The organism is Fictibacillus fluitans, from assembly GCF_030418125.1.
Lineage (GTDB): Bacteria > Bacillota > Bacilli > Bacillales > Fictibacillaceae > Fictibacillus_C > Fictibacillus_C fluitans.
On sequence record NZ_JAUHTR010000024.1, the window covers coordinates 1 to 50,224 of the forward strand.

50 protein-coding genes are annotated in these 50,224 nt (G+C 45.0%); 8 read left to right on the forward strand and 42 right to left on the reverse strand.

Annotated elements, in window-relative coordinates; translation table 11 throughout:
* Nucleotides 1–25: 25 nt before the first annotated feature.
* The 20 genes from mqnC to QYB97_RS23750 all read right to left on the reverse strand — a co-directional run bounded on the left by mqnC (nucleotide 26) and on the right by QYB97_RS23750 (nucleotide 20,917).
* The gene (mqnC, locus tag QYB97_RS23655; protein WP_301168464.1) at nucleotides 26–1,132 is read right to left on the reverse strand and encodes a cyclic dehypoxanthinyl futalosine synthase; all 1,107 of its coding nucleotides are present in this window, start codon (nucleotides 1,130–1,132) and stop codon (nucleotides 26–28) included.
* Nucleotides 1,133–1,432: 300 nt separating this feature from the next.
* A complete protein-coding gene (locus QYB97_RS23660) occupies nucleotides 1,433–2,221 on the reverse strand; it encodes a glucose-1-dehydrogenase (RefSeq protein WP_301168465.1) in 789 nt (262 codons plus the stop codon).
* A 15-nt stretch (nucleotides 2,222–2,236) separates the two neighbouring features.
* Nucleotides 2,237–3,088 (reverse strand): GRP family sugar transporter, encoded by an 852-nt coding sequence (locus tag QYB97_RS23665; protein WP_301168466.1) that lies wholly within the window; start codon nucleotides 3,086–3,088, stop codon nucleotides 2,237–2,239.
* Nucleotides 3,089–3,202: 114 nt separating this feature from the next.
* The gene (gene dnaI / locus QYB97_RS23670) at nucleotides 3,203–4,141 is read right to left on the reverse strand and encodes a primosomal protein DnaI (RefSeq protein WP_301168467.1); all 939 of its coding nucleotides are present in this window, start codon (nucleotides 4,139–4,141) and stop codon (nucleotides 3,203–3,205) included.
* Nucleotides 4,142–4,155: 14 nt separating this feature from the next.
* On the reverse strand, nucleotides 4,156–5,526 hold the full coding sequence (locus QYB97_RS23675) for a replication initiation and membrane attachment family protein (protein ID WP_301168468.1): 1,371 nt from the start codon (nucleotides 5,524–5,526) through the stop codon (nucleotides 4,156–4,158).
* A gap of 95 nt (nucleotides 5,527–5,621) precedes the next feature.
* A complete protein-coding gene (gene nrdR, locus QYB97_RS23680; protein ID WP_090234903.1) occupies nucleotides 5,622–6,083 on the reverse strand; it encodes a transcriptional regulator NrdR in 462 nt (153 codons plus the stop codon).
* 75 nt (nucleotides 6,084–6,158) lie between these two features.
* Nucleotides 6,159–6,554: a cytosolic protein gene (locus QYB97_RS23685; RefSeq protein ID WP_301168469.1), complete on the reverse strand. Its 396-nt coding sequence runs from the start codon at nucleotides 6,552–6,554 to the stop codon at nucleotides 6,159–6,161.
* Between the two features lie 86 nt (nucleotides 6,555–6,640).
* The gene (speD, locus tag QYB97_RS23690; RefSeq protein ID WP_301168470.1) at nucleotides 6,641–7,024 is read right to left on the reverse strand and encodes an adenosylmethionine decarboxylase; all 384 of its coding nucleotides are present in this window, start codon (nucleotides 7,022–7,024) and stop codon (nucleotides 6,641–6,643) included.
* A 306-nt stretch (nucleotides 7,025–7,330) separates the two neighbouring features.
* Nucleotides 7,331–8,368, reverse strand: coding sequence for a glyceraldehyde-3-phosphate dehydrogenase (locus QYB97_RS23695; protein ID WP_301168471.1), 1,038 nt, complete (start codon nucleotides 8,366–8,368; stop codon nucleotides 7,331–7,333).
* A gap of 132 nt (nucleotides 8,369–8,500) precedes the next feature.
* Nucleotides 8,501–9,094, reverse strand: coding sequence for a dephospho-CoA kinase (gene coaE / locus QYB97_RS23700; RefSeq protein WP_301168472.1), 594 nt, complete (start codon nucleotides 9,092–9,094; stop codon nucleotides 8,501–8,503).
* A gap of 17 nt (nucleotides 9,095–9,111) precedes the next feature.
* Nucleotides 9,112–9,744, reverse strand: a complete 633-nt coding sequence (ytaF, locus tag QYB97_RS23705) for a sporulation membrane protein YtaF (protein ID WP_301168473.1) — start codon at nucleotides 9,742–9,744, stop codon at nucleotides 9,112–9,114.
* Nucleotides 9,745–9,803: 59 nt separating this feature from the next.
* Complete coding sequence (mutM, locus tag QYB97_RS23710; RefSeq protein ID WP_301168474.1) at nucleotides 9,804–10,625, reverse strand: DNA-formamidopyrimidine glycosylase; 822 nt, start codon at nucleotides 10,623–10,625, stop codon at nucleotides 9,804–9,806.
* 60 nt (nucleotides 10,626–10,685) lie between these two features.
* A complete protein-coding gene (gene polA / locus QYB97_RS23715) occupies nucleotides 10,686–13,325 on the reverse strand; it encodes a DNA polymerase I (RefSeq protein WP_425589840.1) in 2,640 nt (879 codons plus the stop codon).
* 217 nt (nucleotides 13,326–13,542) lie between these two features.
* Nucleotides 13,543–15,279, reverse strand: coding sequence for a two-component system histidine kinase PnpS (gene pnpS / locus QYB97_RS23720; protein ID WP_301168475.1), 1,737 nt, complete (start codon nucleotides 15,277–15,279; stop codon nucleotides 13,543–13,545).
* Entirely contained in the window at nucleotides 15,279–15,989 is a 711-nt protein-coding gene (locus tag QYB97_RS23725) for a response regulator transcription factor (RefSeq protein WP_301168476.1), read from the reverse strand. The genes pnpS and QYB97_RS23725 overlap by 1 nt, the downstream gene beginning before the upstream one ends.
* Before the next feature lie 195 nt (nucleotides 15,990–16,184).
* Nucleotides 16,185–16,661 carry a MaoC/PaaZ C-terminal domain-containing protein gene (locus tag QYB97_RS23730; protein ID WP_301168477.1) on the reverse strand — a complete coding sequence of 159 codons (477 nt, stop codon included), beginning with the start codon at nucleotides 16,659–16,661 and terminating at the stop codon, nucleotides 16,185–16,187.
* A gap of 87 nt (nucleotides 16,662–16,748) precedes the next feature.
* Nucleotides 16,749–17,690 carry a malate dehydrogenase gene (gene mdh / locus QYB97_RS23735; protein WP_301168478.1) on the reverse strand — a complete coding sequence of 314 codons (942 nt, stop codon included), beginning with the start codon at nucleotides 17,688–17,690 and terminating at the stop codon, nucleotides 16,749–16,751.
* An 86-nt stretch (nucleotides 17,691–17,776) separates the two neighbouring features.
* A complete protein-coding gene (gene icd / locus QYB97_RS23740; RefSeq protein ID WP_301168479.1) occupies nucleotides 17,777–19,048 on the reverse strand; it encodes an NADP-dependent isocitrate dehydrogenase in 1,272 nt (423 codons plus the stop codon).
* 104 nt (nucleotides 19,049–19,152) lie between these two features.
* Nucleotides 19,153–20,268, reverse strand: a complete 1,116-nt coding sequence (citZ, locus tag QYB97_RS23745; protein WP_301168480.1) for a citrate synthase — start codon at nucleotides 20,266–20,268, stop codon at nucleotides 19,153–19,155.
* A 190-nt stretch (nucleotides 20,269–20,458) separates the two neighbouring features.
* Complete coding sequence (locus tag QYB97_RS23750) at nucleotides 20,459–20,917, reverse strand: DUF441 domain-containing protein (RefSeq protein ID WP_301168481.1); 459 nt, start codon at nucleotides 20,915–20,917, stop codon at nucleotides 20,459–20,461.
* 50 nt (nucleotides 20,918–20,967) lie between these two features.
* On the opposite strand from QYB97_RS23750, the gene ytvI reads away from it, so the two are divergent.
* Complete coding sequence (ytvI, locus tag QYB97_RS23755; protein ID WP_301168482.1) at nucleotides 20,968–22,080, forward strand: sporulation integral membrane protein YtvI; 1,113 nt, start codon at nucleotides 20,968–20,970, stop codon at nucleotides 22,078–22,080.
* A gap of 338 nt (nucleotides 22,081–22,418) precedes the next feature.
* Here the strand turns inward: ytvI and QYB97_RS23760 are convergent, their stop codons facing one another.
* From QYB97_RS23760 to QYB97_RS23795, 8 genes are all read right to left on the reverse strand, one after another.
* Complete coding sequence (locus tag QYB97_RS23760) at nucleotides 22,419–22,814, reverse strand: FxsA family protein (RefSeq protein WP_301168483.1); 396 nt, start codon at nucleotides 22,812–22,814, stop codon at nucleotides 22,419–22,421.
* A 75-nt stretch (nucleotides 22,815–22,889) separates the two neighbouring features.
* Entirely contained in the window at nucleotides 22,890–24,641 is a 1,752-nt protein-coding gene (gene pyk / locus QYB97_RS23765) for a pyruvate kinase (RefSeq protein WP_301168484.1), read from the reverse strand.
* A 42-nt stretch (nucleotides 24,642–24,683) separates the two neighbouring features.
* A complete protein-coding gene (gene pfkA / locus QYB97_RS23770; RefSeq protein ID WP_301168485.1) occupies nucleotides 24,684–25,643 on the reverse strand; it encodes a 6-phosphofructokinase in 960 nt (319 codons plus the stop codon).
* A 116-nt stretch (nucleotides 25,644–25,759) separates the two neighbouring features.
* The gene (gene accA, locus QYB97_RS23775; protein WP_301168486.1) at nucleotides 25,760–26,737 is read right to left on the reverse strand and encodes an acetyl-CoA carboxylase carboxyl transferase subunit alpha; all 978 of its coding nucleotides are present in this window, start codon (nucleotides 26,735–26,737) and stop codon (nucleotides 25,760–25,762) included.
* Nucleotides 26,738–26,739: 2 nt separating this feature from the next.
* Nucleotides 26,740–27,594, reverse strand: a complete 855-nt coding sequence (gene accD / locus QYB97_RS23780) for an acetyl-CoA carboxylase, carboxyltransferase subunit beta (RefSeq protein WP_301168487.1) — start codon at nucleotides 27,592–27,594, stop codon at nucleotides 26,740–26,742.
* Between the two features lie 32 nt (nucleotides 27,595–27,626).
* Nucleotides 27,627–28,256 (reverse strand): FadR/GntR family transcriptional regulator, encoded by a 630-nt coding sequence (locus QYB97_RS23785; protein ID WP_301168488.1) that lies wholly within the window; start codon nucleotides 28,254–28,256, stop codon nucleotides 27,627–27,629.
* Between the two features lie 25 nt (nucleotides 28,257–28,281).
* A complete protein-coding gene (gene ystJ / locus QYB97_RS23790; RefSeq protein ID WP_301168489.1) occupies nucleotides 28,282–29,520 on the reverse strand; it encodes an NADP-dependent malic enzyme in 1,239 nt (412 codons plus the stop codon).
* 168 nt (nucleotides 29,521–29,688) lie between these two features.
* Nucleotides 29,689–33,075, reverse strand: a complete 3,387-nt coding sequence (locus tag QYB97_RS23795) for a DNA polymerase III subunit alpha (RefSeq protein WP_301168490.1) — start codon at nucleotides 33,073–33,075, stop codon at nucleotides 29,689–29,691.
* 117 nt (nucleotides 33,076–33,192) lie between these two features.
* Between QYB97_RS23795 and QYB97_RS23800 the strand changes: the two genes are divergently transcribed.
* The 3 genes from QYB97_RS23800 (at nucleotide 33,193) to QYB97_RS23810 (ending at nucleotide 34,331) form a co-directional block, all read left to right on the forward strand.
* Nucleotides 33,193–33,522 carry a YtrH family sporulation protein gene (locus QYB97_RS23800; protein WP_061972504.1) on the forward strand — a complete coding sequence of 110 codons (330 nt, stop codon included), beginning with the start codon at nucleotides 33,193–33,195 and terminating at the stop codon, nucleotides 33,520–33,522.
* Between the two features lies 1 nt (nucleotide 33,523).
* A complete protein-coding gene (ytrI, locus tag QYB97_RS23805; protein ID WP_301168491.1) occupies nucleotides 33,524–34,027 on the forward strand; it encodes a sporulation membrane protein YtrI in 504 nt (167 codons plus the stop codon).
* 121 nt (nucleotides 34,028–34,148) lie between these two features.
* Nucleotides 34,149–34,331 (forward strand): YtzJ family protein, encoded by a 183-nt coding sequence (locus QYB97_RS23810; RefSeq protein ID WP_301168492.1) that lies wholly within the window; start codon nucleotides 34,149–34,151, stop codon nucleotides 34,329–34,331.
* Between the two features lie 71 nt (nucleotides 34,332–34,402).
* Here the strand turns inward: QYB97_RS23810 and QYB97_RS23815 are convergent, their stop codons facing one another.
* Nucleotides 34,403–35,353: a DHH family phosphoesterase gene (locus tag QYB97_RS23815; protein ID WP_301168493.1), complete on the reverse strand. Its 951-nt coding sequence runs from the start codon at nucleotides 35,351–35,353 to the stop codon at nucleotides 34,403–34,405.
* 96 nt (nucleotides 35,354–35,449) lie between these two features.
* On the opposite strand from QYB97_RS23815, the gene QYB97_RS23820 reads away from it, so the two are divergent.
* The gene (locus QYB97_RS23820) at nucleotides 35,450–35,752 is read left to right on the forward strand and encodes a YtpI family protein (protein WP_301168494.1); all 303 of its coding nucleotides are present in this window, start codon (nucleotides 35,450–35,452) and stop codon (nucleotides 35,750–35,752) included.
* Between the two features lie 44 nt (nucleotides 35,753–35,796).
* Here QYB97_RS23820 and QYB97_RS23825 read toward each other — a convergent pair whose 3' ends face one another.
* The 3 genes from QYB97_RS23825 to QYB97_RS23835 form a co-directional block, all read right to left on the reverse strand.
* The gene (locus QYB97_RS23825; RefSeq protein WP_301168495.1) at nucleotides 35,797–37,113 is read right to left on the reverse strand and encodes a DRTGG domain-containing protein; all 1,317 of its coding nucleotides are present in this window, start codon (nucleotides 37,111–37,113) and stop codon (nucleotides 35,797–35,799) included.
* Nucleotides 37,114–37,198: 85 nt separating this feature from the next.
* Nucleotides 37,199–37,456, reverse strand: a complete 258-nt coding sequence (locus QYB97_RS23830; protein WP_301168496.1) for a hypothetical protein — start codon at nucleotides 37,454–37,456, stop codon at nucleotides 37,199–37,201.
* A gap of 60 nt (nucleotides 37,457–37,516) precedes the next feature.
* On the reverse strand, nucleotides 37,517–38,194 hold the full coding sequence (locus tag QYB97_RS23835) for a metal-dependent hydrolase (RefSeq protein ID WP_301168497.1): 678 nt from the start codon (nucleotides 38,192–38,194) through the stop codon (nucleotides 37,517–37,519).
* Nucleotides 38,195–38,393: 199 nt separating this feature from the next.
* Between QYB97_RS23835 and QYB97_RS23840 the strand changes: the two genes are divergently transcribed.
* Nucleotides 38,394–39,491, forward strand: a complete 1,098-nt coding sequence (locus QYB97_RS23840; RefSeq protein WP_301168510.1) for a M24 family metallopeptidase — start codon at nucleotides 38,394–38,396, stop codon at nucleotides 39,489–39,491.
* 54 nt (nucleotides 39,492–39,545) lie between these two features.
* Here QYB97_RS23840 and ald read toward each other — a convergent pair whose 3' ends face one another.
* The 5 genes from ald to QYB97_RS23865 form a co-directional block, all read right to left on the reverse strand.
* On the reverse strand, nucleotides 39,546–40,661 hold the full coding sequence (gene ald, locus QYB97_RS23845) for an alanine dehydrogenase (protein ID WP_301168498.1): 1,116 nt from the start codon (nucleotides 40,659–40,661) through the stop codon (nucleotides 39,546–39,548).
* Nucleotides 40,662–40,755: 94 nt separating this feature from the next.
* The gene (locus QYB97_RS23850) at nucleotides 40,756–41,517 is read right to left on the reverse strand and encodes an SDR family oxidoreductase (protein ID WP_301168499.1); all 762 of its coding nucleotides are present in this window, start codon (nucleotides 41,515–41,517) and stop codon (nucleotides 40,756–40,758) included.
* A gap of 150 nt (nucleotides 41,518–41,667) precedes the next feature.
* Nucleotides 41,668–41,832 carry a hypothetical protein gene (locus tag QYB97_RS23855; RefSeq protein ID WP_301168500.1) on the reverse strand — a complete coding sequence of 55 codons (165 nt, stop codon included), beginning with the start codon at nucleotides 41,830–41,832 and terminating at the stop codon, nucleotides 41,668–41,670.
* Nucleotides 41,833–41,858: 26 nt separating this feature from the next.
* A complete protein-coding gene (gene argH, locus QYB97_RS23860; RefSeq protein WP_301168501.1) occupies nucleotides 41,859–43,280 on the reverse strand; it encodes an argininosuccinate lyase in 1,422 nt (473 codons plus the stop codon).
* Nucleotides 43,277–44,485 carry an argininosuccinate synthase gene (locus QYB97_RS23865; RefSeq protein ID WP_301168502.1) on the reverse strand — a complete coding sequence of 403 codons (1,209 nt, stop codon included), beginning with the start codon at nucleotides 44,483–44,485 and terminating at the stop codon, nucleotides 43,277–43,279. Before QYB97_RS23865 ends, argH begins: the two co-directional genes overlap by 4 nt.
* A gap of 218 nt (nucleotides 44,486–44,703) precedes the next feature.
* On the opposite strand from QYB97_RS23865, the gene QYB97_RS23870 reads away from it, so the two are divergent.
* Nucleotides 44,704–45,024 carry a hypothetical protein gene (locus QYB97_RS23870; RefSeq protein WP_425589841.1) on the forward strand — a complete coding sequence of 107 codons (321 nt, stop codon included), beginning with the start codon at nucleotides 44,704–44,706 and terminating at the stop codon, nucleotides 45,022–45,024.
* A gap of 73 nt (nucleotides 45,025–45,097) precedes the next feature.
* Here the strand turns inward: QYB97_RS23870 and QYB97_RS23875 are convergent, their stop codons facing one another.
* Nucleotides 45,098–45,934, reverse strand: a complete 837-nt coding sequence (locus QYB97_RS23875; RefSeq protein WP_301168503.1) for an EcsC family protein — start codon at nucleotides 45,932–45,934, stop codon at nucleotides 45,098–45,100.
* 152 nt (nucleotides 45,935–46,086) lie between these two features.
* On the opposite strand from QYB97_RS23875, the gene QYB97_RS23880 reads away from it, so the two are divergent.
* Complete coding sequence (locus QYB97_RS23880) at nucleotides 46,087–46,968, forward strand: AraC family transcriptional regulator (protein ID WP_301168504.1); 882 nt, start codon at nucleotides 46,087–46,089, stop codon at nucleotides 46,966–46,968.
* 51 nt (nucleotides 46,969–47,019) lie between these two features.
* Here QYB97_RS23880 and QYB97_RS23885 read toward each other — a convergent pair whose 3' ends face one another.
* The 4 genes from QYB97_RS23885 to QYB97_RS23900 form a co-directional block, all read right to left on the reverse strand.
* Entirely contained in the window at nucleotides 47,020–48,207 is a 1,188-nt protein-coding gene (locus QYB97_RS23885) for an acetate kinase (protein ID WP_301168505.1), read from the reverse strand.
* Between the two features lie 190 nt (nucleotides 48,208–48,397).
* Nucleotides 48,398–49,393, reverse strand: coding sequence for a class I SAM-dependent methyltransferase (locus tag QYB97_RS23890; RefSeq protein WP_301168506.1), 996 nt, complete (start codon nucleotides 49,391–49,393; stop codon nucleotides 48,398–48,400).
* Nucleotides 49,394–49,522: 129 nt separating this feature from the next.
* The gene (gene tpx / locus QYB97_RS23895) at nucleotides 49,523–50,020 is read right to left on the reverse strand and encodes a thiol peroxidase (RefSeq protein WP_301168507.1); all 498 of its coding nucleotides are present in this window, start codon (nucleotides 50,018–50,020) and stop codon (nucleotides 49,523–49,525) included.
* Between the two features lie 23 nt (nucleotides 50,021–50,043).
* Nucleotides 50,044–50,224, reverse strand: a 181-nt coding sequence (locus QYB97_RS23900; protein WP_301168508.1) for a hypothetical protein, incomplete at its 5' end; no start/stop codon positions are given.

The following is a 50,224-nucleotide window of genomic DNA, read 5'->3' on the forward strand; positions in this document are numbered from 1 at the left end:
GTTAAAAGGCCGGGCTTTTGGTTCATTAGTTTTGCATCACGAAATCTTTTTCTGCGGTTTCTTCACCGTCAAAAACGCGCAAGGTTTCATACTTCGTATTGCGCTGGGCCGGAATTTTACCGGCTTCACGGATCAGACGCAGGGTCAGGTTCGTATTTACTTTATGAGTGGTTCCTGCTGCTGAAACCACATTTTCCTCCATCATGGTGCTTCCGAAATCGTTGCAGCCGTAATGAAGGGACTTTTTGCCCACTTCAGGCCCCATTGTTACCCAGGAAGACTGGAAGTTGGAAATGTTATCAAGGAACAGGCGGGAGATTGCCACGTTTTTCAAATACTCTCTTGGTGAAGTTTTTTCCCCTTTTAAGTTGGTATTATCCGGCTGGAACGTCCAGGAGATGAAGGCAAGGAAGCAGTTGGTTTCATCCTGTGCGTCGCGTACCCGCTGCAGATGCATGGCCCGTTCTTCAAAGGTTTCACCAAAGCCAATCACCATCGTAGCAGTGGAATGAAGCCCGACTTTCTTCGCCGTTTTCATGCACTCCATCCAATCTTTCCATGATCCTTTCAACCGGCTGATTTTTTTTCTCGTCCGGTCGTCCAGTATCTCTGCTCCTCCCCCAGGAAGTGAATCAAGTCCTGCTGCTTTCAGCTCGGTCAGCACTTCCTCAAGAGTCAGCCCGGAAACCTCAACCATTTTCCAGATTTCTGCCGGTGAAAAAGAGTGCATTGTAATATCGAAGCGCTTCTTAATATTGCGAAGCAGGTCAGTATAATAAGAGAACGGAAGGTTCGGATTGGTTCCACCCTGCATCAGGATTTCAGTCCCGCCAACATCCAGTGTTTCCTGAATCTTTTGGAAGATCACCTCATCATCCAATACATAGCCTTCTTTGCTTCCGGGCGGGCGGTAAAACGCGCAGAAACGGCAGTATGTATCACAAAAGTTTGTATAGTTGACGTTTCTCCCGATTACAAAGGTTGTAATCGGTTCCGGGTGCCAACGCTTCATAATTACGTCGGCCGCTTCCCCCATCTTTTCCACTTCATCACTTTCATACAGAGCAACCGCATCTTCGACGGTCAAGCGTTTGCCATCCAGTGCTTTTTGCAAAATCGCATCAATGCTCATTTATATTACCTCCAGTTACGGAACATCTTATGTAGCATTCTATAATCCTATCATAGTTTCATGAAATTTGTGAAGCAAACAAACAGGCAGCCTACCTTCACAAAACACGGGCGGCCCAAGAAGTCTGGCAGCCGTAGATTTCCGTTCCAGGTCGCTCGCTTTCCATGGGGCGTGCGGTGAGCCCACAGGAGTCTCGCTCCTTCCACTATAATCAACTTTTCATGGAAGCTTTTTACGATAAAAAAGAGGCCACCTGAAGGTCAATTTTTGACTTTCAGGATAGCCCCGATTTTTTTATGATTATCCTCTTCCTGCCTGGAAGGAAGGATACAGCGTCATGCCGCCGTCAGCTACAAGTGTATGGCCTGTCACATATTTGGATTCTTTTGAAGCGAGCCAGACAGCTACAGAGGCGATTTCTTCAGGTTCACCGATATAACCCATTGGTATCAGTTTTTCCACGTCTGCCTTTTTCCCCGGATCCGCGAATTTTTCAGCATTGATCGGTGTGTTAATGGCACCTGGCCCAATGGCATTTACCCTGATTTTCTTTGGCGCATATTCCATGGCAAGGGTTTGAGTCATTAACTTTACGCCGCCCTTACTTGCTGCATAATGGACAAAATGCGGCCATGGAATGATTTCATGAACACTTGACATGTTAATGATATTGCCCTCAATGTTATGCTTCAGGAAGTAATCAATGGCTTCACGGCAGCCGATAAACTGTCCCGTAAGATTGGTGGAAATGACTTTATTCCAGTCATCAAGTGAAAGTTCATGTGAAGGAACTTCATTTTCAATCCCCGCATTATTGATAAAAACATCCAGTGTGCCGAATGTCTTCACAGTTTCCTGAACCATCCGCTTAACATCTTCCTCTTTTGATACGTCTGCCTGAATCCCAATCGCTTCTCCGCCAAGGTCTCTTAATTCCTGCAGAAGCTCTTCCAATTCATTTCCTTTGTCACTTCGGTAATTGATGACTACTTTCGCTTTTTCTTTAGCAAACCTTTCGGCGCATGCTTTTCCAATGCCAGTAGTTGAACCTGTAATTACAACAACTTTTCCTTCTAAATCTGTAAACATAACTTCATCCGCTCCTTAAGATTTTGTAAATCCGAGCATAACGCCGCCCGCAATAATGAGTAAACAACCCGCAATAACAAATATGACCTGGCGTTTTGACTTCTTTTCCTTCAAGATGAAAATCCCGCCAAGCGTGGATATGATAATCCCCGTCTGGGATAATGAAAAGCTCGTCGCCACACCGATTTTGGGCAAGGAAAGCAGCAGTGTAATGTTTCCTGCGCTCCAAATCAGCCCTGTTACTATGTTTCTTAATGCAAATTTATTAAACGGTTTCCCTGTGAACGTGAGAAGTAAACCACCGACAAACATACCTACTGCCTGGGGGAGAATGGCTTCCCAGCCACCGATTTTAAACCAATTTACAATTACCACATAGCCAACATAGCCCGCTGTTGAAAGCAGGAGAATAAGCAAGCCCTTTTTGGTGCTTCCCCCGCCGTTTTCATTGCTTTTATCTTTAATGGACGTGAAAACAGCCCCCAAGATGATCACAACGATCGCAATGATTCCAATAATAATTTCAGTTTTTGTTTTCCACTCATGAAAAACGAGCACCCCAAACAAGGTGGTTCCAAACAGCTGCATCCCGGTAGAAAGAGGAACAGCCTTGGACACACCAAGATGATCAACACTCGCAAATTGGAACCGCTGGCCCACGACCCACAGGGCACCGGATATTACGCCAATCGTTAAAACAAATGTATTGATATCGGGTGAGACAATAAAAAACGTGATGACGGAAAAAACCAGAGCGCCAAGGGTCATGCCAAGGGTCTGGCTGTAAGAGTCTCCCCCCAGTTTTTGGCTGACCAGCACAATGCTTCCCCAGCACACGGCAGTAACTACTGCTAAAAGTATTCCCATATTCATTTCCTTTCTTTCTGCTGATTCTATAGATGATAGTATTAGCATCTTCCCCCAGAATCATCAGTTCAAACAAAAAACCTTTGCCAATGAATGGCAAAGGTTTTCGTTTCTTTATTGTAACGACCTGAAGTTTTTGTCTCCGCCGATAAAAACCGGAACAGTAAGGTGGCGGATCCGTTCCATAATTCGTTTCCCCTTTGCCTCCTCGAGGCCTCCCTTTTGGGAGTAGGAAAAGTGCTCTTCCAGCAAGGAAAAATCATAATTGGAGGTATATAAGGTCGGCAGCCGTTCCATCATGCGGTATTGCAGAATGACACCGATAATTTCATCTCTGACCCAATTGGTCATATTCTCCGCTCCGATATCATCCAGCATCAAGACAGGAACAGTTTTCAGCAGCTCCATTTTTTCATTGAATGACCCATCGGAGAGACTGTTTTTCATTTCCCGTAGAAATTCGGGAGTATGGACTAGCAGCGAAGAGATCTGGCGCTCTGCCAGCCTGTTCGCAATCGCTCCGAGAAGATAGGTCTTTCCAACGCCGAATTTCCCGTAAAAATAAAGTCCTTTGCATTCCTCGCCAGCTGCCACCTTTTTTACAAACTCAGCAGCGGATCCAATCGCCTCTTTCCGGTCCTGATCAATACTGTGCAGCCGGTCGAAAGAAGCCTGGAGAATATCCCTTGGAATAAAATAGCTTTTAATTAGAGCGGTCATCGATTTTTGCTTCTCATCCTGCTTTTTCAAGAAGCATTTCTCATAAAAGATTTCTATCTGATCTTTATCCGCAGTGAGCACAGGCTGGTAGCCCTGCATCAAATTCGGGCATCGTTCAAGACCCGGGCAATTGTCGCAGTTATGCCTTTCCTTGGAGTACTCATACAGCTTGGTGAGCCCTTTTTCCAGGTTGACTTCGTTGATGCCAGGGTTCGCTTCCATAAAAGAAGCGACATACGGATCTTGGAGTATCTGCTGCTTAATACGGTCAAGCTGCCTTCTAAGCTGGTCGTACCCTTCCATCTTTTTTACAGCGTCAGTAATGGATTCCAATGTTGATCCCCCCTTTAAATTTCTTTAAGCAAGTTTTCCAGCCATTGCTGATTTTGCTCTTCTTCTTCATTGATGTTTGGACTGGACTTCTCTGCAGGCGCGTTTTCTTCCTTAAGCCAATCCGGCAGTCTTGGCGCCTTTCTTTGCGATGTATTTCGCTGAAAGGATGTATTTTTCCGTTCCTGCCAGTCTTTGTATTTCTTTTGCTCGGAACGGGCGAGTGCCATCGCTTCGGGCACCGTTTTTACTTTTTTTCTCGCCCAGTGGCTGGCGATTTTTTCGACAAATGACCGGGTAAGCTTTAGGTCGTTCGTTTTTAATACATAATCGATCAATACGTTTACGACGCCCGGGGTCAATTTTTGCTCAAGGATCAGGTAGCTGACAATATTCAGGTCGGCTTCGGCCGGCCTTGTTCCTGACTGATGCTCGAGCAGCTGAAAAGGAGACACCTCTTCAAAGTATTTTATCATTTTCTCTTCTTCAGTCACAGGTTCGGCACTCATGGTTTTCAAACCGTGCGGCTGGGTCCGGAGAGCCATTTGCGGAAGCTGGTTATTGTTTTCAATCCGGTACCATTTCTGAACTTCTTTTCGAAGATTTTCTTCGGTCAGCTCTCCATGAATATGGTAGGCGCTCTGAATCTGCCGGCTCATTTCAAGTGGTTCCATTTGATACACATAAGCGAGCTTCACAATTGCTTCCCGGATGGCAGGCGTAATCACCTCTTTGGGCAAAATAAAGCTGGAAATGCTTGAAACGAGCAAGTCAAAATCAAATTCCTCTGCTGAAATGTCCAGCGTCCTGCCCGGCATACGATCCGTCAGCCTTCCGTTGGCGCCTTCCTGAATTTCCGAATACGTTCCGGTGGTCATCTCCGAAGGATGCAGGGAGGCGAAAATATCGCTGAACGATGCGGTAACCTCTTCAAAATCATCCGCTTCCGCTTCTTCCCTCACAAAATGATCCCTCATCTCGCAATACTTGGATTTCCCCAGCCGGTTGTACAAATAAATATTAAGCACTCCATCATTGAAAAAAGCAGCCGGAGAAAGCGGAGTCTGCAATTCATACAGAAAAAGCTTTGATTCATTTTCTTCTTTTTTATAGGTTTTCAATAAACCAATGGCTTCGAGCTTCTTGCGTGCTGCGATAATATCTTTTAATGAAAACTGGGTAACATTCATCAGGCGCTGATGAGTTTGGGGGTTTTCAGCCTCCATCTCTGCATCACACCAGAATGTCATATATAAACTATAGGCAAAAGCCCCTATTAACGGCTGGTACAGCATGGTCAATACTTTGCGGTCTACATCATGAAGATAGCCGCTAAATTGAACCTCATATGTATCCACCGGGACAATTTCTTTCCAGTGTACACTCATGGTTCTCACCTTTCAAAAAAAAATTTCTGTTGTTGCAGAGGATATAGAGCCCTTTCGATAAAAAAAAGCGTAAAACCGGTTCTGTCTTACGCAGGTCAGTGCTCGTCTTTTTTTATCAGATCCTTCAGTTCCTGAATAAATACATTAATGTCCTTGAATTGCCGGTAAACCGAAGCAAATCGGACATACGCTACTTCGTCCGTGTCTGCAAGGTAATCCATGACTTTTTCGCCGACTTCCTGGCTGTTAATCTCAGATGTCCCCTGGTTACGGAGATCTTTTTCTATATTATCCACGATATTTTCAAGAACTTCCAAGGGAACAGGGCGCTTTTCACAGGCCTTAATGAGTCCGCGGAGAATCTTTTCCCGGCTGAATTCTTCCCTTGTACCATCTTTTTTTACAACAATGAGCGGTATTTCTTCAACGGTTTCAAATGTGGTAAATCGATAGTTGCATGATTCGCATTCACGTCGACGGCGAATCGATCTTCCTGAATGAACGGGTCGGGAATCAAGCACTTTTGTACCGTTATATTGACAGGACGGACAACGCAATGCAGATCAACTCCAAAAATTAATGTTCCTCTACTATAATTCTATCTTAGACAAAAGGAGGGCGGGTGACAAGAATTAATTGTTTTCCATTAATGATGTTCCGATATATTCAAGCTTTCCTTTTAGTTCTTCCGTTACATTGGCAATCACTTTTTTACTGTAACCAAAGTCAACAGGAAGGGCAGACTCCGTGGAAACATTGAAATCGATAGCGGTACGGTAGGGCCTGAGACTGGTGGCGGTTACAACAACAAACGCTTTTCGGGGTGAGAGGACTTGAAAGGACAATTCGCCTCTTTCCTTGGACGAGCCGAGCAGCTTGTAATTCTGTTTTTGACGGACTAATTCTTCCACAGCATCCATGACATTATTGCGGTTGGCCTTAAAATAAGGCGTTCTGAGCAAGGGGTCATAATGTTTTTCGGAAGTTTCTGAATTATTTTTCAAAATGTTTTGCAAACGTCGTAGCATGGTCTTCCTCCTCAGGGTTGTTATTTATAGAATAACATGTAAAAAAAGAGGTGCAAATTACACACCTCTTTTTTATTTGACTTTTATTATTGATTAGCGGCAACTTTATTTTTAACTATGACAGGACCCATTCCACGCGGAACCTCTAAATTTTCACGGCTGTTTGCTTCCAATGCCTGTGAAATATAATCAGCAGCCACATTCGGATCAATTCGATCCCCACAAGTGTATACGTCAATGCTTGCATAACCATGCTCTGGAAAACTGTGGATGGTCAGATGAGATTCTGAGATAATGACAACTCCGCTAACTCCGTGCGGTGCAAATTTATGAAAAGCCACCTCACGAACCTCTGCGCCTGCTCTCAAAGCAGCGTCAACAAACGTTTCTTCAATAAATCTCATGTCATTCAGCTTCTCACTGTTACATCCCCATAATTCGGCAATTACGTGTCTTCCCATTGTATCCATAATAGCATAGTCCCCCTTAAAAAATTTTCATGCCTTCAAGCATGCGGTATTGAACATCTACCACGGGGGAAAGTTAGTCCTAAGAGGTCCTAACCCTTTAAGTAGAATCCAACGCCTTGGTTTGCTTTATTTGAAGTTCACGAATCATAGTATACTTGTTTTAATTTTTATTTGCAATAACCTGATTCAATTTTTTCTGTGAATATTATATATGGAAAGTATTCGCACGACTTAGCGAAATATCGTACGGAGACACAAAAAAGAACAGCACCGAATAATTCGGTGCTGTCAGATGCCTTCCTCTGATCAGGAAGGAATTTTAATATTTTCTTTTTGTTTAAGACCTGCGGCAACCAAACCAGCCAGATCGACAACACGGCAGGAATAACCCCATTCATTATCATACCATGCCAGCACTTTCACTTTTCTGTTCTCTATTACCATGGTAGAGAGTCCGTCAATAATGGATGAATTTTCATTTCCGTTGTAATCAATGGAAACCAGTGGCTCATCACTATAGCCAAGGATGCCCTTCAAAGGTCCGTTTGCAGCTGACTTCAGAACCTCATTGATTCTCTCTTCCGTCACATCTGTTTTAAGGTCGGCCACAAAATCCACCAGTGACACATTCGGAGTAGGCACACGCAGCGCCATACCGTTGAGCTTGCCCGTAAGATGAGGCAGCACTTTGGCAATCGCTTTGGCCGCCCCTGTGGATGTAGGGATAATGGACTGCCCGCATGCACGCGCACGGCGAAGGTCTTTATGTGGATTATCTATATTCTTTTGGTCATTTGTATAGGCATGTACCGTTGTCATCATTCCTGATTCAATGCCAAACTGGTCATCCAGCACCTTTACCACCGGTGCAAGGCAATTGGTCGTGCAAGATGCGTTGGAAATAATATGGTGTGTATCCGGGTTGTAATCGCTCTCATTCACGCCCATAACAATGGTTACATCCTCATCTTTTCCCGGGGCGGTAATAATCACTTTCTTTGCGCCCGCCTGCAAATGATAGCCAGCGGTTTCCTGGCATTTAAATTTCCCCGTTGCTTCGATCACAATATCAATACCCAGCCCTTTCCAAGGGAGCTCTCTTGGATCACGTGAATTAAGAAGCAGAATCTTTTGCCCGTCCACCATTAAGTATCCTTCATGGGCAGCGACTTCACCTTTATAAGTTCCATGGATGGAGTCATACTTTATCATATGTGCCAGCGTTTCAGGAGGATAACTGGCATTGATCGCCATTACATCAAATTCATTATTTTTTTCCATCATTTTTCGAAAAACCATTCTTCCGATTCGCCCGAGTCCATTAATCGCTACTTTTGCTTTCATGGTATGCTCCCTCCAAATATGTGTTATACTCTTTTCTCTCTTTTGCTATGATTAGTATAGCATAATTGAACTAAAAAAGAACACTATTTTGTAAAAACGGGCTAAAAAATAACCCTCTGCCTAATCAGAGGGTTAAATCATGTTCCATTCGCGAAGCTGGGTCTCCACTTTGTCTTTTAATTCTTCCAGGGAACCAGTATTCATAATCACTGCATCGGCAAGCTGCACTTTATCCTTTAGCGGCATTTGCGCCGCGATTCTGCTTTTTGCTTCTGCTTCTGTAAAGCCGTCTCTGTCCATTAGCCGTCGTAATTGGATTTCTTCATCTACAAAAACAAGTAGGGTCCGGTCTACCATGTGTGTCAATTCGCTTTCAAATAACAATGGAATATCCAGAACAACATGCGGATGTCCATCCTTTAAATGCGCTGCCGCCTCATTTTTCATCCCCATGCGTACGGCCGGGTGAACAATCCCGTTCAGCACCATTCGCTTTTCCTCGTTTGTAAAAACAATGCTTCCCAGTTTTTTTCTGTCGATGTTCCGGGCTTCATCCAGAATATCTTCTCCAAACTGCTCCACAATTTTTTCATAGGCCGGATGGCCCTGTTCCACAACCTGACGCGCAATAATATCTGCATCAACAACTGGCAGTCCATGGCTCCGCAAAAGATTGGAAACTGTGCTTTTTCCACTGGCAATTCCGCCGGTCAGGCCGATAATCATCCGTTAACATCCCTTCATTACAATTTCAGCAAGCCAATAATAATCAACAGTATTCCCGGAAGAAACGTTAATTTTTTCATCCAGGTCACTCTGGAGACCGCAAACCCAAGTTTAATGCCGGCCAGTACGAAAATGGAACTCATCGCTGCCACCGTGAACGCCGTCATGACAGGCGGCATATCGACCATGGCCGCCCCGATGCCTGCACCAAATGCATCCAGTGAAAGGGCAACACCGAGAAGCACCGCCTCCCAGCCATTGATGGATCCCGATTTATCCAGATCCGCAATCGCCGGCTTTTTTAAGATCTGTATCATAATTCCGAGTGATTTTATTTCTAATTTTACAATAGTCTTCTCTTCGGGTACAGCTTCAGCCTTTTTGTCAGGCTTGGCAACTTGAAACAAAAAATACGAACCGAGGCCCAGCAATATCAAGCCACCTGCCATTTGACCCGCCTGAGGGGACAAAAAGCGTTCCAGGAAATGGCCGAACCCCATGGCCGCAAAAAAAGTAATGGCGGAACAACAGGAAATGATCAGTACTGATTTGACTGGTATTTTAATTTCCTTCATTCCGTAGGTTAAACCCGTACCAAAGCTGTCAAGGCTGACAGCAAACGCCAGCAAGAGCATCGAAAAGGATACCATGACTCTGAAAGCTCCTTTCATACCACGTATTGCAGTATATGAAAGGAGCCTGGCAACTGTTATTTCTGGCACTTGCGGCAAAAATGGGTCCCTCGCCCGGCCACGACCGACCGGTTGATTTCTGAGCCGCACGTTTTGCAGGGCTCACCCTTTTTTCCGTACACAAACAATTCAAGCTGAAAGTTTCCCGCTTTGCCTTCTGAATTGGTATAGGAACGGATCGTGCTGCCGCCTTTTTCAACTGAGTTCTTCAGGATGGATACCATATTTTCGTGAAGCTTCTTTAATCGTGGAAGAGACACTTCATTTGCTTTCTTTTCCGGATGAATACCGGCAGCAAACAAAATCTCATCCACGTAAATATTGCCAAGCCCGGTAATCAGGGACTGGTCCAATAGCACAGCTTTGATACTCCTGCTTGTTTTGGAAAACATTTTTTTCATGACCGAAGAAGTCAGCTCCGCCGAAAAAGGTTCATACCCGAGCTTTGATAACGGCTGCTCTTGTTCCTCTTTTCCTACGGGATAAAGATGCATGGTTCCAAATTTCCTTACATCCCGGTAACGAAGCTGTGTGCCATCCGTAAATGAGAAAAGAACATGGGTATGTTTATCCAGCGGATCATCCAGCTGATTAACCCCATATTTCCCCTCCATCCGCAAATGGGACACCAGAACATCATGATCAAGGAAAATTTTCAGGAATTTCCCTCTGCGCTCCACATTCTGAATCGTCTGTCCCTGCAGCCGGAGCTTGAACTCATCCAGCTCGGGATGTTTTATGATATTGCTCCAAAGTACACTAACCTCTTTAATGGTTTTTCCCCCAACAAGCCGGTTCAGTGTATTCTTTACATTTTCAACCTCTGGAAGTTCTGGCATTTGTTTCACCTCTAACCAAACGGAAAACAGCCCCGCGGCTGTTTTCCGTTTTGCTTTCTTTTATTTTGCGTCGTACCATGTATCTCCGTGATTTAAATCCACTTTTAATGGAACATCAAGGCCCAGTGCCGATTCCATAACTTGTGGAACAAGCTGTGAAAGCTTCTCAATTTCATGTTCAGGTACTTCGAAGATCAATTCATCGTGCACCTGAAGCAGCATCAGGGCTTCGAGCTTTTCTTCTTTTAATACCCGTTCCATTTCCACCATGGCTTTCTTGATAATATCAGCTGCAGTCCCCTGAATCGGTGTATTCATAGCCGTGCGCTCCGCAAAACTTCTGAGATTGAAGTTTCGGCTTGTAATTTCAGGAAGATACCGGCGCCTGTTCATCAGCGTGGATACGTAGCCATCCTGTTTGGCCTGGCGGACAATGGATTCCATATATTCCTTCACACCCGGAAACGTTTTTAAATATTGTTCAATAAATTCTCCGGCTTCTTTTCTCGTGATATTCAAGCTTTGAGACAATCCGTAATCACTGATTCCGTAAACAATTCCGAAGTTTACGGCTTTTGCGTGCCTTCTCATTTGGGAGGTTACATCCTCCATCTCAACATGGAATACATCCATGGCCGTCTTCGTATGAACATCCATTTCCTTTTTAAAGGCTTCCATCAGGTTATCATCCTGAGAGATGTGGGCAAGGACCCGGAGTTCAATCTGAGAATAGTCGGCCGAAAGGATTTTCCACCCTGGTGTGGACGGAACGAAAGCTTGTCTGATCTTCCTTCCTGCTTCAAGCCGGATCGGTATATTCTGCAAATTGGGCTCTGTTGAGCTTAAGCGTCCGGTCTGGGTCAAGGCCTGATTAAACCGGGTATGAATCTTGTCCGTCTGTTGATCCACCACTTTCAGGAGACCTTCAATATAGGTCGAGCTCAGCTTGCCGAGCTGCCGGTAAACAAGGATTTTCCGGATGATTTCATGCTTGCCTTCGAGCTTCTCCAGCACATCCACAGAGGTGCTGTAGCCGGTCTTTGTTTTTTTGATGGGAGGCAGATTAAGTTTTTCAAATAAAATTTCACCAAGCTGCTTTGGAGAATTAATATTAAAAGCCACACCGGCAAGTTCATGAATTTCGGCTTCCAGTGCATTCAGCTGCTCTGTCAGCTCCCGCCCCATGGCCTGCAATCTTCCTACATCCACCTTAACACCTGTCGTTTCCATCTCACCAAGAACGAGCGACAATGGAAGCTCAAGATCAGCGAACAGCTCATATTGTTCATTCTTCTTCAATTCATTCGTGAGCTTTTCCTGCAGTACATAAATACTGTTTGCTTTGCGGACCATATGCTCGGAGAGTACGCTTATTTCGGGTACCTTTCGTTTGGCCCCCTTTCCATATACCGCTTCTTCTCCATCGGTGTCATGGATGCCATAGCGCTTGGCGATCACGGCCACATCATCACCTGAATCTGACGGGTTGAGCAAATAAGACGCGATCATCAGGTCAAACTTTACTCCCTGAAGTGAAATATCGTTCCAGTCCAATGCGACGTATGCTCTTTTCGCATCGAATACATATTTTTCTTTACTTTCATCCTCCGCCCATTTCTTGAATTCGGGAGAAGAAAGCGCAAGGTCTCCCGGAATGTAAAACTTTCCGTTTTCATTCACGATCGCCAGGCCGTTTACCGGCGCCCGGTGATAGGTTTCAGGTGTCGTTTCAACGATCAAGGCCGCCGGAGACGATAGAATTTTATCATTCAGCGCCTTCGCTTCTTCAAATTCGATCGTCTCTTTTTCTTCTTCACTCACCATCTCCTGCCCGGTGTCTCCCCCAATCCGTTCAAGAAGGGAGTTAAATCCGAGGTCCTTGAACAGCGGAAGGAGCTGCTCTGGCTCATACCCTTTGTATACGGAATCCTCCAGAGAAACTTCAATGGGAGCTTCATGCGTGATGGTCGCCAATTCCTTGCTCATCAATGCCTGCTCCTTGTTTTCGCTCAGCTTCTCTTTAAGCTTGGCTCCAGACACCTGGTCAATGGAATCCAGTGTTTGTTCCAGTGAACCGAATTGTTTGATCAGTTTGATGGCTGTTTTCTCCCCGACTCCCGGAACACCCGGAATGTTGTCGGACGGGTCGCCCATGAGGCCTTTCATATCGATAATCTGATGTGGTGTTAGGCCATATCTCTCTTCTACCTGCTTGAGATCGTAAGCTTCAACTTCAGATATGCCTTTTCTCGTTAGCGTAACCTTTACATTTTCTGTTACAAGCTGGAGTAAATCCTTATCTCCTGTATAGACATTCACAACCCAATCACCTTCTGCGGCCTGTTTGGAAAGGGTGCCAATGATATCATCTGCTTCATAGCTTTCAAGCTCGTACCGCTTGATTCCAAAACCGTCCAAAAGCTGCCGGATCAACGGGAATTGCTCAGAAAGCTCGGAAGGCGTCTTTTGACGGCCTCCTTTATACTCTTCAAATGTTTTATGCCTGAACGTAGTTTTGCCTGCGTCAAAAGCCACAAGCACATGACTTGGTTTTTCATCTTCCAAAATGCGAAGAAGCATTGTGGTAAATCCATAAACGGCATTCGTGTAAACGCCTTTGTCGTTATTGAGCAGAGGAAGTGCAAAGAACGCCCGGTAGGCGATACTGTTTCCGTCAATCAATACTAATTTATTTGCCAAAATGATACCCCCTGATCGGTTTTTCTGTTTATATTGTACCATCCGTTTCAATGAAAACAAAATAACGGAGCGACCCGTAAAGCTGCCTGGTGCGCGCAAACAAAAAAAGAGAGAACCCGGAATCGGATTCTCTTAAAGGGGGTACTGAAAAAGGATACTTTCATAGTACATGAGGACTGTTAAGCTGAAACAAACCCAGTGTTAATAGTTTGTAAATTCACTCAACAAATTCTTTTCTAAAAACCAGCGTAAATGTCGAACCTTCACCCGGTTTGCTTTTAACATGAATTCTTCCATGGTGAGCCTCGATCAGATGCTTGACGATGGCAAGGCCAAGGCCTGTTCCCCCTGAATTCCGGCTTCTTGCTTTATCCACCCGGTAGAAACGCTCAAAAATACGGGAGATTTCTTCCTTTTGAATGCCAATTCCCGTATCCGACACACTGAACGTCACTTTTTCACTGCTTTCCTTCAGCCTGATGGTTACCCGGCCGCCTTTTGGCGTATAATTCAGGCTGTTGTTAATCAGGTTGATAAATACTTGTTTTAACCTTGGAGCATCACCTTCGATGGCGGTGTCTCCCTCGACCGAATACTTCAGTGCGATTTCTTTGTCCTTTGCCTTCGTTTCAAGCATGACAATCACTTCTTCAACAATGGATGAAAGATTGACCTTCTGCAGATTTAATGAAAACCCTTGTTCTACCTTGGAAAGATCGAGCAAATCCTGAATCAGATGCTGCAGCCGGTCGCTTTCCTTCCAGATGATCGTTAAAAACTTTTTGCGGATTTCCGGGTTTTCGTCCGCTCCATCCAGCAATGTTTCAGCAAATCCTTTTACCGAGGTAACAGGTGTTTTCAGTTCATGGGAAACGTTGGCGACAAAGTCCTTGCGCATTTGTTCGAGTTTTTTCAATTCGGTAATATCATGGAAAACCAGGACAATGCCCCGGAGTTTTCCAAGACTGTTTAAAACGGGTGCACTGTATACATCAAAGTTCTTTCTTTCAATATGGATCGGCAGGACCACCTGCTTGCGGATATTGGTTTCCATAATAAAAGTATCTTCCACTATCTCCTTAATCTCTTTATAAGGAAAAACCTCATGGAACAAATGCCCGCTCCAGGAATCAGTATACTCTCTGAAAATTTCTTTAAAGGCTTTGTTAACGATATTGATATACCCGTCGGAATCGATCAGAATCAGCCCGCTGCCCATATTTTCAATCAAGGTTTTCAACCGGTCCTGCTGTGATTCGTACGATTTCGTCATTTTTTCAAGGTTTCTTGCCAGCACATTTAAGGAAAAGTTCAGTTCTCCGACATCACCTTTATACTCATAGGTTCGTGCTTTAAAATTTCCCCGCGCCAATTCCTTTGCGGTGCCGGTCGCTTCTTCTACCGGTTTGACAATCCGGTCCAGCACCCGGATTGAAATGAAAAGAACGATGACAAGGCTGAGCAAAAAGCCGAGTGACAGGCTGAGCCATACTGTTCGTTCTGTTTGGTTGGCAGCTTGCTCGGGGATAATCAGCTGAACATAGCCACGGAGTTTGCCGGAGGAGTCTTCTTTTACAGGGAGGGTATAAAGAATACGGTCCATATGTTTAGTGGACACCAGTACATCTTTTTTATATCCATCGAGCCCCTGTAACGGCTGCGGGGGAACAGTTTCTTCACTGTCTGCCTGGGCAAGCACCTTGCCTTCAGGGGATAGATAGACAAGCTTACCTTGCAGAGCCTTTTCCGCCTCATTCAGCTGCTTTTTAAGCAGTTCCTGGTCGCTGCCCCTGGCAGCAACCGCCACCAGTTCAAGTTCATGCTGATAAGACTGCACCCGTTTCTCCTTAATGGTGTAGTGCACCAGCCCTCCCACAATTAAAGCAAGCAAAATAAAAATAAGCATAATGCCAACCAGGAAAAAAGAGAGCACCCGGTTTTTAAAATCTGGCATTACTGAGGAACCTCTAATTTATAGCCCATTCCCCGTATGGTTTTAATATATATGGGCTTGCGGGTATTTTCTTCGATTTTTTCCCTGAGGTGGCTGATATGGACATCAACAATCCGTGTATCCCCGACAAAATCGTAATTCCATACAGCTGACAGAAGCTGTTCACGGGTTAATACTCTGTTTTTATTCTTTGACAGATATACGAGAAGTTCAAATTCTTTTGGTGTTAATTCCAGTGCCGTTCCTTTATAAAAGGCCTCATAATTTTCCGGATATACCTCAACTTCACCGATCGTCAGCTTTTCTGTTTCTTCCACAGGAGCAGCTTCTTCAATGGCCATTTGCTTTGTCCGTCTTAAAATGGCCTTTACACGAGCCACCACTTCTCTCGGGCTAAATGGCTTTGTCATATAGTCGTCAGCCCCCAGCTCAAGCCCCAGGACTTTATCAAATTCATCATCTTTTGCAGTAAGCATGAGAATGGGAATAAAAATCTGCTTCTGCCGAAGGTTTTTGCAAACCTCCAGGCCATCCATCTCAGGAAGCATAAGATCGAGAACCATTAAGTCCGGTTTTTCCATCTCCGCCAATTCAAGACCTTTACGTCCGTCCATAGCAGTGATTACTTCAAAACCAGCTTGTTCTAAATTAAATTGCAATAATGTTGAGATCGATAATTCGTCCTCGACTACCATAATCTTCTGGCTCATCTTTTCCCACCCTTTTATAATTACGTTTCACATGATTCATTACAATCATACTATTTTTTTCTTCATTTCACAAAAGGGTCAGAATAAAGATTTCGTAAAGTTTGTAAAATTTTTATATAGAAACATTCTTTATTATTAAGGTGCTTTTTAAACAAATGAAAAAAGACCGACTATGCAGCCGGTCTTTAAATCTTCTCAGAAGTTTTCCAAGGTATGGGAAGTAATTGATTTAGGGGCATATGGAGGACAGACTTCAAGTTCTCCTTCGAGCACCTTTTCGTTATTTTCATTTTTCCCTTCAACTGACATTGAAATGGAATGGGCTGCCGCGTCGATGCCGGTCACCTGGAAAAGAAAATGGACTTTGCCATAATGGTGAACCGGTTTAATGAAAGACAGGGATTGCTTTTTAATGCTGCTTCCTGGTCCCGGCAAATACTTTGATATGGCCGAGGTTACCATTCCCGTCAGCATGATTTGTGGGACAATCGGCTTTTTGAAAGGCGTCATGGATGCATAGTCATGCTGGATGAATAAAGGATTATTATCGTTGGTGAGCCCAAGATATAACAGGAGATCTTTATCTTCTATCGCTTCAGACAGCTCAAGCTTCTCACCTGTTTTGATTTCTTCTAATTTCCTGCCCAATTTTCGCTTTTTTCCAAGCAGCATATAGAACACCCCTTCCCCGAATTAAAAAGTAAACGCTTACATTTTATTGCCGGAAAAAGATCCGGGTAAGTCCCGGATCTTCTATTGTTAGGCAAGCACGTTCATAACTGATTTTACAGACTCAGCGGAGCGGTCAAGAGCTGCTTTTTCATCAGCCGTAAGTTCCAGCTCAATAATTTCTTCCAGACCGTTTCCACCAATAATAGTCGGAACGCCAAGGCAGATTCCCTGATAACCGTACTCACCTTCAAGGTAAGCAACGGTTGGCAGGACGCGCCTTTGATCTTTAAGAACCGCTTCCACCATTTCAACCAAAGATGCAGCCGGCGCATAGTAGGCACTGCCGTTTCCGAGCAGGTTAACAATTTCGCCCCCGCCTTTCCGTGTCCGTTCCACAATGGCATCCAGCCGTTCCTGAGGAATCAATTTTTCAAGCGGTATGCCGCCTGCATATGAATAACGAACGAGCGGAACCATGTCATCTCCATGTCCGCCAAGAACAAACCCGGTAATGTCTTTAACAGACAAGTTAAGCTCTTGTGAGATAAAAGTACGGAAGCGGGCGCTGTCAAGAATACCCGATTGGCCGATCACGCGGCTTTTTGGAAAGCCGGATTCTTTCAATACAGTATACGTCATGGCATCAACCGGATTGGTTAAAACAATAATGACGGCATTAGGTGACTGTTTCACAATCTCTTGTGTCACACTCTTCATAACATTGGCATTCGTGTTAACAAGATCATCCCTGCTCATCCCGGGTTTGCGTGCAATTCCCGCTGTGATGACAACCACATCGGAATCTTTTGTATCCTCATAGTTGGATGTACCGGTGATGTTGGCATCAAACCCCTGCACCGGACTTGCTTCAAGCATATCCAGCGCTTTGCCTTTCGTAGGGTTTTCAGCCTGCGGAATGTCAACAAGAACGACATCGCCAAGTTCCTTTTGTGCTGCGATAAATGCAGTAGTTGCTCCAGTAAATCCTCCACCGATGACTGAAATCTTTTTGCGCGTATTCACTGCCATTCTATTATCCCTCCAAGGTATTCAGGTTTTCTGATCTGCAGCTCGTTAAATTTTATAAAAGGCCCCGAAACCGGGACCTTTTGATACTATTGCATTTTGCTGATCAATGCATCAGCAAACTCGGAACATTTTACTTCTGTAGCACCGTCCATCAGACGGGCGAAGTCATATGTTACCACTTTTTCAGCAATAGATTTTTCCATAGCGCTTGTGATCAGCTGTGCAGCCTCTGACCATCCAAGGTGTTCAAGCATAAGTACACCAGAAAGGATAACAGAAGATGGGTTAACTTTATCCAAACCAGCATATTTAGGAGCTGTACCGTGAGTCGCTTCGAAGATCGCATGTCCAGTCTCATAGTTGATGTTCGCTCCAGGAGCAATTCCGATTCCGCCTACTTGTGCAGCAAGTGCGTCGGAAATGTAGTCACCGTTAAGGTTCATGGTTGCTACAACATCAAATTCTGCCGGACGAGTAAGGATTTGCTGAAGGAAGATATCAGCGATTGAGTCTTTAACGATGATCTTTCCAGCAGCTTCTGCATCAGCTTGTGCTTTGTTGGCAGCATCTTTTCCTTGCTCTTCAACGATGCGGTCGTATTGAGCCCAAGTGAATACTTTATCGCCGAATTCTTGTTCAGCAATCTCATAACCCCAGTTTTTGAAAGCACCTTCTGTGAATTTCATGATGTTTCCTTTGTGGACAAGCGTTACGCTCTTGCGCCCTTCGTTGATGGCATATTGAAGTGCAGCACGTACAAGACGCTTTGTTCCTTCAGAAGAAACTGGTTTGATACCGATTCCTGAAGTTTCAGGGAAACGGATTTTATTTACACCCATTTCGTTTTGAAGGAAAGAAATCACTTTCTTCACTTCTTCAGATCCGCTTGCATACTCGATACCAGCATAGATATCTTCAGTATTTTCACGGAAGATAACCATGTCAGTGTCTTCCGGACGTTTAACAGGTGAAGGAACACCCTGGAAGTAACGAACCGGACGCAGGCATGTAAACAGGTCAAGCTCCTGGCGAAGTGCCACGTTCAATGAACGGATTCCGCCGCCTACTGGTGTAGTTAAAGGTCCTTTAATAGCGATTATGTAATCGCGGATCACATCAAGTGTTTCAGCAGGAAGCCATTCTCCTGTTTCGTTGAAAGCTTTTTCTCCGGCAAGAACTTCTTTCCAGACAATTTTCTTTTCTCCGTTATAAGCTTTATCAACTGCAGCTTCCAATACACGAGATGCTGCCGCCCAAATGTCAGGGCCTGTCCCGTCTCCCTCAATAAAAGGAATAATTGCATGGTTTGGTACGTTTAGTACCCCGTTATCTACTGTAATACGCTCTCCGTTTGACATGTTGATTGTCCTCCTATCGGTAATCTATCCAAAACTCTTACTTTTCTATCCTACTAAAATACCGTTCAAATGAGAAGAGGAAGCCCTCTTCTCATGATCTTTTTTTAACGCTCGGCAAGCGGCGTGTACTTCTGCATGGATGGTCCGGTGTAATCTGCACGCGGACGGATCAGGCGGTTATTTTCGTATTGTTCAAGAATGTGCGCGATCCAGCCTGATACACGGCTTACTGCAAAAATCGGTGTGAAAATATCATGCGGAATTCCAAGGCTGTGATAAACACTTGCAGAATAGAAGTCAACATTCGGAAGAAGGCCTTTTTCTTCTTTCAGCAATCCTTCAATCTTCACAGACATGTTGTACCATTTTTCCTCACCTGTTGTTGTCGTAAGCTGCTTGCTCATTTCGCGAAGATGCTTGGCGCGAGGGTCCCCGCTCTTGTATACACGGTGTCCAAAGCCCATGATCTTCTGTTTATTGTCGATAGCGTTTCTTAAATAGCTTTCAACATTTTCTTCTTCTTTAATTTCGCTGAGCATTTTCATAACCTGCTCGTTAGCGCCTCCATGAAGCGGTCCCTTAAGTGCGCTGATTGCAGCTGTAACTCCGGAATACATATCAGAAAGCGTTGCAACAGCAACACGTGCAGTAAACGTGGACGCGTTCAATTCATGGTCGGCATGAAGTACCAGCGCTTTATTAAACGCTTCTACAGCTACCTCATCCGGCTCATCGCCTGTCAGCATGTACAGGAAGTTGGCAGCGAAGCCAAGATCTTTGCGCGGAGCAACAGGCTCTTTGCCTTCCCTGATTCTTGCAAACGCTGTAACCACTGTAGAAATCTGCGCTTGAAGTTTTACCGCTTTTCTGTAATTTCCTTCTGTTGACATATCTTCCGCTTCGTCATCATACATGCCAAGCATGGAAACAGCTGTACGAAGAATCGCCATCGGATGTACCCCTTGCAGCGGAAGCGATTTCAATTGGCTGATTAAATTTTCAGAAACAGTCGCTTGTTCAGCAAGCTCTGCTTTAAACTGTTCCAGTTCTCTTTCGTTGGGAAGCTTTCCATTCCATAATAAATACACCACTTCCTCAAATGTTGCATGATCTGCGAGATCATCGATGCTGTACCCTCTGTATGTCAGTACATCATCAATGATTGAGCTGACAGATGAGGTGGTAGCTACTACACCTTCTAATCCTCTTGTTGTTGTCATGGTTATCTCTCCCTTTCTAGAATCTCTTTCTCCTTTAATAGAAAAGCACAAAACCAAAAAACTCTTATAAAGTAAGAGCTTACATTTCCGGCCTATTAAGAAATGTAGACTATTTAAAGGAATTGGTACATATAAGTCAATTATAAACAATAATCCGTACTTTGTGAATGGTTAAGCCCTTTTTCCTTCCTTATGCAGTAAAATATTCGACAATCTTCATGGCTAAATAAGCTATTCCTGCCCCGATAAGCGGGCCTACGGCTACGCCGTTCAGGAAAGCTACAGCGAGAATGGTGCCGAAAACCAGAGCTGCGGTAATATGCGGATCTTCCTGGAGAAGAATGATCCCCTTGGAAGCAATGAGTGCAACAAATATTCCGGAGAGCAAGGCAATCCACGCAAAGGAAGACTTCAAAGCTTCCTGCAGCTGTTTGAATCCGATATCGCCGGTCGCAATGGGAACAAGAACCGCAATGGTTATGATTGTGACTCCCCAGTTTATGCCTTTTTGCTGAATCAATGGGAACAATTTGTCTCCGATCCCGGTGAATTTCAGGACAAGCAATGCAGCCAGCGCTACAATCAGCGACTGGTTCTTCGCGATTACTCCTATGATAAGCAAAATAATCAAAAATATAGTGGACTGCATAATATTACCTTCTTTCTTAGTAAGCAATTAACAGGAAGTGGTGGTCACTGGTGAACCATGAATACCTGAACCGTATATTTCGATTCTTTCTCATAGTATGTTTATTTGCGCTCGTCTTAACAGGCTGTTTTTTCCTGTCCAAGGTGACCTACCCTTTTATCCTGGGAGGCATTATCGCCATGGCGATCAACCCCTTTGTTAACTTTTTGGAGGAAAAGGGGAAAATGCCGAGATCTTTGGCCGTCTTTGTCGCCTTGCTGCTGATGATTGGCGCAGCAGCCGGCATCGTCCTGCTGCTTGTGCGTGAGATTTTCACAGGGGTGGCATATCTGGCACATGTACTTCCCGATTACAGCAAAGAACTGGTGCAGTATATGGAAATTTATTTTAAAACAAAAATCCTGCCCTTTTACAATGATATCAACGCTATGTTCAACAACCTTGAAGATGATCACCAGCAAACAATCATGAAGAATATTGACGCCATTGGAACCCACATTACGACAACAGTTTCCAAGCTTGCGCAGGAAGTCGTGGATATTGTTTCCTCACTGCTCGTCAGTCTTCCCACATTTGTAACTGTTTTTGTCTTTTCCATTCTGGCAGCCTTTTTCATATGTAAGGACTGGTACCGCTTTTCCCATTATTTGCGTAAGATTTCTTCGGACAAGTGGATGACAAGCGCACGAACCGTCTATCTTGAGCTTAGAAAAGCATTATTCGGGTTTGCCAAAGCACAGTTCACACTCATTTCCATGACAGCCTGCATCGTTCTAATCGGTCTTCTTTTGCTCAAGATAGAATATGCGATCACGATTTCTCTTCTGATCGGAGCAGTCGACCTGCTTCCCTACCTCGGAACAGGTGCCGTTTTTATGCCATGGATTGCCTATACTTTTGTATCAGGGGACTATCCGTTGACTGTGGGACTTTCTATTCTTTACGGAGTAGTGATTATTCAGCGCCAGCTGGCAGAGCCCAAAATCCTTTCCTCCACTATTGGACTCGATCCCCTGGCCACCCTGATTGCCCTCTTTGCCGGGTATCAGTGGTTCGGCTTTCTTGGGCTTTTAATTGGACCGGCCTTTCTTGTCCTCATCCGCGCCCTTCATCAAGCCCAGTTTTTCCACGAAATCTATGCATTTATTAAAGGGAAAAGCTGACACGCCCGATAAAAGACGATAAGCATTGGAGGACTTTTCCATAAAACGCTTTTTGTTTTCTGGAAAAGTGGGAAATGATCGAGTCTTTGGGCGTGGAAGCTGGATCAGGAAAAGCTGACACGCCCGTTAAGAGACGAAAAGCCCGCGAAGCCAGTTGACCATAATCAGGTTTTCGCGGGTAATAGGGCCGTAATGGCGGGTAAATTTAAATTTCGGCGGGTATTGCCTTGATTTCCGCGGGAAAGCATCATGTTATCGCGGATATTACACAGTTTCTGCCATCCACTATCAGCATTTTCCCATTAAAAAAGAAGAGAGCGTCCAAAATGGATGCTCTTTTACCTTTTCCAATAAAAATTATATTGCCCGGATTTGATTTTCCGCTGAAAATAGCGTAAAAGCCAGGCTTTTGCCACCGCCCGGGTCGGTGGGATCAGCAGAAGCACCCCGAGGATGTCTGAAATGAACCCTGGCGTGAACAAAAGTATGCCGCCTGCCAGAATACAGATACCGTCAATGAGGACAAAGCCTGGAACCTGCCCGTTCTGCAGCTGGGTTTGTGCAAGCCGTAATGCATGCAGTCCCTCTTTTTTGGCCAGCCACGCACCCAGCAGGCTTGTCAGTACAATGAGTACGAACGTTGGCAGCGGCCCGATCAGATGGCCCACCCATACCAAAATGGCAATTTCGGCAGCGGGAACGATCAGCAGCAGTAAAAATAAAATCCTGAACATAAAGGTACTCCTTTACCATCACACATTTTATTTATAAAAAAAGAGAAGGACGAATCCCTCTCTTATTTGTAACTCTTATAGTACGTTTTTACGTCCGTCATAAATGTCGCCTTTGGAAGCGTCCACTGTAATTTCCTGCCCGTCCTTCAATAGCTCTGTAGCGTTCTGGAGGCCAACGATAACAGGAATTCCAAGGCTGATACCCACTACTGCAGCGTGGCTCGTTAATCCGCCTTCTTCAGTAATAATGGCTGCTGCTTTTTCAATGGCCGGCATCATTTCCCGATCCGTTCCAATCGTTACAAGGATATCGCCCTCTTGAACTTTGGAAGCATCCGAAGTACTTTTCGCCACGGCAACTTTCCCTGTAGCAGAATTTTGCCCAATGCCCTGACCTTTCGCAAGCACATCACCGATCACATGAACCTTAAGAAGATTCGTTGATCCGGTTTTGCCGACTGGAACACCAGCTGTGATTACAACGATGCTGCCATGGGTAACAAGGTTGCTTTCGATGGAAGAGTCAATAGCAATCTGGAACATTTCGTCTGTTGTTTCTGCCTTTTTGCCTTTTACCGGATAAACTCCCCAGACAAGAGCAAGCTTTCTCATTACGTCATCATGGCTCGTTACTGCAACAAGAGGAGCCTTTGGACGATATTTAGAAATCATTCTGGCCGTATGTCCGCGCTCGGTTGCTGTAATAATGGCATCCGCTTCAAGATTAAGAGCGGTAAAGGATACAGATTGAGAAATCGCATCGGTAATTGTTGTTTTGCTTTCTTTGCTTCGCTGTGACAGGATATTGCGGTATTCCAGAGCCGATTCGGCACGGTTCGCAATCTTGTGCATGGTTTGTACCGCTTCAACCGGATAAGTTCCGGCTGCTGTTTCCCCGGAAAGCATAATAGCATCTGTTCCATCAAAAATCGCGTTGGCCACGTCACTCGCTTCCGCACGTGTTGGACGAGGATTACGCTGCATGGAATCGAGCATCTGTGTTGCCGTGATGACTGGCTTTCCAAGCTCGTTGCATTTTTTTATGAGCATTTTTTGCACTAATGGAACTTCCTCAGCAGGGATTTCCACACCAAGGTCACCGCGGGCAACCATCAAACCGTCAGATACAGCAAGGATTTCGTCGATGTTTTCGACACCTTCCTGGTTCTCGATTTTTGGAATGATTTGAATGCTTTGGGCATTATGCTTTTCAAGAATTTCTCGGATCTCAAGCACATCTGTCGCACGGCGCACAAAGGAGGCAGCGATAAAGTCAATTCCCTGTTCAATGCCGAACTCGATATCTTTTGCATCTTTATCCGTAATTCCTGGCAGCTTCACGCTGACATTTGGGACGTTAACGCCTTTTTTATTTTTTAGCGTTCCGCTGTTAAGTATTTTTGTCGTGATTTCTTTGGAGCCTACTTTTGTAACTTCCAGCTCAATCAAGCCATCATCCAAAAGAATTTTGGAACCTACATGAACATCGTCCACAAGGCCCGGATATGAGACTGAGATCTTTTTATTCGTACCCATAACTTCTTCCATGGATATGACAAGCTCTTCTCCTGACTGAAGCTCAGCCACTCCGCCTTCCAATGTCTGTGTACGAATCTCAGGCCCTTTTGTATCTAAAAGAATGGCAACTGTTTTTCCCAGCTTGCCAGCTGCTTCTCTAATATTAATAATACGTGCTCCGTGCTCTTCAAAATCTCCGTGAGAGAAATTAAGTCGAGCCACGTTCATACCTGCATCGATGAGTTGAGTCAATTTCTCAACGCTCTCGCTTGCAGGCCCGATTGTACAGACTATTTTTGTTTTACGCATGGTCTTCCTCCTGTGTTTTGCACTCATTCATGCAATGTGAAATTAGATTGATAGTTCCTGAGACAGACGGTACATTCCTTGGTCCAGCTGATGTTTGCTCGCAAGCACTTCCGAGATGTCATGGTCCACCAGGGCGTTTTTCTGCACACCAACGGTACGCCCGGCTTTGCCTTCAAGCAGGAGCTCTACAGCTCTGGCACCAAGACGGCTTGCAAGTACACGGTCAAATGCGGTTGGTGACCCGCCGCGCTGGATATGTCCCAGCACTGTAACCCGTGTTTCCAAGTTAGTTTTTTCTTCGATCTGTTTACCGATTTCCACACCGCTGCAGACACCTTCAGCCACGATGATGATACTGTGTTTCTTACCGCGGTCAATGCCCAGCTGCAGACGGTTGATAATGTGTTCAAGATCATGCTTTTCTTCAGGTATAAGAATGGATTCTGCACCGTCAGCAAGACCCGCCCATAAAGCCAGATCCCCTGCATCACGACCCATAACTTCAATGACATAGGTTCTGTCATGGGAAGTTGCAGTATCTCGAATTTTATCGATCGCTTCAATTATAGTATTTAATGCTGTGTCAAATCCAATTGTAAAATCGGTTCCCGGGATATCATTGTCAATGGTTCCAGGCAAACCAATCGTCGGAAATCCTGCTTCGGAGAGTTTTTTTGCTCCCTGAAAAGAACCGTCTCCGCCAATGACAACCAGACCTTCGATACCAAATTTCTTCAGCTGCTCAATGCCTTTCGCCTGTCCATCAGAGGTTTTGAATTCTTCACATCGTGCTGTGCGAAGCATGGTGCCGCCTCTGTGAATAATATCTCCGACAGAGCCCACTTCCAATTTAGTAATATTACCCGCGATTAATCCAGCATAACCATTATAGATGCCATAAACCTCAAGTTCATGAAAAATCCCCTTACGAACTACAGCACGAATGGCAGCGTTCATACCCGGTGAATCTCCTCCACTTGTAAGAACCCCAATTCGCTTCATTTAGTTTCCACCTCTCATGTATTCTCATCTTATTAAAATATCATGTTCAAAACTTCAACACAATAGACAACAAACGACAAAAAATGTGCTTTCTCTTCATTGAGAAAGCACATTCCTTATTTTACAGCAATGGAATCGTTTACAAACGTAAATTTTCCCATATTTTTATACTTTTCATAGCGCTGTTCCACCAGCTCTTCTTCTGACAAATTCATCAGCTCTTCAAGTGATGACTGGATAACTGCTTCGATGCGCTTCGCCTGTTCTGCCGGATCATGATGTGCTCCGCCTTTAACTTCGGGGATCATTTCATCGATGATTCCAAGTTCCTTCAGATCAGGAGCTGTGATTTTCATCGACTCTGCAGCAAGCTTGGCTTTCGTGGAATCCTTCCAGAGGATAGAAGCCGCGCCTTCAGGAGAAATAACTGAGTACCATGAGTTTTCAAGCATATGAACATGGTTGCCCACTCCGATGCCAAGGGCTCCGCCGCTTGCCCCTTCACCGATGACGATACAAATAATGGGTACATGAAGACCCGCCATTTCTACCAGGTTTCTGGCAATGGCTTCACTCTGTCCTCTTTCTTCCGCTGACTTCCCGGGAAATGCTCCTTTTGTATCCATCAGGCAAATAACCGGGCGGGAAAACTTCTCAGCCTGTTTCATTAAACGAAGAGCTTTGCGGTATCCTTCCGGATGGGGCATGCCGAAGTTGCGTCTGATGTTTTCTTTTGTGTCACGGCCGCGCTGCTGCCCAATCACAGTAACGGGCTGGCCATGAAACATGCCGATTCCCCCGACAATCGCCTCATCTTCTCCGTAAAGGCGGTCGCCATGCAATTCAATGAAATCTTTGAAAAGATAAGAGATGTAATCAAGTGTTGTCGGGCGCTCAGGATGGCGGGCAACTAGAACACGGTCCCATGCGCTCATGTTTTCATACGTATCTTCTTGAAGAGCGCTCAGCCTTTCTTCAAGTGAAGTGATTTCATCGGTTAGATCGATTCCCTTTTCCTCCATGAACGATTTAAGCTCTGCAATCTTCTTTTTCAGTTCAGTAATGGGACGTTCAAATTCCAATTCTCCAACCATGTCTATTCCCCCCTTCCTGAGTGGATTTTCAATACATTTGTCAGTGTTTCTTTCATTTCATGTCTTGGAATGACCTTATCAAGCTGGCCATGCTTCAGCAAAAATTCTGCCGTCTGGAAGTCTTCCGGCAGGTCCTCGCGGATGGTCTGCTCAATGACCCTGCGGCCGGCAAACCCAATCAAAGCTTTAGGCTCTGCAAAATTATAATCTCCAACAGAAGCGAAACTTGCAGATACCCCGCCCGTTGTCGGATGGGTCATGACAGAAATAAACAGCAGCCCGCGGTCGCTGTGCCGTTTAAGCGCCACACTGGTTTTTGCCATCTGCATCAGGCTTAAAATCCCTTCCTGCATCCTGGCACCGCCGGAAGCGGTGAAGATGATAAACGGAAGCTCTTTCTCTACGGCCTGCTCAATGGCTCTCGTAATCTTTTCCCCAACGACAGAGCCCATGCTGCCCATTCTGAAACGCGAATCCATGACGGCAATGACAACCGGGTGTTCATTAATGGTCGCATCCCCGGTCACAACCGCTTCATTAATTTTTGTTTTCTTTCTGTCACTATCCAACTTTTCCAGGTATCCTGGAAATTCCAGCGGATTCTCCGAAATCATATTACGGTCGTACTCTGTAAAACTGCCTTCATCTACGAGGCTTCCAAGTCGTTCAAAGGAAGACATCGGATAATGATATTGGCAGGATTGGCATACAAGCAAATTTTTCTTTAACTCTTTTGTATACATGATGTGCTTACACTCAGGACACTTGGTCATTAGTCCCTCGGGCACATCCTGTTTCATTTTTTCGGTAGGAATCGTGGCATATTTCTTCTTCTTGGCGAAAAAATCCTTTAACAAAGTAACACCACCCATACTGTGTAAACTTAATCTCACATATTCTGTGACATTAGCTGAATTACATTCTTGCTGTCCCCGTTCTTTAAGTGCTCCACTATTTGCGAGCATTCCCCTGAATGAAGAAGAAATGAATGTTGATGAACTGACAGTCCGTAGTCTGATAACTCTACCCACAGCCTGTACAGTAAATGATTATTGCATAATTTAATAACAGCTTCCTGGAACCTGTGAATCTGCTGCTGCAAATCCCTCTCCTGTTCCGATTGTTCAATCTCCCGGATCATGCCATTAAGGAACTCAATATCCTCTGGACGAACTCTCTGTACAGCTAATTCTATACAATCTCTGATAATAATAGACTTTGTTTCCAGAAGATCCTGTCTGGCCGTTTGGTCGTGCAAAATAAAAGAAGCAAGAACTTCCACAAGCCGGTGGCCCGTCGCGGGCTTAATAAACGTCCCCTCGCCTCTGCGGGTTTCAATAAGCCCCAGAAGCTCGAGCGAACGCAGCGCCTCTCTTACAGATGAGCGCCCAACATGCAGGCGGTCTGTAAGCTCTCGCTCCGACGGAAGTTTATCACCGGCTTGCAGATCGTCTTCTTCAATAATGGTTTTAATCTTTTTTATGATCTCAACATAGACCTTTTCAGATGTGCCTGACAACTGTTCAGCCTCCCTTGAGAATCACTTATTCCTTACCAATCAATGAAAGCTGCTTGGTTTTTTCAGCAATTTTTTCGGGATCTGCTTTGATTCTGGCCACACCGGTTTCCATGGCCGCTTTTGCCACTGCTGCGGCAACCGCTGGTGCGACGCGTGGATCGAATGGTGCCGGGATGACATAATCAGGATTTAGTTCTGATTCTGCCACGAGATTTGCAATCGCATGAACCGCAGCGATCTTCATTTCTTCGTTGATATGGGTTGCCCGGACGTCAAGAGCTCCCCGGAATATTCCTGGAAAAGCCAGAACATTATTTACCTGGTTTGGAAAGTCGGAACGGCCTGTCCCGATAACCATTGCCCCTGCTTCTCTCGCCTTTTGAGGCATAATTTCAGGCGTAGGATTTGCCATGGCGAAAATGATCGGGTTTTCATTCATGGATTGAACCATTTCCTCGGTTAAGGCCCCTTCAACTGACACGCCGATGAACAAATCGGTGCCGGCGATGACTTCCTTCAGGGTTCCTTCCTTTTTGGATCGGTTGGTGAATTTAGCAACCTCGCTTTTTACGCTGTTCATGCCAAACGGACGGCCTTCATAAATCGCACCCTTAGTATCGCACATGACAATGTCTTTTACACCAAAACGGTCCAAAAGCTTAATAATGGCGATTCCGGCAGCACCCGCTCCGTTAACGACCACCTTGATTTCAGACATTTGACGGTTTGAAAGTTTCAATGCGTTGACCAGGCCAGCAAGTGTAACGATTGCTGTACCATGCTGGTCATCATGAAAAATAGGAATGTTTGTCTCTTTTTTCAGCCGCTCTTCAATGATAAAGCAATTTGGAGCTGCGATGTCTTCAAGGTTAACTCCGCCAAAAGTAGGCTCGAGCAGCTTAACCGTTTCAACAATCTTATCGATATCGGTAGTATTCAGGCAGATCGGGAACGCATCCACTCCTGCAAAACTTTTAAAAAGGACAGCTTTTCCTTCCATAACAGGCATGGCTGCTTCAGGTCCGATGTTTCCGAGCCCAAGAACCGCCGTACCATCGGAAACTACAGCAACAGTATTGCCCTTCATGGTATATTCGTACACCTTGGATTTGTCATCATAGATATCTTTGCATGGTTCTGCTACTCCAGGGGAATATGCAAGGCTTAAATCCTTTGCATTTCTTACCGGAACTTTAGGAGTTGATTCCAGTTTCCCTTTGTTTACTCTGTGCATGTGCAGTGCTTCTTCTCGTAATATAGACATCCGTTCATCTCCTAATTTTTAAGAATTAAGTTAGCGTAAAAAGAATTGGTGAAGCAATGTCTTGTTTCAAAGAGGTGCAAATATCCAGTATATTCTATCAGCTTTTTTTGGTGGTCTGACCACCATTGACCTATTTATTATAACAGATGAAGGCAAGCTGTAAAGACATTACCCTTCTTTTAACACCACGTTTTCAGCACCGATCAGCTTCCTGATTTCGGATAGAAATTCATGAGTGGGAGCGACCGGCTGTGCAAGCTTAATGCTCTTTCGATCCTGTTCATAGTACAGGATGACCCGCGCTTCTCCCCGGCTCGAATTCAGCTTTTCTTTTAATTGGTTAAGCAGGGACGAAGAAAGGTTCTCATGAAGCTTAAGATACAGAATCTGTTCACCGGATGGCTGCTTTTTTTCACTGAGCTCCGACAGAAGACCTGCCTTGTTGACCAATACCTGCTTTGACCCGTTCTTGTCCTCCATGGCTCCCTCAATGACGAGAAAAGCTCCTTTTTGAAAAAGGTCATGGTAGGTTTTATAAGCATTGGGAAAAGCGACGAATTCCATTTCTCCCGATTCATCACTTCCTGAAACAAAAGCCATCATGTCTCCCTTTTTTGTTTTGATCGCTCTTACCTTGGTGATCATCACGCCAAGACGAACATTAGACTTCCCGTGGATGTTCGCCGCTTTTTGGATCGAAAGAATCCCATACTGTTCCATTATGCGATGAAACTTTTCCAGCGGGTGGCCGCTAAGGTAAAAGCCGAGCGCTTCCTGCTCGAACTTCAGACGTTCCGCCTCCTTAAACGGGGGAACCTCTACATAGCCCGGCTTCTCGATTTGGTGCTCACCAAAAAGCTGAATCTGATTTTCTTCCCGGTATGCCTGGATTTTTTCTCCATACTCAATGGCTCGGTCCAGGGTAGCCAGAAGACAAGCTCTGTCCTTTTGAAAATCATCGAACGCCCCTGCGAAAATCAGGGATTCAAGTGTCCGCTTGTTCACCAGCCTGGCCGGTGAATATGCGCAAACATCGAACAAATCAGAGAACGGCTGTTTGCTCCTTGCTTCAATCAAATGCTTAATAGCTTGATAACCTGCATTTTTTATGCACAGCAGACCAAATCTAACACAATCTTCTTCCACAGTAAAATGGAGAAAACTGTGAAGAATGGATGGAGGAAGAACCTCTATCCCTTTTTCAGCACATTCCTTCCTGTATTGCTCAATTTTATCTGGATTCCCCGTTACACTTGATAATAAAGCCGCCATGAAATACAGCGGATAATTGGCTTTCAAATATGCCAGCTGATACGCGATGACACTATATGCGACCGCATGGCTTTTGTTAAATCCATAATCGGCAAACCGGACAATGAGATCATAAAGAGCATTTGCCGTTTCCTGGTCATGCCCCCGATTGAGACAGCCTTTAACAAAATGCTCCCTTTCCCTGTCCAGCACATCCCGCTTCTTTTTGCTTACGGCACGCCGCAGCAGGTCAGCTTCCCCCAAGGAAAAGCCTGCCATTTCCGAGGCAATTTTCATAATTTGTTCCTGGTACACAATAACGCCATACGTTGGCTTTAAAATAGGCTCAAGATCGGGGTGCCGGTATTCCACTCTTCGTGTCCCATGCTTGCCCCCAATATAATCTGGAATGTTCTGCATCGGACCCGGCCGGTAAAGCGCGTTAACAGCGACAATGTCTTCAAATTCCGTCGGCTTCAGCTGCTGCAGGACCCTTCTCATTCCATCGGATTCCAGCTGAAAAATCCCAGTTGTATCGCCTTTTCCCAACAAGTCAAAGGTCGCCTCATCATCAAAGGGAATGCTTCCAAGCTGGATGGTTTTGCCTGTTCCTTTTTCAACAAGTGTACAGATTTGCTCCAGCAGCGTTAGGTTGCGCAGTCCAAGAAAGTCCATTTTAAGCAATCCGATATCCTCAAGCCATTCCATGCTGTACTGTGTTAGAGGTATGCCTTCATGCCCCATTTGCAGGGGGGTGTAAAAGGTCAGCGGCCGGCCGCTGATGATTACACCGGCCGCGTGTGTGGAAGCATGGCGCGGCAAGCCTTCAAGCGTTGCGGCTACGTCCATCAATTTTTGCACAGTCGGATTTTCGTTCATCAGTTTTTGCAGCCCAAACGACTCTTCCGCTGCCCGCGCCAGCGTCATACCCGGCCGGGATGGAATTTGCCTGGATACCGAATCCACCAGGTTTCCAGGCAGGTTTAGCACACGGGCCGTATCACGGATTGCCGCTTTTGCAGCGAGCGTTCCGAACGTAATGATTTGGGCCACCCGCTCGTCCCCATATTTCTCCTTCACATACTGAAGGACTTCATCTCTCCGGACATCCGGAAAATCAATATCGATATCGGGCATGGTTACACGTTCAGGATTCAGAAACCGTTCAAAGAGCAGATCATGCTCGATAGGATCCACTTCCGTAATGTAGAGTACGTATGCGACAAGCGAGCCTGCCGCAGAACCTCGCCCCGGTCCTGTGATCATTCCGGACCGGTGGGCAAATCTCATAAAATCCCAGACAATTAGAAAATAATCATCAAATTGCATCTTTCGGATGATCTCAAGTTCGTAGTCCAGCCGTTCAAGTACTTTATTACCTGGTTCCCCATACCGGGCAGCAGCACCTTTCAGGCAAAGCTTTTTCAGTTCGTCGGTGGAAGAAGTACCCTCTGGCAACGGATACTCCGGGATCAGCTGCTGATTGAACTTAAGATCGACATTGCACTCAGACGCAATCTTTTCTGAAGCAGCCAGCGCATCTGAAAGGTGGCTGAACCGCGTTTTCATCTCTTCAGGTGACAACAGGTAAAACTCATCGGTCGGCAGCATTTCCCTGTCGGAATCTCCAAGCTTCTGACCGTTTTTAATACAGAGAAGGACCTCCTGTGATTCCGCTTCATCCTGATGTATATAATAGATTTCATGAGCAGCGGCAAGTGGAATGTTTTCCGCTTTGGAAAGCTGCTCCACCTCAAAATTAATATTTTTTTCTTTTCCGGTCCCATGGTCTTCCACACCAAGGTAAACGTGCGGGCCGAACCAGCGTTGATAAAGCCGGCAAACTTCCCTGGCCCTTTCCTTTTCTCCCTGGAGAATCAGCTGCTGCACCTCTCCTTCCGTACCGGAAGAGATGAGGAGCAGCCCTTCTTTATGAGCGCTCAAAACATCTTTTTGCAGACTTGGAAAAGAGGACGGATCCTGCATGAGCTTTGTGCTGATTTTCAAAAGATTCATATAGCCTTCTTCATTTCGTGCATAGAGAAGCAGCCTGCCAGTCTCCGGCCTTTTTCTCGTATCGAACACCGGATTTAAAAGGATCGGGACCTCAAGGCCAATAATCGGCTTGATCCCCTGTTTTTGGCATGCTTTATAAAAGGGGATTACCCCGTACATATTCAGCTTGTCCGTGATGGCCAGCGCTTTGTACCCAAGCTCTTTTGCATGGTTCACCAAGGAATGTAAGCGGCTAGAACTTTCAAGCAGACTGTATTCTGTATGTATATGCAACGGAACAAATGTCATTGCATCACTTCCTTATCGCTCATTTGTCTTCTATTATAGTACATCCTTGCCTCCTTTAGAAAATAAGCATATTCCGCAGAGCGTGTCCATAAGCATATTAAAAAGGAGGGGTGACGTATGAGAGAGTTCCTTTCAAGCATTATTATTACCTTTTTTATCGCTTTCGGCGTCATTCTCGGAGGCGCCATTATCGGCGGCCTCGCCGCATTCCTGGTCGGAAAAGCTCCTCTCATGGAAACGGTGGATCTTGCAAAAAAGCTGAAGATCTGGGCCATCGTGGCTGCAATGGGAGGTACGTTTGACACCATTACAAACTTTGAACGAAGTTTTTTGAATGGTGCAACCTATGAAATCATTAAACAGCTGATTATCATCTTCATCGCCATGGCCGGAGCCAATACCGCCATGCTTCTTTTGCAATGGCTGACACAGGAGAATTTAAACTGAGATGAGAATTCCCCCATTTTTTAACCGAAAAGGCTATCAGCGCTTTTTTGCCGGAATGATGCTCGGGATTATTCTGGGATGGGTCTTTTTTTTAATGCAGTACGGAATGACGGTGGAACATTATGTAAGCACCATCAAGAATCAAGCCTCCCATATCGCGGACCTAAAGGAACAAATCGCCCAATGGCGAGATACGTATGAACAAAGCAATGAAGAAAACGAGAAACAATTAAGGGTTCAGAAAATCAAGGTATACGTAACGAACAATAATACACTCAGACTGCCGCAGCTCAAAATCTATGAAATTTCGGAATCCGTACAGGATCAGCTGGAAAATCTCCTCGGTGAAGATATCGAGTCCGTCTATAAAACCCGGATGCTCCTTTACAAAGCCATTGAAAACAAAAGGTATGAAGTAGATGGCGAGGGCTATAAAGTCACCGTTACTCATCTGTTTTTGTACACGACTCTCGAGGTTCACGTAAAAATCATTCCCGATGGATAATCTCCTCATCCCAAAAATAATTCGTATTTCCTGTTTTTTGACAATTCTAATAATCTGTTGGCATTTTCATACCGGATTGTTTACAATATAAGAAAGCAAGTAAGAATAGGGGGTATTTCGCTTGATTATTAATCGAAAAGAAATTGCGCGTGAACAAGTCAAGAAAATCCAGAATGGCTTTTCTGCTTTTGCAGAAACAAAAGAAGTGGCAGAACTCATCAAAAAAGAACTGATGAAGCTGAATATTCCTGTTCACGAAGACATAACCGAACTTGGCTCCTGGTTTATTCCCGAGAAAGCATAAATTAGTTAAAAGCCATAACAAACAAAGAAAAACAGCCGGCCGGCTGTTTTTCTTTTATGTTTACTGCTTTCTTAGCGCCCCGATACATACTCCTTGCACAAATTCACCAAATCTGAAACCACATGTTTTGTTTCTTCCTCACTGTAAACCGTAGCGCCTGAAGCCATCGGGTGGCCGCCGCCATTGTATTTCATCGCCAGTTTATTGATCACAGGGCCTTTTGAGCGAAGGCGAACACGAATCTGATTCGGTTCATCCACAAAAAACACCCATGCCACAATGCCTTCCACATTGGCAAAAGCGTTCACTAGCTGGGAGGCTTCACTCACACTTACGCCATACTCTGCGAGAGTCCCCTTCGGCAGATGTATGAACCCTGCGATACCATCAATGACTTCAAAATTTTGAAGAACATAGCCATTGAGTCTCGCGGTACTTTCTTTTACCTTGTACAGATTTTCAAAGATTTCGCCTGTCGAAATGCCCTTTTTAACAAGTTCTCCCGCGGCATAATACGTTCTCTCTGTTGTATTACGGTATAAAAATCGTCCGGTATCGCTCACAATTCCCGCAAACAACAGCCGCGCAGCCTCTTTGTTGAGAACCAGCCCATTCTCTTTTTCATGCTCGAACCACTCGAAGATCATCTGGCTGACAGAGCTCGCACTTGTATCGACCCAGACAAGATCACCATAAGGTTCTTCGTTCGGATGGTGATCAATTTTAATCAGCCGGCCGCCGAGCGAATACCGCTGATCACTGATCCGCGGGGAATTTGCTGTATCACAGACAATCACAAGCGCATCCTTGTATGTATCATCCGGAATGTGATCCATTTGAACCAAAAACGTTAAGGCCGGGTCTTCTTCCCCGACCAGGTAAATCTCTTTTTCCGGAAAACTGGCTTTTAAAATAGCCCCCAATCCACCCTGGGAACCCAGCGCATCGGGATCCGGGCGGATATGACGATGGATGATAATTTTAGTGTAGCTTTTGATGGTTTCAAGGATAGCGTCTTTCATTGAATTCTCTCCCTTTTCTTTGACTAACCATATGGCAATTCTTCTCTTCAACCATTACAATGGAAATGGACGATGAACTTGGAGGTTAGAAGACATATGCCGTTATTTGTTATCCTGGTTGTAGTTTCTCTTTCATTTTACATTTTTTATAAAGTAAAAGAAGTCCGGTCCAGAGCCATTTATGAAAAAAACTGGATTGGCGCCAAAGCCAAAATAGCGCTTGGCATCTTTTTACTTTCATTCGGTTTGAATGAATTCACCATGGTCGATGATAAAATCCAGCTTTGGATTGCCATTATTTTTACTGTTTACGGCTTGTTTTTGATGGTGACCGGCTATAAAATGTACAAGCATTTTCTGCCTTTAGCCATAGAAGAGGCACAAAATGCACGATCTTAATATAAAAAGCGGCTCAGCGGATGGTATCCTGAGCCGTTTTTTTGTTAGGAACGATGCCCGATCAGCTGGGCAAGCAATAGCGCTTTACCCACGACGGCACCCTCATGATACAATTCCACATCCACTTTTCCGAACTTCCGGCTGACTTCCAGTACACGGGGGACGATTTCGATCGTGCTTTCCATCTGTACCGGTTTAATAAAGTAGAACGTCAGGTTTTCAACCACAATATCCCCTTTTTTAATCTTTCTTAAGGCGCGGCTGGCTCCTTCAATGACGAGAGTTGTCATGACGCCGTATGAAACGGTTCCGAGGTAGTTGGTCATTTGCGGGGTAACCCCAAACTTGTACCTTGGGGCTTGTCCGTCTTTGCTTTCCGTAATAGAGGCAGTAATCAAATCGTCAAACGTTTCTCCAACCTGCGGCTGTTTCTGAATCATTTGCATCGATTTCAACACGTCCTGCCGCGTCAGAATCCCAAGCAGCTTCTGTGCGTTGTTCACCACTGGCAAAAGCTCAATGCCCTCCCAGATCATAATATGGGCACATGAAGCGACAGACGTTTTATTAGTGACTGTTATTGGTGACCGAGTCATGACTTTATCAATCATGGAAGACCGGTCCATCCCGATGATGTCTTTTGATGTGACGATGCCCACAACCTTCATCTGGCTGTCAATGACCGGATAACGGCTGTGCTGTGTTTCCTGATTGAGTTCGTACCATTTTTCTACATCATCTGCAGTGGTTAACAGGTGGGTCTTTTCGGTCGGTATCAGTATATCCGAAGCCAGCACAATCTCCTTTTTGATGAGCTGGTCATAAATGGCCCTGTTAATCATGGTTGCCACGGTAAAAGAGTCATAGCTCGAAGAAATTACCGGAAGTTTCAGGGAGTCGGCAAGCCGTTTCACTTCATCTGTTGTGTCGAAACCACCGGTTATGAGTACAGCTGCACCTGAATTCAGCCCCAATTCATGGGCATTTTCACGGTTACCGACGATCAGGAGACTTCCCGGATCCACGTATCTCATCATGGCATCCAGCTTCATGGCTCCGATGACAAATTTGTTCAGTGTTTTATGTAATCCTTCTCTGCCGCCGAGCACCTGGCCGTCCACAATGTTAACCACTTCGGCAAAGGTGAGTTTTTCAATGTTTTCCTTCAGTTTGCGTTCAATACGAATCGTTCCAACACGTTCAATTGTGCTGACAACGCCCTGATTCTCGGCTTCTTTAATGGCTCTGTAGGCAGTGCCCTCACTTACGGAAAGCGCTTTGGCGATCTGCCTTACAGAAATTTTCGAGCCGATTTCAAGGGATTCGATGTATTCAATAATTTGTTCATGTTTGGTAGCCACGTTATCCACCGTTCCTTTTGGCTTCTGTTTTATCTGTTCTACTATAGTTGATTAATACAGATTATACAGACATTGAAACAGAAACTCAATGATTCTTCAGGAAGGAATGCCCGGAACGCTCGGAATAATCGCCTTTTTGATGCCGATTCAGCTCAGGGACATTATCGAGCGCCATCCACAATTTCTTCGTCTGTGCTATGAATGCCACAAGTGCAAAGCCAAGCCAAACGATCGAGAAAATAAATGCCGGACTTCCCTTCTGAGAAAAATTCAGATGCGGAATGCCATAAACGAGCAAAGCCAACAAAGAAAGCGCTTTAAACATGGTGTGATTGGCCATCATAAAAAAACCCCCTTGTCTAATGCTATGCATGTTGACAAGGAGGCAGAAGCAGAGCGTATTCTATCGTTCAATAAATTCTCCAGGTTTGAGAACCTTGCCGTCTCCTTTAAGAGAGGCGACAAATTTGTCTGGGTCCTGTTCAATTACAGGATACGTGTTGTAGTGAATAGGAACTGTCAATCTTGGATTCAGCCACTCGGAAGCTGTGGCTGCATCTTCAGGGCCCATCGTGAAATTATCCCCGATCGGCAAAAAGGCCACATCAATATCATTGCGTTCACCGATCATTTTCATATCCGAGAACAAGGCAGTATCACCGGCGTGATAAATCGTTTTTCCTTCTGCTTTAAAGAGAACTCCTGCCGGCATGCCTGTATAGACTACCGTTCCGTCTTCTTCGGTAAAACTGGATCCGTGGAAAGCCTGCGTCCACTTTACATGTCCCCATTCAAATTGATAGCCACCGCCAATATGCATGGGATGAACGGTCAAGCCCTTGGTGCCAAAGTATTCCGCAAGTTCAAACGGAGCCACAATTAAACTGTTATTCCGCTTGGCAATTTCTTCTGCATCACCGGCATGGTCATTATGTCCGTGGGTCAGCAGAATAACATCAGGCTTTACATCGCCAATTTCCACATCACAATAGGTGTTGCCTGAAATAAAGGGGTCAACCCAGATGGAATGTTTTTCGGTTGTAATCTCTAATGCGGATTGTCCATGGAACGTTAATTTCATCTCTTCAACATCTCCTTTAATGGTGATCAATCATTCATTTCGTAATTACAGCCTTCATTTCCTTCTCATTACCTGTTTTTACATATCTTAAACAGACTTTTACACAGGAGGTTCGTTTACAACCCCCAAATGAAGTGATACATTGAAAGCGTACTTCAATTAGTAATGAATAGCCATACATAGGAAAGGAAGATACATGATGCAAAAAATCGAAGCACTCTCAACATGGCTGAAAGAACAAAAAATACAAGGCGCATTTGTAACTTCAACCGCCAACGTTTATTACTTAACGGGATTTCGCTGTTTCCCTCATGAGCGTCTGCTCGGTGTATTTGTATTCCCGGATAAAGACCCGGTTCTTATTTGTCCCGGAATGGAAGTCCTGCAGGCAAAAAACGCAGGCTGGGAGCATGAAATCCTGGGCTTTTCCGATACGGACAACCCATGGGAAATGATTTCTGAGGCCTTATCCGGCCGCGGCATTTCTTCTGTGGAATCAATCGCGGTGGAAAAAGAGCATCTCTCCTATCACCGCGGGATGCAGCTGCTGAATTTGTTCCCAAACGCTTCCCTTGTGTCGGTTGAGCATGAGCTGAATGCGATGCGGCTGATCAAAAGCCAAGATGAAATTTCCATTTTACGTGAAGCAGCCCGGCTTGCCGATTACGGTGTAGAAACAGGAATCGCAGCTATAGGCACAGGAGTAACAGAGCTTGAGCTCGTCGCGACAGTGGAATATGCGCTCAAGAAAAAAGGCGCCGCCGAAATGTCCTTTTCAACCACCATCCTGGCAGGAGAAAAGTCAGCGATGCCACACGGCAATCCCGGATTAAAAGAGATTCAGCCGGGGGATTTTGTCCTTTTTGATCTTGGCGTGGTGGTTGACGGGTACTGTTCTGATATTACCCGGACCGTAGCTTATCAGTCCGTTTCCGAAAAGCAAAAAGAAATTTATGAAGTGGTTAAAAAAGCCCAGCAGGCTTCTCTGGACCTGAGCAAGCCCGGTACCCGTGTGGGTGACCTTGACCTTGCTGCCAGAAGGGTCATAGAAGAAGCGGGATACGGAGACTACTTCCCTCACCGCATCGGTCACGGACTTGGACTTGATGTTCACGAGCATCCTTCCATGAACGAAAAAAATAATGAAAAGCTGACAGAAGGAATGGTTTATACTATCGAACCGGGAATTTACCTTCCGGAAGTGGGGGGTGTGAGGATCGAAGATGATGTTTACATTACAGCAAACGGACATGAATGCCTTACACAATTCACTAAAGAACTTGTCATTGTAAAATAATCAAAAAAACAGTGGATCCAGATTTGGATCCGCTGTTTCCTTTTGTATTAATCTTTAATCAATAAACTCATGAACGGACTTGTACTCAAGACCGTGTGCTTCAGCCACCGCCTCGTATGTCACATAGCCATCAAGCGTATTGATTCCTTTAAGAAGTGCCTCATTTTTGCGGCATGCTTCTTTATAGCCTTTATTTGCGATTTGGACCGCATAGGGAACAGTTACATTCGTCAGTGCGATCGTTGATGTCCGAGGAACGGCTCCCGGCATGTTGGCGACCGCATAATGGACCACTCCGTGTTTTTCGTACGTCGGATTATCATGGGTGGTGATTTTATCAACGGTCTCAAAGATTCCGCCCTGGTCAATGGCTACATCCACAACGACAGACCCCGGCTTCATCGATTTAATCATTTCCTCTGTTACCAGCTTTGGTGCACGCGCACCAGGGATCAGCACAGCGCCAATCACAAGATCTGACTCGCTTACTGACTGTGCAATGTTCAAAGGATTGGAAATGAGAGTGTTAATCTCTGCTCCGAAGATGTCATCCAGCTGTCTTAACCGCTCCGGGCTCAAGTCAATGATCGTAACATCAGCTCCAAGCCCCATGGCTATTTTCGCTGCGTTCGTTCCGACAACTCCGCCGCCGATGACCGTTACCTTCCCTCGTTTTACCCCGGGAACTCCTCCAAGCAGGATACCTTTCCCGCCTTTTGGCTTTTCTAGAAATTGTGCGCCGATTTGCGCCGCCATCCTCCCTGCGACCTCACTCATTGGAGTCAGGAGCGGAAGTGAACGGTTTGGCAGCTGCACCGTCTCATAAGCGATGCCCACTACTTTTTTATCAATGAGGGCTTTAGTCAGCTCCGGCTCTGGGGCAAGGTGCAGATAGGTGAATAAAATCAATCCCTCCCTGAAATAGATATACTCTTCGGGCAGCGGTTCTTTTACCTTCATCACCATGTCCATGGACCAGGCCTGATCAGCAGTCTGAACAATCGTTCCCCCTGCCTTTTCATATTCTGAATCATGAAAGCCCGATCCTTCACCTGCCCCGGTCTGAACATACACTTCATGGCCGGATGCCACCAGGTTCAGCACACCCGCCGGCGTCATTGCCACACGGTTTTCATTATTCTTCACTTCTGTAGGAACACCGATTTTCATTTTTCATCCTCCTCATTGTGACCAATGATTATTTATGTAAAAACGTATCCATGTTTAGTCTTAGCATTTGAGCAAGAAAATACTAAAAAACTTCCTATTTCCGGTGACGGTTGATGACATCCAGGCCTCCTGTCGCTGAAATGATGCTGCCTGTAATCATATCCGAATTTTCTTCACACAAGAATGAAATCAGCCGGGCGATGTCTTCCCCTGTTCCCGAACGGCCGATGGGCGTATCTCGGTCTCCCAGCATCCTTGCTTCTTCAATACCGGCTTCCTTCATCTCTCCGATAATGTTGCCCGGGCAAACCATGTTCGCTGTAATGCCGTGTTCTGCTTCTTCAAGCGCTATTGTTTTGGTAAGTGATACAAGCCCCACCTTCGCTGCGCTGAACGCTGAACGATAGACCCAGCCCGGTGTGTACTCCGCGTCCTGAAACCCATATGTGATAATGCGCCCAAAACCGTTTTTTCTCATAATCGGTATAGTGCATTTCAAAAAATGAAACACAGAGCTTAAATTCCCTTCGATCATTTCATACCACTCATGGTCTTCATAATCAGCCAGCTTTTTTCGTTCAAATATATAGGGGCCGGCGTTATTAATTAAGTAATCGATGCGTCCAAATTGTTTAAGAGCCTCTTCACAAATACGGGAGATATCCTCTTTTTTTGTTACATCGCCTTTTATGTATTGGATGCGGTCTTCATACTTCTCCCATTCCTGCTTGAGCTTGCTTACGGCCTGTTCATCGCTCCGATAGTTTACAGTGATGGAACAGCCCTTCTTGATTAACTGCTCTGATACTTTCTTGCCCAATCCTTTTGATCCTGCTGTGACAATGGCATGCCTCACTGTATCACCTCCAAAAACTCTGATCCTTTATTATCATTGTAACCATTTCTCCATAACTAAGTCTATTCCGGACACCGTTCAAATGTGTTGCACTACTCATTACAGCAAGACAAAAAAAGCACACTGGCTCGCCAGGTGCTTTTTCGTATATTAAGATTCAAGACTTTCTTCATCTTCCCACTCTTTTTTCGAATGGCCCTGATCTACATAATCAACGATTCCGCTTTGATACGATTCATTGATCTGCTGTTGAATAGTAATCTCATCTTCCTGGTCAAAGGAAGCGAAGGAACCAGGTTTTTCTTGTTTGGGCATGCGATCTCCTCCTTCTCGGGTTTACCTTAGTGTTCACCACGGGAGGCAGAATTAGCGTGCCACAATTTGGCTGGTAAAATTTTAGTCTTCGCCACTTCCAATTGAGCTCTGACGGCTTCAAAACCGGTTCCTCCGGCAGAATTTCGTCGGGCAACAACAGTTTTAGGCTGAAGGACGTCATAAACATCTTCTTCAAAGCATGAAGAGGCGGATGTGTATTCTTCAAACGGCAAATCCAGTAAATACACCGACTTCTGAATACAGGTCAGCACCAGTTTGCCTACAATTTCATGGGCTTCACGGAATGGAATATTTTTATTCACAAGATAATCGGCCAGTTCAGTGGCATTTGAGAAATCCGAAGAGACGGCTTTTTGCATATTCTCTGATTTAACCGTAAGACTTTCAAGCATGCCGGTAAAAATGGCCAATGAACCTTTTAACGTATGCACCGCGTCAAACAGCGGTTCTTTGTCTTCCTGCATATCCTTGTTGTACGCAAGAGGCAATCCTTTTAGCACCGTCAGCAAGGAAACCAGGCTGCCATAGACACGTCCGGTTTTTCCGCGAATCAGCTCTGCCATATCCGGGTTTTTCTTTTGAGGCATCATGCTGCTGCCTGTCGCAAACGAATCACTGATTTCAACAAATTGAAACTCCTGTGAAGACCACAGAATCAGCTCCTCGCAAAAACGGGACAAATGCATCATAACAAGCGATGCGTTGCTGCAGAATTCAACCAGGAAATCCCGGTCACTGACCGCATCCAGGCTATTGTGATAGATATCATCAAATCCAAGAAGCTGGGCGCTATATTCACGGTCAATAGGAAACGTTGTCCCTGCAAGCGCACCGGCCCCAAGCGGGGACACGTCAATACGCTTCATGCTGTCGGAAAGGCGTTCTTTATCTCTCTGGAACATCCAGAAATAAGCCATTAAATGATGAGCAAATGAAACCGGCTGTGCCCGCTGCAGGTGGGTATAGCCAGGCAGGATGGTTTCCACATGCTCCTCCGCAAGAGAAAGCAGTACCGTTTGCAGCTGATTCACCTGTTCGATAAACGCAGAAACCTGCTTTTTCATGTACAGGTGAATATCTGTTGCAACCTGGTCATTTCGGCTTCTGCCCGTATGAAGCTTTCCGCCCACCGGCCCGACTTCATCAGTAAGCAGCTTTTCCAGGTTCAAGTGAATATCCTCATAGTCCACCTTGAACTCCAGCTCATTGTTTTGTGCTTTTTTCAAAAGTGTTTGCAGACCGCCACGAATCGTTTCTGCTTCTTCTTCTTTTATAATCCCGCATTTGGCAAGCATCGTCACGTGGGCGATGCTGCCTGCAAGATCTTCTTCTACTAATTCTTTATCAAAAGAGATGGAAGCACCGAATTCATCGACCCACTGTTCAGCGGATGCGGTAAATCTTCCTCCCCATAATTTTGTGGTCATGCTTTCACCCCGTTTTGCTGCTTCACCTGGCTGCTCACTTTGGTTGGAAGGCCCCAAAGAGAAATAAATCCTACTGCATCCTGGTGATTAAATGTATCTTCTGTTGAATAGGTGGCAAGCTTTTCATCATAAAGGGAAAATGGTGACTTACGTCCTTCCACAATGGCATGCCCTTTAAACAGCTTGACACGTACCACACCTGTTACGGTTTTTTGTGTTTGTTCAAGAAAAGCCTGAAGTGCAGGACGAATTGGTGAATACCAAAGTCCTTCATAAATGACTTCCGTCAATTTCTTCTCAACAACCGGCTTAAAATGAGCTACTTCTTTTACAAGGGTAATGTCTTCGAGCTCACGGTGTGCCTTAAGCAATGTAACGGCTGCAGGACACTCGTAAATTTCACGTGATTTAATGCCCACCAATCGGTTTTCCACATGATCGATTCGGCCAATACCATGCGCACCGGCTACCTTATTCAAATGAAGGATCAATTGATCAAGGCTGTAAGGAATTCCGTTCAATGCAACTGGAACACCTTCTTCAAATGTAAGTTCGATAACATCTGGTGTGTTTGGCGTATCTTCAAGCGCTGCAGTCAAATCGTACGCATCCTCTGGAGGTGCGATCCAGGGATCCTCGAGAATGCCGCATTCATTCGCTCTACCCCAAAGGTTTTGGTCCACTGAATACGGGCTGTCAAGAGTAGCCGGAATCGGAATATTATGCTTTCTTGCGTATTCAATCTCTTCATCACGTGACCATCCCCACTCACGAACCGGAGCAATCACTTCAAGATTTGGATTTAAAGCAGAAATTGAAACTTCAAAACGAACCTGATCATTTCCTTTTCCTGTACATCCGTGAGCCACTGCCTGTGCGCCGTATTCCTCAGCTACCTCAACCAGTTTTTTTGCGATCAACGGTCGTGATAGTGCAGAAACCACCGGATATTTTCCTTCATACATTGCATGGCTTTGAAGCGCGGGAAGAACAAATTCCTGTGCAAATTCTTTTTTCACATCAAGGCTGATTGATTCCACTGCCCCTACAAGCAACGCTTTTTCTTTAACAAAATCGAGATCCTTTCCTTCCCCTACATCGAGTCCAAGAGCAATAACATCGTAGCCTTTCTCCTGTAGCCACTTGATTGCTACTGAAGTATCCAATCCGCCTGAGTATGCCAATACCACTTTTTTGTTCGCCATTCTATAAAAACTCCTTTGTATTAAAATACTTTAAACTTAATTTTTATGCATTACCGGTTAAATAAAAGAAGCTGCTCTTTGCAACTCCAATTTTTCTTCTGAGACCACTATACCAACTCTTGGATCATATTTCAATAATTATTTATAAAAATGTATAAATATTAATTCTGATTTCATTTTACAACTGCTTTATAATATGTATGATGGAAGCAGAGGTGATGAAAGTGAGATCAGATTTTATATTTAATGGGCGCCTTGGCATTGCTCTTCCCCGCCTGGATCAGCGCTGGGAAGACTACTCCGCCGCAAAACAGGCCGAAATCCTGGCCGAGTGGGAAACCATCCGCGGAACGATCCCGGACCGTATTGCACAGATTGAAGAAACCATTAATCAAAAGCAAGAAGCGCTGGGCGAGGAAGAAAATTTCGAAGTCTCCTGCCGGTTAAATTGGGAAATCGCTGATCTGGCGTCCATTATTAACGATTTGTGGCTCTGGTACCGGACTCATCAGGATATTAGCACCCGACTTCATTCATAATAAAAAACACCCGGTGCCAATCAGCAGATCATCGGGTGTTTTTTGTATGCCGTATGCATAAAATGTATAAAAATCAGTGTTGTTTATCCATTAAAAAACGTTTTTGATAAAATTTATGGGCGAACTCTGTAACTTCTCTCGATTTCTGATAGTTCATACCTGCTCCAAACAGCACTCCAATAAGCGGAATTCCCTGGACGACCTTCTTTTTCAGCATGGTGATAATGAGTCCCTTCATGCCCTGTCTCAGAGGCATAGACAGCCAGGAAACATCAGCTACCGATTCATCTCCAACATAAAAAAACGAATCGGCTTCCCCGCTGCTGATTTCCTCCATCAGTTCTCCCCAGCTTTCATGCTGGTAGCGCTTAGGAAGAGTGGATGCATGGAACACCTTGAGCGACATCATCATTTCAGACGGTTTTTGAATGTCGTATCCATAATTCATCGCGATATATTGAATGGAACGAACCTGCAGGGCAATCATCGCCGGGATGTCGATTCCCAACAACAATAACCCGCCGGTTCCTGAAAGTCCTCCCTGCGCAAGTGACAGCATCCGGCTTCTGGCAATCTGCTGTTGGGCAATATATGTAAGCTGATCAATGGAGCATGCTTTCAAATCTTCAATTTCTTCTGCTTCCGGATAAAAGATTCTCGCCTCTGACAATAGCCTTTCCCGGACGTCCTTTTGATGCCTGGAATTTTGGATCAGTGCATGAACATGGAATAAAGCTGCATCAATCCCATTGTTCATCTTTTCAATGAGGGCCGGGTTCAATTGGTTCAGCTGCTGTTTCACCCACCGCTCGTACGTCGCTTCAAAGTCTGTCGGCTCATATTCAAAATAACTGGACTCCCACTGAAGAATGGAATTCATTACTTTTTCTTCTCTAGGCGTTAGGCTCACAATTCGACCTCCTGAGATTTCACATTTGTTATAGTTATTATACAACCTTTTTATCTTTTATAACATAAATCCCCTGCACCCTGCATCTTCGTGCACGGAAAGTCGGATGCCCAGTCATTTCTCTTGCTATTGTAGCAGTTAAGGAGGTTATTATGGATCAGCTGAAAGATATGAATGCGGCATTAAGCTATATTGAGCAGCATTTAACAGATCGCATCGATTTTAAACAAGTGGCCCGAAAGGCCCTTTGCTCCGAATATCATTTCAAACGAATGTTTTCCTTCCTCGCAGGGATGACGCTTTCTGAATATATTCGGCGCAGGCGCCTGACACTTGCTGCCTTTGAACTCAGCGACTCTTCATTGCGGGTAATCGACATCGCTGTAAAATACGGATACAGCTCTTCCGATGCCTTTACGAGGGCTTTTGTGAATCTTCATGGGATCACTCCCTCTGAAGCGCGCCATAACGGCCATTCATTGAAAGCTTTTCCCCCGATGACCTTCCACCTATCCATCAGAGGAGGAAATGAAATGAACTACCGTATCGCAGAAAAGGGAGCCTTTCGTATAGTGGGTCTCAAGAAAAGAGTCAGACTGCAGTTTGAGGGTGTTAATCCTGAAATACAATCCATGTGGGAAAGCCTCGATGAACTGCAAATTAAAGAATTAAAGGGATATTCCAATATGGAGCCTCATGGACTGATCAGCGCTTCTGCCAATTTTTCCGAAGAAAGAATGGAGGGAAAGGGAGAATTGGATCATTACATTGGGGCAGCCACTACACTCCAGGCTGCTGATGCCTGGACATTACTTGAAGTTCCGCAAAGTACGTGGGCTGTTTTTGAAGCAATCGGCCCTTTTCCGCAAACCTTACAGCAAACGTGGGGACGAATTTATTCCGAGTGGTTCCCCTCCTCCAGCTATGAACAAATAGAGGGACCGGAGATTTTGTGGAATGAACAGAAAGATACAACTTCCCCAACCTTTAAAAGCGAAATTTGGATTCCGGTCAAAAAGAAGAAACAACAATAAAGACAAAAAAGGACAGCTCTTTATGAAGGGCTGTCCTTTTGTTCAATCTATTTATTTTGATAGTCGTACGGTATCGCGCGCAATCATTACTTCTTCGTTTGTTGGAATGACGATGACTTTTACTGGTGAATGCGGATAGCTGATGAAAGCTTCCTTGCCGCGGATTTTGTTTAGTGCAGGGTCCCAGTATACTCCCATGAATTCCAGGCCGCGAAGCACCCTCGCCCGAACGGTGTCACTGTTCTCACCGATACCGGCAGTAAAGATGATCGCATCGATTCCAGCCATGCGTGCAGCATAAGAACCAATGTATTTATGAATACGTGAAGCGAATACTTCAAGTGCAAGTTCTGCTCTCTCGTTTCCTTCATTCGCTTTTTGTTCGATATCGCGAAGATCGGATGAGAATCCGGAAACACCGAGCATACCACTCTTATTGTTCAATACATTCAGTACTTCCTCGGCAGTTTGTCCTGTCTTTTGCATAATATAAGGAATGAGTGCAGGGTCAATGTTTCCTGAACGTGTTCCCATAGCCACACCCGCAAGAGGCGTGAAGCCCATGGAAGTGTCAATGGATTTTCCGCCTTCAATAGCAGCAATACTTGCTCCGTTTCCTAAATGGCAGGACAGCAGGCGAAGCTGTTCAATCGGACGGCCAAGGAGTTCAGCCGCGCGCTCGGATACATACTTGTGGGATGTTCCGTGAAAACCGTATTTACGGATTCCGTACTTTTCATAATATTCATATGGTAAACTGTACAAATATGATTGTTCAGGCATCGACTGATGAAATGCTGTATCAAACACAGCAACAGACGGGACATCTGGTAATATTTCCTTAAATGCACGAATGCCTACCACATTGGCAGGATTGTGAAGTGGCGCAAGGAAAGAAAGCTCCTCGATTTCTTCAAGAACTTCATCCGTGATTACCGCAGAATCATGGAATTTTTCCCCGCCGTGGACGACCCGGTGCCCAATTCCTTCGATCTCATCATAGGAGGAGATGATGTTATGCTCGGTGAGTTTATTAAGCAGCATTTTTACCGCTACTCCGTGATCAGGAATATCTGTTACTTCTTTTATTTTTTCCCCATTCACTTCAATGGTGAAAATGGAGTCATTTAATCCAATTCGTTCAACCACGCCTTTTGTGAGAACCAGCTCCTCGGGCATTTCAAGCAATTGAAATTTCAAGGAAGAACTCCCGGCATTGATTGCAATAATTTTAGCCATTCTTTTAGCTCCTTAACAGCAATGAAAAAGAAGTGCATGTGACCATGTACTTCTTCTCATATAAATTCAATATATCCTTAACCATTTAACCATCGTTATCCGCTTATTTCAAGTTTGTAAAGGCTTACCTGCCATATTCGTATTTTTCTGAAATGAATTCGTTTCCATTGTGGATATATTTCTATAGTTATTATGGACGTTTCAGTTCTTTGCTAAACCATTCATTCATTTGGTCCATCACGCTGGCAATGGCCTGCTTTTTGGAGAAGGACGGCAGATCCACCAGCAGTGCCTGCTTCGGTTTTACTGTATTCTCTCCGTTTTTCTGCAGAAGAAGAATGCTTTTTGCCTGCGTCTCTTGTTTAAAAAGACTTAACGGCAGCTGAATCATCCCGATAATGACAGCCTTCTCTTTGATCATTTTTTGAAGAAGAGGCGCCTGTTCACTGGAGAACAGACCGTTGGGAACAAGAAATACTCCAAATCCAGATTCTTTCAGATAATGAAGGCTCTGCTCAATTAGAAGATGATGAGCATACGTGTGCCCCTCTTGGGCGCCAACGATAAATTCCTTTGCCGTTTCATCATTCGGATAAAATCCGACAGGGAGATCAGTGACTACTAGATCCACGGGTTCCACATAAAGCGGCCTTATGCTGTCTTGATGATAAAACTCAACGTTATGCTTTTGCAGATTGGAAATGATCCATGCCAGCCGCAGGAGGGTTTCATCCACCTCTACGCCAAAGCTTTTTATATTGCCATCCAATTGATTCAATACCGTTGTCAGCAAATTACCCGCACCTGCCGCAGGATCGAGCAAGGAAACATCTTTGGTCGAAGGCATCAGCTTCTGGACAAGATAACTGATAAAAATACCAACCGCATCCGGTGTCATGGCGTGGTGGGGCTGAATGGCCTCCTTCATTCCTTTTAATACGGCAAGCTGAAAGGCTTTTCGGATTTCCTCGGGATTCATGGCTTCAAGCTTTACCTTTGCATATTCCTTTTCCAAAAAGGCTTTGGTAACTTGAGATGCGTCTTCAGGAATTTCCTTATGAAACATATTTTCCCCGGTTTCAATAAGGGCATCCAGGTACGTCAGGTCTTCTTCCTGTTTAATTCTTTCCGCCGAATGGTCGATAACCATAAATATTTTTTCTACATTCGAAAGATTGCTATTCATTGTCGTTCCTCCTATATATCTTGCAGCCGCACTTTTTATGCGTTTAATGCTTTATTTCAAATTAGCAAGCTGTTCATGGGAGATTCACACCGATAAAAAACTCCGGAATCGGAATCCGGAGTTTCTTGTTTACTTGGCAGCTTTTGCAGCTTCGATAGCAGCCTCATAATTTGGATGGTTGGTTACTTCATCCACGTATTCAACGTAAGTTACTTTGTCTGAGCTGTCTACAACGAAAACCGCTCTTGCCAGAAGGCGAAGTTCTTCAATCGCTACACCGTATGCTTTACCGAAAGAAAGGTCGCGGTGATCGGATACCGTTTGAACGTTTTCTACTCCCGCTGCTGCGCACCAGCGCTTTTGAGCAAAAGGAAGGTCAACAGAAACAGTAAGTATCTTCACGTTATCCAATTTGGAAGCTTCCTCATTAAAGCGGCGGGTCTGCGCATCACAAACTCCTGTATCAACAGAAGGCACTACCGAGATTAAACGAACAGAACCTTTTGAGTCCGCAAGCGTTACTTCCGACAAATCATTTGCCAGCACCGTGAAATCCGGAGCCTGGTCACCTACCTGTACTTGCTTGCCAGCCAGTGTAACCGGTTTTTCTTTAAATGTAACTCCCATGAAAACAGCCTCCTCTTATTTAATTATGTACATGTCCCATCATATAGCGAAGAACCAGAATGTGCAAATGAAAAGCTGAAGGGACCGTTCCCGCTCATCGTGTACCCGCCGTTATTTCTAAATACCCGCCATTTTGCGCTTTTTACCCGCCAAAACCCGATTATGTCAACCAAAAGAAAAAAGTTAACTGTAAAAACAGTTAAC

Coding starts and splice junctions, on each gene's coding strand:
- QYB97_RS23695 (WP_301168471.1), bottom strand. CDS start 8,368: ATGAAAGCAAAAGTAGCGATTAATGGACTCGGGCGAATCGGAAGAATG.
- QYB97_RS23840 (WP_301168510.1), top strand. CDS start 38,394: ATGCAAAAAATCGAAGCACTCTCAACATGGCTGAAAGAACAAAAAATA.
- ald (WP_301168498.1), bottom strand. CDS start 40,661: ATGAAAATCGGTGTTCCTACAGAAGTGAAGAATAATGAAAACCGTGTG.
- QYB97_RS23890 (WP_301168506.1), bottom strand. CDS start 49,393: ATGAATAGCAATCTTTCGAATGTAGAAAAAATATTTATGGTTATCGAC.
- QYB97_RS23880 (WP_301168504.1), top strand. CDS start 46,087: ATGGATCAGCTGAAAGATATGAATGCGGCATTAAGCTATATTGAGCAG.
- QYB97_RS23725 (WP_301168476.1), bottom strand. CDS start 15,989: ATGAGCCAGAAGATTATGGTAGTCGAGGACGAATTATCGATCTCAACA.
- QYB97_RS23800 (WP_061972504.1), top strand. CDS start 33,193: ATGAGAGAGTTCCTTTCAAGCATTATTATTACCTTTTTTATCGCTTTC.
- QYB97_RS23815 (WP_301168493.1), bottom strand. CDS start 35,353: ATGAAAGACGCTATCCTTGAAACCATCAAAAGCTACACTAAAATTATC.
- ytrI (WP_301168491.1), top strand. CDS start 33,524: ATGAGAATTCCCCCATTTTTTAACCGAAAAGGCTATCAGCGCTTTTTT.
- icd (WP_301168479.1), bottom strand. CDS start 19,048: ATGTCAAACGGAGAGCGTATTACAGTAGATAACGGGGTACTAAACGTA.
- coaE (WP_301168472.1), bottom strand. CDS start 9,094: ATGATTATCGGCCTGACCGGCGGAATTGCCAGTGGAAAAAGCACAGTT.
- speD (WP_301168470.1), bottom strand. CDS start 7,024: ATGGATACAATGGGAAGACACGTAATTGCCGAATTATGGGGATGTAAC.
- QYB97_RS23835 (WP_301168497.1), bottom strand. CDS start 38,194: ATGAAATTAACGTTCCATGGACAATCCGCATTAGAGATTACAACCGAA.
- citZ (WP_301168480.1), bottom strand. CDS start 20,268: ATGACAACAACAAGAGGATTAGAAGGTGTAGTAGCTACCACCTCATCT.
- pnpS (WP_301168475.1), bottom strand. CDS start 15,279: ATGCCAGATTTTAAAAACCGGGTGCTCTCTTTTTTCCTGGTTGGCATT.
- QYB97_RS23685 (WP_301168469.1), bottom strand. CDS start 6,554: ATGCTACGACGTTTGCAAAACATTTTGAAAAATAATTCAGAAACTTCC.
- QYB97_RS23675 (WP_301168468.1), bottom strand. CDS start 5,526: ATGAGTGTACACTGGAAAGAAATTGTCCCGGTGGATACATATGAGGTT.
- ystJ (WP_301168489.1), bottom strand. CDS start 29,520: ATGTCTATATTACGAGAAGAAGCACTGCACATGCACAGAGTAAACAAA.
- mqnC (WP_301168464.1), bottom strand. CDS start 1,132: ATGAGCATTGATGCGATTTTGCAAAAAGCACTGGATGGCAAACGCTTG.
- QYB97_RS23820 (WP_301168494.1), top strand. CDS start 35,450: ATGCCGTTATTTGTTATCCTGGTTGTAGTTTCTCTTTCATTTTACATT.
- QYB97_RS23730 (WP_301168477.1), bottom strand. CDS start 16,661: ATGCTGCTTGGAAAAAAGCGAAAATTGGGCAGGAAATTAGAAGAAATC.
- QYB97_RS23830 (WP_301168496.1), bottom strand. CDS start 37,456: ATGATGGCCAATCACACCATGTTTAAAGCGCTTTCTTTGTTGGCTTTG.
- QYB97_RS23660 (WP_301168465.1), bottom strand. CDS start 2,221: ATGTTTACAGATTTAGAAGGAAAAGTTGTTGTAATTACAGGTTCAACT.
- QYB97_RS23855 (WP_301168500.1), bottom strand. CDS start 41,832: ATGCCCAAACAAGAAAAACCTGGTTCCTTCGCTTCCTTTGACCAGGAA.
- ytaF (WP_301168473.1), bottom strand. CDS start 9,744: ATGGTATCCTTTTCGATGCTCTTGCTGGCGTTTGCTGTCAGCCTTGAC.
- mutM (WP_301168474.1), bottom strand. CDS start 10,625: ATGCCAGAACTTCCAGAGGTTGAAAATGTAAAGAATACACTGAACCGG.
- QYB97_RS23865 (WP_301168502.1), bottom strand. CDS start 44,485: ATGGCGAACAAAAAAGTGGTATTGGCATACTCAGGCGGATTGGATACT.
- QYB97_RS23795 (WP_301168490.1), bottom strand. CDS start 33,075: ATGACATTTGTTCCGTTGCATATACATACAGAATACAGTCTGCTTGAA.
- QYB97_RS23665 (WP_301168466.1), bottom strand. CDS start 3,088: ATGGGAATACTTTTAGCAGTAGTTACTGCCGTGTGCTGGGGAAGCATT.
- QYB97_RS23870 (WP_425589841.1), top strand. CDS start 44,704: ATGAAAGTGAGATCAGATTTTATATTTAATGGGCGCCTTGGCATTGCT.
- accA (WP_301168486.1), bottom strand. CDS start 26,737: ATGGTTGGAGAATTGGAATTTGAACGTCCCATTACTGAACTGAAAAAG.
- pyk (WP_301168484.1), bottom strand. CDS start 24,641: ATGCGTAAAACAAAAATAGTCTGTACAATCGGGCCTGCAAGCGAGAGC.
- pfkA (WP_301168485.1), bottom strand. CDS start 25,643: ATGAAGCGAATTGGGGTTCTTACAAGTGGAGGAGATTCACCGGGTATG.
- mdh (WP_301168478.1), bottom strand. CDS start 17,690: ATGGCAGTGAATACGCGCAAAAAGATTTCAGTCATCGGTGGAGGATTT.
- tpx (WP_301168507.1), bottom strand. CDS start 50,020: ATGGGAGTTACATTTAAAGAAAAACCGGTTACACTGGCTGGCAAGCAA.
- QYB97_RS23885 (WP_301168505.1), bottom strand. CDS start 48,207: ATGGCTAAAATTATTGCAATCAATGCCGGGAGTTCTTCCTTGAAATTT.
- QYB97_RS23760 (WP_301168483.1), bottom strand. CDS start 22,814: ATGTTCAGGATTTTATTTTTACTGCTGCTGATCGTTCCCGCTGCCGAA.
- QYB97_RS23750 (WP_301168481.1), bottom strand. CDS start 20,917: ATGCAGTCCACTATATTTTTGATTATTTTGCTTATCATAGGAGTAATC.
- argH (WP_301168501.1), bottom strand. CDS start 43,280: ATGACCACAAAATTATGGGGAGGAAGATTTACCGCATCCGCTGAACAG.